Origin of the sequence: Pseudomonas sp. DCB_BI (assembly GCF_026240995.1) — a bacterium.
Lineage (GTDB): Bacteria > Pseudomonadota > Gammaproteobacteria > Pseudomonadales > Pseudomonadaceae > Aquipseudomonas.
In genome coordinates, this window is the sequence record NZ_JAPFCG010000015.1 from 113,346 (window position 1) to 169,025 (window position 55,680).

At 62.2% G+C, this 55,680-nt stretch carries 52 protein-coding genes and 1 other RNA gene (1 of these 53 cut by a window edge); 16 read left to right on the forward strand and 37 right to left on the reverse strand.

What is annotated here, in order from left to right:
- Together OO258_RS17460 and OO258_RS17465 are read right to left on the reverse strand one after the other, a co-directional pair.
- Window positions 1–207, reverse strand: the start of a protein-coding gene (locus tag OO258_RS17460) for a HugZ family protein (RefSeq protein WP_266031860.1). It extends 525 nt beyond the left edge of the window; only the first 207 of its 732 coding nucleotides appear in the window; the start codon lies at window positions 205–207; its stop codon lies beyond the left edge, outside the window.
- A gap of 166 nt (window positions 208–373) precedes the next feature.
- Entirely contained in the window at window positions 374–1,384 is a 1,011-nt protein-coding gene (locus OO258_RS17465) for a DUF481 domain-containing protein (protein WP_266031861.1), read from the reverse strand.
- Between the two features lie 153 nt (window positions 1,385–1,537).
- Between OO258_RS17465 and OO258_RS17470 the strand changes: the two genes are divergently transcribed.
- A complete protein-coding gene (locus OO258_RS17470; protein ID WP_266031862.1) occupies window positions 1,538–1,891 on the forward strand; it encodes an MGMT family protein in 354 nt (117 codons plus the stop codon).
- 43 nt (window positions 1,892–1,934) lie between these two features.
- A complete protein-coding gene (locus OO258_RS17475) occupies window positions 1,935–3,482 on the forward strand; it encodes an AmpG family muropeptide MFS transporter (protein WP_110742622.1) in 1,548 nt (515 codons plus the stop codon).
- Window positions 3,483–3,579: 97 nt separating this feature from the next.
- Here OO258_RS17475 and OO258_RS17480 read toward each other — a convergent pair whose 3' ends face one another.
- The 3 genes from OO258_RS17480 to OO258_RS17490 form a co-directional block, all read right to left on the reverse strand.
- Entirely contained in the window at window positions 3,580–4,824 is a 1,245-nt protein-coding gene (locus OO258_RS17480) for an MFS transporter (RefSeq protein WP_266031863.1), read from the reverse strand.
- 153 nt (window positions 4,825–4,977) lie between these two features.
- On the reverse strand, window positions 4,978–5,820 hold the full coding sequence (locus OO258_RS17485; protein WP_110742620.1) for a mechanosensitive ion channel family protein: 843 nt from the start codon (window positions 5,818–5,820) through the stop codon (window positions 4,978–4,980).
- A gap of 114 nt (window positions 5,821–5,934) precedes the next feature.
- On the reverse strand, window positions 5,935–6,420 hold the full coding sequence (locus OO258_RS17490) for a YajQ family cyclic di-GMP-binding protein (RefSeq protein WP_016713577.1): 486 nt from the start codon (window positions 6,418–6,420) through the stop codon (window positions 5,935–5,937).
- Window positions 6,421–6,520: 100 nt separating this feature from the next.
- Here OO258_RS17490 and OO258_RS17495 point away from each other — a divergent pair, with 100 nt between their 5' ends.
- From OO258_RS17495 to OO258_RS17505, 3 genes are read left to right on the forward strand one after another with little or no spacing between them, the layout of a single operon-like run.
- A complete protein-coding gene (locus OO258_RS17495; RefSeq protein ID WP_266031864.1) occupies window positions 6,521–7,438 on the forward strand; it encodes a putative 2-dehydropantoate 2-reductase in 918 nt (305 codons plus the stop codon).
- A gap of 37 nt (window positions 7,439–7,475) precedes the next feature.
- Complete coding sequence (locus OO258_RS17500; RefSeq protein WP_266031865.1) at window positions 7,476–9,506, forward strand: sensor histidine kinase; 2,031 nt, start codon at window positions 7,476–7,478, stop codon at window positions 9,504–9,506.
- Between the two features lies 1 nt (window position 9,507).
- Complete coding sequence (locus OO258_RS17505; RefSeq protein WP_110742617.1) at window positions 9,508–10,074, forward strand: cob(I)yrinic acid a,c-diamide adenosyltransferase; 567 nt, start codon at window positions 9,508–9,510, stop codon at window positions 10,072–10,074.
- A gap of 32 nt (window positions 10,075–10,106) precedes the next feature.
- Here the strand turns inward: OO258_RS17505 and OO258_RS17510 are convergent, their stop codons facing one another.
- The 3 genes from OO258_RS17510 to secA all read right to left on the reverse strand — a co-directional run bounded on the left by OO258_RS17510 (window position 10,107) and on the right by secA (window position 15,364).
- Entirely contained in the window at window positions 10,107–11,051 is a 945-nt protein-coding gene (locus OO258_RS17510; RefSeq protein WP_266031866.1) for a Nudix family hydrolase, read from the reverse strand.
- Window positions 11,052–11,213: 162 nt separating this feature from the next.
- On the reverse strand, window positions 11,214–12,431 hold the full coding sequence (argJ, locus tag OO258_RS17515; protein WP_110742615.1) for a bifunctional glutamate N-acetyltransferase/amino-acid acetyltransferase ArgJ: 1,218 nt from the start codon (window positions 12,429–12,431) through the stop codon (window positions 11,214–11,216).
- 197 nt (window positions 12,432–12,628) lie between these two features.
- Window positions 12,629–15,364 (reverse strand): preprotein translocase subunit SecA, encoded by a 2,736-nt coding sequence (secA, locus tag OO258_RS17520; RefSeq protein WP_266031867.1) that lies wholly within the window; start codon window positions 15,362–15,364, stop codon window positions 12,629–12,631.
- A 327-nt stretch (window positions 15,365–15,691) separates the two neighbouring features.
- On the opposite strand from secA, the gene OO258_RS17525 reads away from it, so the two are divergent.
- Window positions 15,692–16,147 carry a DUF721 domain-containing protein gene (locus tag OO258_RS17525; protein ID WP_110742612.1) on the forward strand — a complete coding sequence of 152 codons (456 nt, stop codon included), beginning with the start codon at window positions 15,692–15,694 and terminating at the stop codon, window positions 16,145–16,147.
- A gap of 47 nt (window positions 16,148–16,194) precedes the next feature.
- On the opposite strand, the gene lpxC is transcribed toward OO258_RS17525, so the two are convergent.
- The 18 genes from lpxC to rsmI all read right to left on the reverse strand — a co-directional run bounded on the left by lpxC (window position 16,195) and on the right by rsmI (window position 35,643).
- Complete coding sequence (gene lpxC / locus OO258_RS17530; RefSeq protein WP_003260771.1) at window positions 16,195–17,106, reverse strand: UDP-3-O-acyl-N-acetylglucosamine deacetylase; 912 nt, start codon at window positions 17,104–17,106, stop codon at window positions 16,195–16,197.
- A gap of 112 nt (window positions 17,107–17,218) precedes the next feature.
- Window positions 17,219–18,415, reverse strand: coding sequence for a cell division protein FtsZ (gene ftsZ / locus OO258_RS17535; protein ID WP_012274054.1), 1,197 nt, complete (start codon window positions 18,413–18,415; stop codon window positions 17,219–17,221).
- A 55-nt stretch (window positions 18,416–18,470) separates the two neighbouring features.
- On the reverse strand, window positions 18,471–19,727 hold the full coding sequence (ftsA, locus tag OO258_RS17540) for a cell division protein FtsA (RefSeq protein WP_110742611.1): 1,257 nt from the start codon (window positions 19,725–19,727) through the stop codon (window positions 18,471–18,473).
- Between the two features lie 14 nt (window positions 19,728–19,741).
- Entirely contained in the window at window positions 19,742–20,611 is an 870-nt protein-coding gene (locus tag OO258_RS17545) for a cell division protein FtsQ/DivIB (protein WP_025340544.1), read from the reverse strand.
- Window positions 20,612–20,616: 5 nt separating this feature from the next.
- Complete coding sequence (locus tag OO258_RS17550; protein ID WP_110742610.1) at window positions 20,617–21,573, reverse strand: D-alanine--D-alanine ligase; 957 nt, start codon at window positions 21,571–21,573, stop codon at window positions 20,617–20,619.
- Complete coding sequence (gene murC, locus OO258_RS17555) at window positions 21,570–23,018, reverse strand: UDP-N-acetylmuramate--L-alanine ligase (protein ID WP_266031868.1); 1,449 nt, start codon at window positions 23,016–23,018, stop codon at window positions 21,570–21,572. Before murC ends, OO258_RS17550 begins: the two co-directional genes overlap by 4 nt.
- The gene (gene murG / locus OO258_RS17560; protein ID WP_110742609.1) at window positions 23,011–24,090 is read right to left on the reverse strand and encodes an undecaprenyldiphospho-muramoylpentapeptide beta-N-acetylglucosaminyltransferase; all 1,080 of its coding nucleotides are present in this window, start codon (window positions 24,088–24,090) and stop codon (window positions 23,011–23,013) included. Before murG ends, murC begins: the two co-directional genes overlap by 8 nt.
- The gene (gene ftsW / locus OO258_RS17565; protein WP_416309214.1) at window positions 24,080–25,294 is read right to left on the reverse strand and encodes a putative lipid II flippase FtsW; all 1,215 of its coding nucleotides are present in this window, start codon (window positions 25,292–25,294) and stop codon (window positions 24,080–24,082) included. The genes murG and ftsW overlap by 11 nt, the downstream gene beginning before the upstream one ends.
- Window positions 25,291–26,637, reverse strand: a complete 1,347-nt coding sequence (murD, locus tag OO258_RS17570) for a UDP-N-acetylmuramoyl-L-alanine--D-glutamate ligase (protein ID WP_266031869.1) — start codon at window positions 26,635–26,637, stop codon at window positions 25,291–25,293. The genes ftsW and murD overlap by 4 nt, the downstream gene beginning before the upstream one ends.
- 6 nt (window positions 26,638–26,643) lie before the next feature.
- Entirely contained in the window at window positions 26,644–27,726 is a 1,083-nt protein-coding gene (gene mraY / locus OO258_RS17575) for a phospho-N-acetylmuramoyl-pentapeptide-transferase (protein ID WP_003251852.1), read from the reverse strand.
- Window positions 27,726–29,093, reverse strand: a complete 1,368-nt coding sequence (locus OO258_RS17580) for a UDP-N-acetylmuramoyl-tripeptide--D-alanyl-D-alanine ligase (protein WP_266031870.1) — start codon at window positions 29,091–29,093, stop codon at window positions 27,726–27,728. Before OO258_RS17580 ends, mraY begins: the two co-directional genes overlap by 1 nt.
- Window positions 29,086–30,573, reverse strand: a complete 1,488-nt coding sequence (locus OO258_RS17585) for a UDP-N-acetylmuramoyl-L-alanyl-D-glutamate--2,6-diaminopimelate ligase (protein ID WP_266031883.1) — start codon at window positions 30,571–30,573, stop codon at window positions 29,086–29,088. Before OO258_RS17585 ends, OO258_RS17580 begins: the two co-directional genes overlap by 8 nt.
- Window positions 30,573–32,330, reverse strand: coding sequence for a peptidoglycan D,D-transpeptidase FtsI family protein (locus OO258_RS17590; RefSeq protein ID WP_266031884.1), 1,758 nt, complete (start codon window positions 32,328–32,330; stop codon window positions 30,573–30,575). The genes OO258_RS17585 and OO258_RS17590 overlap by 1 nt, the downstream gene beginning before the upstream one ends.
- Window positions 32,330–32,623, reverse strand: a complete 294-nt coding sequence (gene ftsL, locus OO258_RS17595) for a cell division protein FtsL (protein WP_110742605.1) — start codon at window positions 32,621–32,623, stop codon at window positions 32,330–32,332. The genes OO258_RS17590 and ftsL overlap by 1 nt, the downstream gene beginning before the upstream one ends.
- Window positions 32,620–33,567, reverse strand: coding sequence for a 16S rRNA (cytosine(1402)-N(4))-methyltransferase RsmH (gene rsmH, locus OO258_RS17600; RefSeq protein ID WP_110742604.1), 948 nt, complete (start codon window positions 33,565–33,567; stop codon window positions 32,620–32,622). Before rsmH ends, ftsL begins: the two co-directional genes overlap by 4 nt.
- Complete coding sequence (gene mraZ, locus OO258_RS17605; RefSeq protein WP_004575120.1) at window positions 33,564–34,019, reverse strand: division/cell wall cluster transcriptional repressor MraZ; 456 nt, start codon at window positions 34,017–34,019, stop codon at window positions 33,564–33,566. Before mraZ ends, rsmH begins: the two co-directional genes overlap by 4 nt.
- 308 nt (window positions 34,020–34,327) lie before the next feature.
- Window positions 34,328–34,700: RNase P RNA component class A (gene rnpB / locus OO258_RS17610), an RNA gene on the reverse strand.
- Between the two features lie 67 nt (window positions 34,701–34,767).
- Window positions 34,768–35,643: a 16S rRNA (cytidine(1402)-2'-O)-methyltransferase gene (rsmI, locus tag OO258_RS17615; RefSeq protein ID WP_266031871.1), complete on the reverse strand. Its 876-nt coding sequence runs from the start codon at window positions 35,641–35,643 to the stop codon at window positions 34,768–34,770.
- 186 nt (window positions 35,644–35,829) lie between these two features.
- Between rsmI and OO258_RS17620 the strand changes: the two genes are divergently transcribed.
- From OO258_RS17620 to OO258_RS17635, 4 genes are all read left to right on the forward strand, one after another.
- Window positions 35,830–37,647 carry a penicillin-binding protein activator gene (locus tag OO258_RS17620; protein WP_110742602.1) on the forward strand — a complete coding sequence of 606 codons (1,818 nt, stop codon included), beginning with the start codon at window positions 35,830–35,832 and terminating at the stop codon, window positions 37,645–37,647.
- Window positions 37,647–38,018 carry a YraN family protein gene (locus tag OO258_RS17625; RefSeq protein ID WP_266031872.1) on the forward strand — a complete coding sequence of 124 codons (372 nt, stop codon included), beginning with the start codon at window positions 37,647–37,649 and terminating at the stop codon, window positions 38,016–38,018. The genes OO258_RS17620 and OO258_RS17625 overlap by 1 nt, the downstream gene beginning before the upstream one ends.
- An 86-nt stretch (window positions 38,019–38,104) precedes the next feature.
- The gene (locus OO258_RS17630) at window positions 38,105–38,698 is read left to right on the forward strand and encodes a phosphoheptose isomerase (protein ID WP_012274070.1); all 594 of its coding nucleotides are present in this window, start codon (window positions 38,105–38,107) and stop codon (window positions 38,696–38,698) included.
- Window positions 38,695–39,273, forward strand: a complete 579-nt coding sequence (locus OO258_RS17635) for a BON domain-containing protein (RefSeq protein ID WP_110742600.1) — start codon at window positions 38,695–38,697, stop codon at window positions 39,271–39,273. Before OO258_RS17630 ends, OO258_RS17635 begins: the two co-directional genes overlap by 4 nt.
- Window positions 39,274–39,470: 197 nt before the next feature.
- On the opposite strand, the gene OO258_RS17640 is transcribed toward OO258_RS17635, so the two are convergent.
- The 7 genes from OO258_RS17640 to rplM form a co-directional block, all read right to left on the reverse strand.
- A complete protein-coding gene (locus OO258_RS17640; protein WP_110742599.1) occupies window positions 39,471–39,902 on the reverse strand; it encodes a ClpXP protease specificity-enhancing factor in 432 nt (143 codons plus the stop codon).
- A 10-nt stretch (window positions 39,903–39,912) separates the two neighbouring features.
- Window positions 39,913–40,536 carry a glutathione S-transferase N-terminal domain-containing protein gene (locus OO258_RS17645; RefSeq protein ID WP_266031873.1) on the reverse strand — a complete coding sequence of 208 codons (624 nt, stop codon included), beginning with the start codon at window positions 40,534–40,536 and terminating at the stop codon, window positions 39,913–39,915.
- A 117-nt stretch (window positions 40,537–40,653) separates the two neighbouring features.
- Window positions 40,654–41,433 (reverse strand): cytochrome c1, encoded by a 780-nt coding sequence (locus tag OO258_RS17650; RefSeq protein ID WP_110740498.1) that lies wholly within the window; start codon window positions 41,431–41,433, stop codon window positions 40,654–40,656.
- Window positions 41,433–42,644 carry a cytochrome b gene (locus tag OO258_RS17655; RefSeq protein ID WP_266031885.1) on the reverse strand — a complete coding sequence of 404 codons (1,212 nt, stop codon included), beginning with the start codon at window positions 42,642–42,644 and terminating at the stop codon, window positions 41,433–41,435. The genes OO258_RS17650 and OO258_RS17655 overlap by 1 nt, the downstream gene beginning before the upstream one ends.
- Window positions 42,644–43,237, reverse strand: a complete 594-nt coding sequence (petA, locus tag OO258_RS17660) for a ubiquinol-cytochrome c reductase iron-sulfur subunit (RefSeq protein ID WP_110742596.1) — start codon at window positions 43,235–43,237, stop codon at window positions 42,644–42,646. The genes OO258_RS17655 and petA overlap by 1 nt, the downstream gene beginning before the upstream one ends.
- Window positions 43,238–43,500: 263 nt before the next feature.
- A complete protein-coding gene (rpsI, locus tag OO258_RS17665) occupies window positions 43,501–43,893 on the reverse strand; it encodes a 30S ribosomal protein S9 (protein WP_003260797.1) in 393 nt (130 codons plus the stop codon).
- Between the two features lie 14 nt (window positions 43,894–43,907).
- Complete coding sequence (gene rplM / locus OO258_RS17670; protein WP_003251819.1) at window positions 43,908–44,336, reverse strand: 50S ribosomal protein L13; 429 nt, start codon at window positions 44,334–44,336, stop codon at window positions 43,908–43,910.
- A gap of 258 nt (window positions 44,337–44,594) precedes the next feature.
- Between rplM and OO258_RS17675 the strand changes: the two genes are divergently transcribed.
- Complete coding sequence (locus OO258_RS17675; RefSeq protein ID WP_266031874.1) at window positions 44,595–45,635, forward strand: NADP(H)-dependent aldo-keto reductase; 1,041 nt, start codon at window positions 44,595–44,597, stop codon at window positions 45,633–45,635.
- Between the two features lie 209 nt (window positions 45,636–45,844).
- On the forward strand, window positions 45,845–46,765 hold the full coding sequence (locus OO258_RS17680) for a GlxA family transcriptional regulator (protein WP_177410697.1): 921 nt from the start codon (window positions 45,845–45,847) through the stop codon (window positions 46,763–46,765).
- A 94-nt stretch (window positions 46,766–46,859) separates the two neighbouring features.
- Here the strand turns inward: OO258_RS17680 and zapE are convergent, their stop codons facing one another.
- The 3 genes from zapE to OO258_RS17695 form a co-directional block, all read right to left on the reverse strand.
- Window positions 46,860–47,954 (reverse strand): cell division protein ZapE, encoded by a 1,095-nt coding sequence (zapE, locus tag OO258_RS17685; RefSeq protein ID WP_110742594.1) that lies wholly within the window; start codon window positions 47,952–47,954, stop codon window positions 46,860–46,862.
- Between the two features lie 84 nt (window positions 47,955–48,038).
- Window positions 48,039–49,388, reverse strand: coding sequence for a tryptophan--tRNA ligase (locus tag OO258_RS17690; RefSeq protein WP_266031875.1), 1,350 nt, complete (start codon window positions 49,386–49,388; stop codon window positions 48,039–48,041).
- Window positions 49,389–49,413: 25 nt separating this feature from the next.
- Entirely contained in the window at window positions 49,414–50,049 is a 636-nt protein-coding gene (locus OO258_RS17695) for an alpha/beta hydrolase (RefSeq protein WP_266031876.1), read from the reverse strand.
- A 135-nt stretch (window positions 50,050–50,184) separates the two neighbouring features.
- On the opposite strand from OO258_RS17695, the gene OO258_RS17700 reads away from it, so the two are divergent.
- Together OO258_RS17700 and OO258_RS17705 are read left to right on the forward strand one after the other, a co-directional pair.
- The gene (locus OO258_RS17700) at window positions 50,185–50,622 is read left to right on the forward strand and encodes a YhcB family protein (protein WP_266031877.1); all 438 of its coding nucleotides are present in this window, start codon (window positions 50,185–50,187) and stop codon (window positions 50,620–50,622) included.
- A 169-nt stretch (window positions 50,623–50,791) separates the two neighbouring features.
- Window positions 50,792–51,469 (forward strand): hypothetical protein, encoded by a 678-nt coding sequence (locus OO258_RS17705; RefSeq protein ID WP_266031878.1) that lies wholly within the window; start codon window positions 50,792–50,794, stop codon window positions 51,467–51,469.
- Window positions 51,470–51,542: 73 nt separating this feature from the next.
- Here the strand turns inward: OO258_RS17705 and OO258_RS17710 are convergent, their stop codons facing one another.
- Window positions 51,543–52,757, reverse strand: a complete 1,215-nt coding sequence (locus OO258_RS17710; RefSeq protein ID WP_266031879.1) for a methionine gamma-lyase — start codon at window positions 52,755–52,757, stop codon at window positions 51,543–51,545.
- A 127-nt stretch (window positions 52,758–52,884) separates the two neighbouring features.
- Here OO258_RS17710 and OO258_RS17715 point away from each other — a divergent pair, with 127 nt between their 5' ends.
- Both OO258_RS17715 and OO258_RS17720 read left to right on the forward strand, forming a co-directional pair.
- Window positions 52,885–53,364 carry an Lrp/AsnC family transcriptional regulator gene (locus tag OO258_RS17715; RefSeq protein ID WP_110742588.1) on the forward strand — a complete coding sequence of 160 codons (480 nt, stop codon included), beginning with the start codon at window positions 52,885–52,887 and terminating at the stop codon, window positions 53,362–53,364.
- A gap of 112 nt (window positions 53,365–53,476) precedes the next feature.
- Complete coding sequence (locus OO258_RS17720) at window positions 53,477–55,585, forward strand: S-type pyocin domain-containing protein (RefSeq protein ID WP_266031880.1); 2,109 nt, start codon at window positions 53,477–53,479, stop codon at window positions 55,583–55,585.
- Window positions 55,586–55,680: the final 95 nt, after the last annotated feature.

Below are 55,680 nucleotides of genomic sequence, written 5' to 3' on the forward strand. Positions count from 1 at the left end.
CAGCGAGCACTTGGGGTCTTTCTGCAGGTTGTGGGTGTGCTGGGCGATGCGGCTGATGAGGATCAGTGGGTTGCCCTGGGCGTCCAGGCAGTACGGCACGACCGAGCCGAACGGGAAACCGGGCATCGACTTGGAATGGGTCGAGAGCACGCCACGGTATTCCTTGAGCAGCAGTTCCCGGGCGGGGCGAATGGCGTTGGTACTCACTTGGGGGCGGCTCCTGGCGGACTGAATCAAGACAAGATAAGCATTATCAGTTCCAGTGCCAATGGGGCTGTTACACAGCCCATCGCGACACAAGGGCGCTCCCACATTGACCGGCGTGATCCCTGCCGTGGTGTCGCGACAGGGGAGCCAAAGCGCCCCCGGCGGCTTACCAGGTAACGCCGAACCCAGCGGTATAGCGCGTCTTGTCCAGGTCACTCTCACGCGTCCCGGTGATGATGTCCTTCTCCGCCTTGAGGTTGAGCGAGGCCCATTCGGTGACCTTGTAGCGCAGGCCGACCTCAGCATCCAGCGAGTAGTCAGCCGCACCACCCAAGGGCTTGGCGAACTCGCCGTTGGTGAACAGCTGCACGTTCTTGCCGATCAGGTAGCGGGTGTAGTCCCACTTCACCGCAGCGGAGTAGAAATTGTCCTTGCTGCCGTCCTGGTACTCGAAATCGGTGCGGTTGATCAGCGAACCCAGCGAGAATGCGCCTAGCTCATCGTCCCAGAACTGGTAACCCGGGCCGGTACCCACGGTACGCTGGCGGGCGAGGTCTTCGATACGGTCGCGCTTGTATTCAGCACGCCCCTGCCAGAACCACTTCTCGGTGAGGAAGCGGTCCAGGGCATACTCGGCACTCCAGTTGTCGGTGGTAGTGACGTCGTCCTTGGTCTCGCGGTTGTATTCGCCTTCGGCATTGTGCCGCCAGCGGCCGTGACGGGCAGTGGTCTTGAAGCCGATGTCATAGTCGTCGGTGTCATTCTCGGCACGCTTGTAGTCCAGCGCCACGTCGACATTGCCTTTCCACACGAGGTCCTCGACCAGCGGCTTGGGCTTCATGATCTGCTCGATGCTGGCCAGATCGACAGTCTTCGGCGCCTCGCCATTGGCCAGGGTCACCTTGCCAGGCTCGGCCGCCTTCAGCGACTTGGCTCTCTCACCGTTGTAGGCATCCTGCTTGACCAGCATCTCCTGGTCGCTCTCCAGGGTCTGGACTTCCTTCCAGTCCAGGGCGATGGCGCCGCCGTAAGGGGTTTCCAGCAGCAGCTTGCCGCCATCGAAGACCTTGATCTTGCCACTGAGCCGGTCGCCATTCTTCATCCACACGGTGTCGGCGAACACCGGGGACGCACACAGGGAAGCTGCAAGCAGGCACAACAAGGATCTAGTATTCATAAGCGGACTACAGGTTCGATTCAACGAAAAAAGCCGGGCATTATCCAGATACCGACGACCAGAGCAAGGACAGACCGGGTGCATGCCGTTGAGTTCAACTCTCATTTCCCCGGACCATCGGTCCGGTTTCATCTGCAGCCCTAGGGGGGCGTGATGCCTGGTGGATATGAGCACGCCCATGATTGCGCCGAAGGCCGACGAACGGCGCTATATTCGGTGCTTGGCCAGGTGCCGAGCGGCAAAGTGGTGAGTTATGGCCAGCTCGCCGAGCTGGCAGGGCTTGGGCGCGCGGCGCGGTGGGTCGGGCGCACCCTTGGGCAGTTGCCAGCCGATACCCGCCTGCCCTGGCACCGGGTGCTCGGCGCAGGTGGCCGGCTGAGCCTGGCACTGGGGACCCCGTCGGGGGATGAACAACGGGCGCGTCTACGCGCGGAAGGTGTGAATGTAACCAACAATCGTGTGGATATGACGCGCCATGGCTGGCGCCCAATGGAGCACAGCGGTTAGAGTGCGCGCTTTGTTTTCGAAAACTTGAGGCAGATGTTGGCCCATGCCCCGTAAAACCTGGCGCGCTGCGCTTGAAGCCTATGCCAGCCCGTCAACCCTGGTACTTTTGCTGCTCGGCTTTGCCGCCGGCCTGCCCTACATGCTGGTGTTCTCAACCCTGTCGGTGTGGCTGCGCGAAGCCGGCGTCGCCCGCGAGACCATTGGATATGCCAGCCTGATCGGCCTGGCATACGCTTTCAAGTGGGTGTGGTCGCCGCTGCTCGACCAATGGCGCCTGCCGCTGCTGGGCGGCCTGGGGCGCAGGCGTTCGTGGCTGCTGTTGTCACAGGCGCTGGTGGTCATCGGCCTGGTCGGCATGAGCCTTTGCGATCCGCAACAACACCTGTCATGGCTGATCGCCATGGCGGTGCTGGTGGCCTTCGCCTCGGCCACCCAGGACATCGCCGTCGATGCCTACCGCCTGGAAATCGCCGACGACCAACGCCAGGCCGCGCTGGCAGCCAGCTACATGGCCGGCTACCGGGTAGCTGCCCTGCTCGCCACGGCTGGCGCCCTGTTCTTCGCCGAATGGTTCGGCTCCACCGGTTTCAGCTACCTGCACAAGGCCTGGGCCGGCACCTATGTGATGTTCGGGGTAATGATGCTGCCCGCGCTGTTCACCACCCTGGTCATGCGCGAACCGCCAGTGCCCATGCGCACCCAGCTGTCGGCAGCGCGCTATGGGCTGGTGCACCAGATGGCCTCGGTTTTCGTGCTGATCATCTTGCTGGTGTCGGTACCCGCCAGCTTCACCCAGATGTTCAATACCGGCTGGTCCACAGTCATCTCCGGTGATGCCACGCCGCTCGACCTGCTGCTGGAAGACCGCGCCTTCCTGCGCCTGATTCTCTATGTGCTGCTGACCTGGGCGTGCCTGTCGAGCCTTGGTCGCCGTGGCCTGGCGCCGGTGCTGACACCGGTCAACGACTTCATCGCCAGGTACCGCTGGCAGGCCCTGCTGCTGCTGGGCCTGATCGCCACCTATCGCATGTCTGACACGGTGATGGGCGTGATGGCCAACGTGTTCTACATCGACATGGGCTTCACCAAAGACCAGATCGCCAGCGTCAGCAAGATTTTCGGCCTGATCATGACCCTGGTCGGTGCCGGGATCGGCGGCCTACTGATCGTACGCTTCGGCATCATGCCGATCCTGTTCATCGGTGGCGTTGCATCGGCGGGCACCAACATTCTGTTCCTGATGCTGGCCGACATGGGCCCGAACCTGGAAATGCTGGTGGTGACCATCTCGCTGGACAACTTCAGCTCGGGCATGGCCACGTCGGCCTTCGTCGCCTACCTGTCGAGCCTGACCAACCTGAAGTTCTCGGCAACCCAGTACGCGTTGCTCAGCTCGATCATGCTGCTGTTGCCACGGTTGATTGGGGGCTATTCGGGGGTGATGGTGGAGAAGTTCGGTTACCACGACTTCTTCCTGATTACCGCACTGCTGGGCGTGCCTACGCTGATCCTGATTGCCCTGCAGTGGCGTCAGGAGGCCGGGCGGGGCAAGCCGGTGGCTCAGGAAAGTTCGGCGACCGAGCGCCCCTGACAGCTCTGTACAACCTGTTCTGCTCCTATCACCGGCAAGCCAGCCGACACAGATGGCCGCTGGCTTGCCCGCGACAGGACCAGAGCAGGTAAACCCATTACTGGAAAACAGCCCCCTCCCCCGACCTGCCGCCCACCACGAACCACAACGGCCACAGCGCCAATGCCCCCGCCACCCCCGCGGCCAGCGCAAAGTGCAGCAGGCTGGCGCCGGCACCAATCATGGCCAGCAGCGCACCGCCCAACCCCAGCAAGGCAATGGTGATCATCCCCAGCATCGCGGAAACCAGGCCCTTGCTCTGCTCGCTGGAGAACAGCGTCATGCGGTACAACACTGCGTTGGCCACGCCCAGGCCCAGGGCATACAGCGACATGCCCACGACCACGCTAGTTACGCTCGACCAGTACCAGGTCGCCAGCACCATCAGGCCCAGGCCAGCCAGATATGGCCATAGCGCGCCGCGCACCAGGGCCGGCAGCGGATAGCGGTCCGCGATACGGTTGATGATCAGGTTGCCGAGGATCAGCCCGCCAAACACCGGCAACTGCCATAAGGCGTATTCCATGGTGCTCAGCCCTTCGTCGTGGATCAGCAGCACCGGCGACAGGCCGATCCAGCCAATCAGCGGCAAACCGACCAGGCCCAGGGCAGCGCTGCCGGCAACGAAGCGGCGGTTGGCCAGCAACTGGCCATAGCCCGCCAGCAGCGGCAGCAAGTGGATTGGCGTGAAGGCCAGGCGTGACCCATCACGGCGTTCCACCCCCAGGGTTTCCGGCATCAGCCGGTACAGCAGCAGCCAGGTCAGCACGGCGCCGAAGGTGAACGCCACGAACAGCCACCGCCAGTCCAGCCATTGCAACAGCAAGGTACCCACCAGCGGCCCCAACAGCGGCGATAGCAAGGCGATGTTCGCCAGCAGGGCCATCATGCGTACGGCGTCAGCCTCGCTGAAGGCTTCGTTGAGGGCCGGGTAGCTGACCGTGACCACGAAGCCCAGGCCAATGCCCTGCAACAGGCGCAGGAGGTTGAACAGCCCGATGTCATGAACCCAGAAAGTAGCCAGGCAGGCCAGGCCGAAGCCTGCGCAGCCGACCAGTAACAGCGGGCGCCGCCCGTAACGATCTGCCAGCGGGCCGATCAGCCATTGCAGCACCACGCCGCCCAGCAGATAAAGGTTGAGGGCGTGCGGGATGTATTCCGGGCTCGCCTTCAGGTCGCCGACCACCACCGGCATGGCCGGCATGACCGCGTCACTGGCCAGATAGGTCAGCAGCTCGAACAGGGCCAGGGTCAGGCCGAACAGCAAGGCGCGCAGAGGGGTGATGTACAGCAGTGGTTTCATGATGGCGTATCGGGTGTGACAGGCAGGGTCAGGCTATATGCCAGAAATGGCGTTTTTTTGCTGTGAACAAGTGTAAAAAAAACGGGGCCGCTTCACGCCCCATCGCCGGTAAGCCAGCGATGAGGCCTAAAGCGGCCCCGTTTTCCTGCAGGCTTATTGCACGGCAGTCTCCTGCACCACGCGAATCACCCGCTGCGGGAACGGAATATCGATGCCTTCGGCCTTCAACCGGTCACGCGCATGCTCATTGAGCATGAACATCACGTCCCAGTAATCGGAAGTCTTGGTCCACAAACGCAGCGACACGGTGATCGAGCTGTCACCCAGCGTCGCCACCACGGCCTGGGGTGCCGGGTCAGCCAGCACACGCGGGTCCTTGGCCAAGTCCAGCAGCACGTTACGGGCCTTCTGCAGATCGGCCTCGTAGTCCACGCCCACGTCGAACACTACTTTGCGCGTTGGCTGGCGATTGGTGTTGGTGATGATGCCGTTGGACAGGCTGCCGTTAGGCATGATCACAGTCTTGTTGTCACCGGTGCGCAGCACGGTGTGGAAGATCTGGATACTGTCGACGGTACCGGCAACACCCTGCGCTTCGATCCAGTCACCAATGCGGAACGGGCGGAACATCAGGATCAGCACCCCGCCGGCAAAATTCGCCAGGCTGCCCTGCAAGGCCAGACCGATGGCCAGGCCGGCGGCACCGATGGCGGCGACGAACGAAGTGGTCTCGATGCCGATCATCGAGGCAACACTGACGAGCAGCAGCACCTTGAGGACGATATTGGCCAAGGTGCTGATAAAGCCTTGCAACGCCAGGTCGGCATTGCGCAGGCCTACCAGCTTGCCCAGGCGGGCGCTGACCTTGTTGATGATCCACCAGCCGACCGCCAGGGTCAGCAGCGCCAGCAGCACACGGCTGCCGTATTCCATGATCAGGGGGATCCAGGTTTGCGATTGGCGAACCAGCTGATCGACTTCAGCGTTCAAATCCATATTCATCTCCTGATGCCGAGCGGCAAGTACACGGTAGAACAGGCTACGCGCGTTTGCGCAGCCCCGGCCCCCATGGACATCACATGGCCATCGGGGTTCCGGCCCGCCCGCGCATCAGTCGCGGAAGTTGTTGAACTGCAGCGGCATGTCGAATTCCTTGGTGCGCAGCAGGGCAATGGCTTCCTGCAGGTCGTCACGCTTCTTGCCGGTTACACGAACCTGCTCGCCCTGGATAGCGGCCTGCACTTTCAGCTTGCCATCCTTGATGGTGGCAACGATTTTCTTGGCCAGGTCCTTGTCGATGCCTTCGCGGAACTTGGCTTCCTGTTTCTTTTCCTTGCCGGATGCGTACGGATCCTTGGTTTCGAGGCATTTCACGTCGATCTTGCGCTTGACCAGCGCGAGGCGCAGGATTTCCAGCATCGCTTCGAGCTGGAACTCTTCTTCGGCAGTGAGCATCACGGTCTGCTCTTTGTCCTTGAACTCGAAGGTGCCCTTACCCTTGAGGTCGTAACGGCGGTCCAGATCCTTGATGGCGTTGTCCACCGCGTTCTGCACTTCGTGCTTGTCCAGTTCCGATACCACGTCGAACGAAGGCATGGTTGTTCTCCCAAAATAAAAGCGCGCTCAGGCTGAAGATGGAGCGCGCTGGGTTTGACGGTTAAAATGCGGGCTCATTATAACGGGTTGCGAAACGCATATGAGCAGCACCTGGCATATTCTCGGCGCCGGCAGCCTGGGCAGCCTGTGGGCTTGCCGCCTGGCACGTGCAGGCAAGGCCGTAAGGCTGATCCTGCGTGACGGGCAGCGGCTGCGGGCTTACCAGCAGGCTGGCGGCCTCACCCTGTTCGAGCAGGATCACACCCGGCACTACGCCATCCCCGCCGAAACCGCGCAGGCGCATGGGCCGATCCACCGCCTGCTGGTGGCCTGCAAGGCCTACGACGCCGCCCCGGCCATTGCCGGCGTGGCGCCACGGCTGGCCAATGGCGCCGAAGTGCTGCTGTTGCAGAATGGCCTGGGCAGCCAAGATGACGTCGCCGACTTGGTACCTCACGCGCGCTGTATCTTCGCCTCCAGCACCGAAGGTGCGTTCCGCGAGGGTGACTGGCAGGTACGCTTCGCCGGCCATGGCTTCAACTGGCTGGGCGACCCGCGCATGCCGGCGATCCCGGCCTGGTTCGATGACCTGCACCAGGCGGGTATCCCTGCCGAGTGGACGGTGGACATCCTTACCCGGCTGTGGCGCAAACTGGCGCTCAACTGCGCAATCAACCCGCTGACCGTATTGCATGACTGCCAGAACGGCGGGCTGCTGGGGCATCTGGGTGAAGTAGAAGCGCTGTGCGGCGAACTGGCCGAGCTGCTGCGCCGTTGCGGCCAGCCCCAAGCAGCGGACGGGCTGGACGAAGAGGTGCAGCGGGTGATCCTCGCCACCGCAGCCAACTACTCTTCCATGTACCAGGACGTGCGCGCTGGCCGGCGCACCGAGGTGCACTACCTGCTCGGCCATGCCTGCCGCGCCGCCAGCCGCCATGGCCTGCAGCTGCCGCAGCTGGAACACCTGCAGCTACGCCTGGTCGAAAACCTGCGCCTGCGTGGCTTGCCCTGCGACTGACGCAGCCCTTGAACCGGATATGGACATTGCCTAGCCCATGACCTTGCGCCAACGCCTGGAAAACCTCCCGGTCGGGCAGAAGCTGCTGGCGGCCCTGCTGGTATTGCTGGTGACCATCCTGCTGGTGGCCAACCTCACCTTCATCAGCGCAGCCTACTGGATCACCCAGGAAAGCATGGCACCACAGGCCCTGCAAACCATCGGCCGGCTAGTGGCCAACCCGCAGCTGGCGGCCCGCGCTGGCGACACGCCAGAGACCGCCAGTGCCCTGCTCAAGGAGCTGGACAGCTACACGCCGCTGCGCGCTGCCGCCGTCTATGGCGGCGATGGCCGCATGCTGGCGCAGTTGCAGCATGGCGAGCCGCTGGCCATGCCCAAGCGCTTTCGCAACATCGACGGCTGGCGCCTGATGGAGTTTCGCAGCACCCAGCTGATCCGCATCCCGCGCGACGCCAACCCACCTGCACACCTGCTGCTGGTGGCCAGCAGCGAACTGCCCACGGCGTTCTACACCGGCACCCTCAGTGCCAGCCTGGGGATCCTGGTGTTCAGTATCCTGCTGTGGATCGTCATCGCCCGGCAGATCAAGCGCCTGATCACCCAACCCATCAACCAGCTGGAAGAGCTCAGCCGCCAGGTGACCCGTGAGGAGAGCTACGCCCTGCGTGCCCGGCGCGGCAACGACGATGAAATCGGCAGCCTGGCCGAGGCTTTCAACACCATGCTCTCGCGCATCGAAGCCCGCGAGCAGCAGCTCAAGCGCGCTCGGGACGAGTTTCAGGATGCGTATGACCAGGCCCAGGGCCTGGCCGAGGAAACCCGCCACACCAACCGCAAACTGGAGCTGGAAGTACAGGTGCGCAGCAAGATCGAGAAGAAGCTCACCGGCTTTCAGAATTACCTCAACAGCATCATCGACTCAATGCCATCGGCGCTGATCGCCCTTGACGAACAGCTCTATGTCACGCAGTGGAACCATGAAGCCACGGTGCTTTCCGGCACGCCGCTGGATGAAGCGCTGAACCAGCCGGTGTTCATCGCCTTCGAACCGCTCAAGCCGTTCCTGCCACAGCTGAAGGAAACCGTGGAAAAGCACCGGGTGGCGAAAATCGAGCGGGTTACCTGGGCCAAGGGCGATGACCTGCGCCACTACGCCCTCACCTTCTACCCGCTGACCGGCGGCGGCGGGCGCGGCGTGGTCATTCGTATCGACGACATTACCCAGCGCCTGTCACTGGAAGAAATGATGGTGCAGTCGGAGAAAATGCTCTCGGTCGGTGGCCTGGCCGCCGGCATGGCCCACGAAATCAACAATCCGCTGGGCGCCATTCTGCACAATGTGCAGAACATCCGCCGGCGCCTGTCGAACGAGCTGCCGCGCAACCAGGAACAAGCCGAAGAGCTGGGCATCGACCTGGCCACGGTCAACCGCTACCTGGACAGCCGCGAGGTACCGCAACTGCTCGACGGTATCCAGCAAGCCGGAGCCCGGGCGGCGAAAATCGTCACCCACATGCTCAGCTTCAGCCGCCGCAGCAACCGTCAGCTGGTGCCCTGCGAGCTGCCGGCACTGATTGACCAGGCAGTGGAAATTGCCGGCAACGACTTCGACCTGGCCATCGGTTTCGACTTCAAGGGCCAGGCCATCGTGCGCCAGTTCGACCCCGAGCTCGGGCCGGTGCCGTGCACGGCCAACGAGCTGGAACAAGTGCTGCTCAATTTGCTGAAGAACGCCGCCCAGGCCATTCACCTGCGCCCACAACCGAGCGAGCCGGGGCGTATCACCCTGCGTACCCGGCTGAACCCGCCATGGGCGGAAATCCAGGTCGAGGACAACGGTGTGGGCATGCCCGAAGCGGTGCGCAAGCGCACCTTCGAGCCGTTCTTCACCACCAAGGAAATCGGCCAGGGCACCGGTCTGGGCCTGTCGGTCTCGTACTTCATCATCACCAACAACCACAAAGGGCAGATGGAAGTGCATTCCACTCCCGGCCAGGGCACCTGCTTTACCCTGCGCCTGCCCCTCGGCTCGCCTGCAGCAGCGGTGCCGACAAAAATGGAGAAGTGACATGGGCTACCGCCTGTCGAAGATCTACACCCGCACCGGTGACAAGGGCGAAACCGGCTTGGGCGACGGCCGCCGGGTGGCCAAGGACCACCCGCGGATCGAAGCGATTGGCGAAGTGGACAGCCTGAACAGCCAGCTGGGCGTGCTGCTGGCAGGCCTGGCCGAGCATGGGCTGGATGAGGTGAGCTGCGTGCTTGCACCCTGTCAGCACCGCTTGTTCGATTTGGGTGGGGAACTGGCCATGCCCAGCTACCAGGCGTTGAACCAGGCGGAGGTAGAGCGACTGGAGGCCGCTATCGATGTGTGGAACGAAGAGCTGGGGCCGTTGAAGAACTTCATCCTGCCCAGTGGTTCGATGCTGGTGGCCCAGGCGCATGTGTGCCGCAGCCTGGCACGCAGTGCCGAACGGCGGTGTCAGCAGTTGAATGCCGTAGAACCGCTGGAGGGGGTTGGGCTGGCCTATATCAACCGGCTGTCTGATCTGCTGTTTGTGGCAGCGCGGATCATTGGGCGCCGACAGGGGGTGGCTGAGGTTTTGTGGCAGCCTGCCGAGAAAGCGCAGGGCTGATGATTCTGGGGCCGCTTTGCGGCCCCAATCACTCATGACTCAGGCCAGAACGCCCGAATTCCGGCTACACCTTGCGCCCCAGCCTCCCAGGCCTGCTCGCGCTCACCCGGCCCTACCCCACCCAGCAGATAGACCGGCTTGCTGAACCCCGCAATCAAACGCTGCGCCGCATCCCACCCCAGAGGCACCGCCTCGGGATGCGTCTGGGTTGCCTGCACCGGCGACAAGGTGACAAAGTCCACACCCATCTGCTCTGCCAGCGCCAGCTCCTCGGCACTGTGGCAGGACGCAGCCAGCCAACGCTCCTCGGGGAACGGCCGGCCCTTGGCGGCATACTTGCGCAGTTGCGCCGCCGTCAGGTGCCAACCGGCCGCCGGGAAATCCCCCAGCCACTCCAGCGGCCCCTTGAGCATCAGCTGCGCCTTGCCCGCACACAGCCCGACCGCATCCACCGCCACGTCGCGGTACTTGGGGTCATACATGTCCGGGGCACGCAACTGGATCAGGCGAATACCGTTGGCCACCGCCTTCTGAATGCCCTTGAGCATCTGCGGTACTTCCAGGCCATCCGGGGTGATCAGGTACTGGTCCGGCAAGCGCGCGGCAGCCACGATCGGCTTGTTGGCCTCAGGGAATTCGTATTGCGGCAAGTCGCGCGGGGCAACCCACGCCAGCGGCTGGCCTTCGGCGCCATGCGGCTCGCCAGTGAACGCCTCGACTTCGCGCACATCCAGCAGCACCTGTTTGTCCGGGTAGTCATGGCTGACCTTGATCAGCGCACGCGAACGGCTTACCTCGATACCCAACTCTTCACGCAACTCGCGCGCCAGCGCCGCTTCGACGCTTTCGCCCTCCTCCAGCTTGCCGCCGGGGAACTCCCACAGGCCGCCCTGGTGCTGGGTATCGGCACGCCGCGCAATCAAGATGCGGCCATCCGCGCCACGAATGACGGCCGCTACTACATGAATCCGTTTCACACTTCACACTCCCCCAAGGCCAGCTTGCAACCAGGAGGCGTGCAGCTCGTCGCCGATGATCAGGTAATAGCTCATGGTTCGGCTCCATTGGTTTGAGTAAGTCAGGGCTGCTTCGCAGCCCTTCGCGACGCAAGGCCGCTCCCACAGGATGCCCAGTCTGAATCAGGTACGGTACTCGGCGTTGATCTTCACGTACTCGTGGGACAGGTCGGTAGTCCAGATGGTTTCGCTGCACTGGCCACGGCCCAGTTCGATACGGATGGTAATTTCTTCCTGAGCCATCACTGCCGAACCCTGCGCCTCGGTGTAGCTAGGGCTACGGCCGCCCTGGCTGGCGATGCACACGTTGTCGAGGTACACGTCGATCAGGCTTACATCCAGCTCTGGCACACCGGCACGGCCAACGGCAGCGAGGATACGGCCCCAGTTCGGGTCGGAGGCGAACAGCGCGGTCTTGATCAGCGGCGAGTGGGCGACGGCGTAACCGACGTCCAGGCATTCCTGGTGGTTGCCACCACCATTGACCTGCACGGTGACGAACTTGGTCGCGCCTTCGCCGTCACGGACGATGGCCTGGGCCACTTCCATGCACACTTCGAACACGGCCTTTTTCAGCGCTTCGAACAGTGCGCCGCTGGCTTCGGTCACTTCCGGCAGATTGGCCTTGCCGGTGGCGATCAGCATGCAGCAGTCGTTGGTCGAGGTATCACCATCGATAGTGATACGGTTGAACGACTTGTTGGCACCGTCCAGCATCAGGTCCTTGAGCACCGCGGGGGCAACCTTGGCGTCGGTGGCGATGTAGCCGAGCATGGTGGCCATGTTCGGGCGGATCATGCCAGCACCCTTGCTGATGCCGGTGACGGTAACGGTCACGCCATCATGCTGGAACTGGCGGCTGGCGCCCTTGGGCAAGGTGTCGGTGGTCATGATGCCGGTGGCGGCTTCAGCCCAGTGGTTTTCCGACAGGTTGTCGAGGGCGGCCTGCAGCGCGCCTTCGATCTTCTCGACCGGCAGCGGCTCGCCAATTACACCCGTGGAAAACGGCAAGATCGACTCGGCAGGCACGCCAGCCAGTTCGGCCAGCTTGGCGCAGGTGCGCTCGGCAGCAGCCAGGCCTGGCGCGCCGGTACCGGCGTTGGCATTGCCGGTGTTGGTCAGCAGGTAACGCACGGTGCCCTGTACGCGCTGCTTGGACAGGATCACCGGCGCGGCGCAGAAAGCGTTGAGGGTGAACACACCCGCCACGCTGGAGCCTTCGGCACAGCGCATGACCACCACATCCTTGCGCCCTGGGCGCTTGATGCCGGCAGAAGCGATGCCGAGTTCAAAACCCGGAACCGGGTGCAGGGTGGGCAAAGGACCAAGACCAACAGCCATTTAGAGCGCTCCTAGAAATTACGGTGAAATGATGAAGGAAGAGCGGGGCCGCTTCGCGTCCCATTCGCGGCACAAGGCCGCTCCCACAAGAGCATCGCAACCCCCAGAGCAGGCGCGATTCATGTGGGAGCGGCCTTGTGCCGCGAATGGGCCGCACAGCGGCCCCCGATTTGTCACGTTACAGCGAGTGAATCAGATCACTCGATCTGACCATGGCAATGCTTGAACTTCTTGCCCGAACCACACCAGCACGGCTCGTTGCGGCCCAGCTTCAGGTCGTTGCGCACCGGCGCCGAGGCAACTGCCACTTCGGCACCCTCCTCGCTCAGCTGCTCGCTTTCCAGGCCAGGGGCAGCGGCGTGCTGGAACTGCATGCGGCTGGCCAGTTCCTCGGCTTCGCGACGCAGGCGGGCTTCTTCTTCGGCCGGGTCTTCGCGACGAACCTGGACGTGCGACAGCACGCGGATGGTGTCGCGCTTGATCGACTCCAGCAGCTCCTGGAACAAGCTGAACGACTCGCGCTTGTACTCCTGCTTCGGGTTTTTCTGCGCATAGCCGCGCAGGTGAATACCGTGACGCAGGTGGTCCATGGTCGACAGGTGGTCTTTCCACAGGTCGTCCAGCACGCGCAGCAGGATCTGCTTCTCGAAGGTACGCAGGGCGTCGATGCCGGCCTGGTCTTCCTTCTCGGTGTAGGCGGTGGTGATCTCGCTCAGCAGCTTCTCGCGCAGGGTTTCTTCGTAGAGGTGATCGTCCTCGTCGAGCCACTGCTGGATCGGCAGTTTCATGGCGAAATCGCTGGCCAGCGAAGCTTCCAGGCCGGCCACGTCCCACTGCTCGGGCAGCGATTGCGGCGGAATGTGCTGGCTGATGGTAGCGTCCAGGACTTCCTGACGGAATTCGACGATGGTGTCGCCGATGTTCTCGGCGGCCAGCAGGCTGTTGCGCATGTGGTAGATCACCTTGCGCTGCTCGTTGGCCACGTCATCGTATTCAAGCAACTGCTTGCGGATGTCGAAGTTGCGGCCTTCGACCTTGCGCTGGGCTTTCTCGATGGCATTGGTGACCATGCGGTGCTCGATGGCCTCGCCCGACTGCATGCCCAGGGCCTTCATGAAGTTCTTCACCCGGTCAGAGGCAAAGATGCGCATCAGGCTGTCTTCGAGCGACAGGTAGAAGCGGCTGGAACCCGGGTCGCCCTGACGGCCGGAGCGGCCACGCAGCTGGTTGTCGATACGGCGCGATTCGTGGCGCTCGGAAGCGATCACGTGCAGACCACCGGCTTCGATCACCTGCTGGTGACGCTTCTGCCAGTCGGCCTTGATCTGGGCGATCTGCTCGGCAGTCGGGCTTTCCAGCGTGGCCACTTCGGCTTCCCAGTTACCGCCCAACAGGATGTCGGTACCACGGCCTGCCATGTTGGTAGCGATGGTCAGCGCACCCGGGGCGCCGGCTTGCGCGATGATCTCGGCTTCCTTCTCGTGGTACTTGGCGTTCAGTACCTTGTGGTCGATGCCTTCCTTCTTCAGCAGGTTCGACATGTGCTCGGAAGTTTCGATCGTGGCAGTACCCACCAGGATCGGCCGGCCCTGTTTCATGCTTTCCTTGATGTCGGCGATGATCGCGGCGTATTTCTCGTCGGCGGTCAGGTACACCAGGTCGTTGAAGTCTTTACGCGCCAAAGGCTTGTTCGGCGGAATGACCATCACGTTGAGGGCGTAGATCGACTGGAACTCGAACGCTTCGGTGTCGGCGGTACCGGTCATGCCGGACAGCTTGGTGTACAGGCGGAAGTAGTTCTGGAAGGTGGTCGAAGCCAGGGTCTGGCTCTCGGCCTGGATATTCAGGTTTTCCTTCGCCTCGATAGCCTGGTGCAGGCCTTCGGACAAGCGACGGCCCGGCATGGTGCGGCCGGTATGCTCGTCGATCAGCAGGACCTGGCCGTCCTGGACGATGTATTCGATGTTGCGGTGGAACAGCTTGTGCGCACGCAGGCCGGCGTAGACGTGGGTCAGCAGGCCCAGGTTGTGCGCCGAGTACAGGCTCTCGCCTTCCGCCAGCAAGCCGGCCTGGGTCAGCATCTCTTCGATGAACTGGTGACCGGCTTCGTTCAGCTCGACCTGGCGGCTCTTCTCGTCGATGGTGAAGTGGCCTTCCTGGGTGACCTGGCCTTCGACCTCTTCGATGTGCTGGGTCAGGCGCGGGATCAGGCGGTTGATCTCGATGTACAGCTTGGAGCTGTCCTCGGCCTGACCGGAAATGATCAGCGGGGTACGCGCTTCGTCGATGAGGATGGAGTCGACTTCGTCGATCACGGCGAAATTCAGCTCGCGCTGGAATTTCTCGTCCTGGCTGAACGCCATGTTGTCGCGCAGGTAGTCGAAACCGAATTCGTTGTTGGTGCCGTAGGTGATGTCGGACGCATAGGCGGCGCGCTTTTCTTCAGGCGGCTGGAAGGCCGAGACGATGCCGACCGACAGGCCGAGGAACTCGTAGAGCGGGCGCATCCAGTTGGCGTCACGACGGGCCAGGTAGTCGTTGACGGTGACCACGTGCACGCCCTTGCCGGACAGTGCGTTGAGGTACACCGCCAGGGTACCGACCAAGGTCTTGCCTTCACCGGTACGCATTTCTGCGATCATGCCCTCGTGCAGGGTCATGCCGCCGATCAGCTGCACGTCGAAGTGGCGCATGCCCATCACACGCTTGCCGGCTTCACGGGCCACGGCGAAGGCTTCGGGCAGCAATTGGTCCAGTGTCTCGCCTTTGGCCAGACGCTCCTTGAACTCTGCGGTCTTGCCCCGCAGTTGCTCGTCGGAGAGGGCCACCATCTTCTCTTCGAAGGCATTGACGATACTCACCGTCTTGAGCATGCGTTTGACTTCACGCTCGTTCTTGCTTCCAAAAAGTTTTTTTAACAAAGGCGCAAACATATCGGCAGGATCTTCCACACGTAGGGATGGAGGGCGGCCCCATGAGTCGCCCGTGCAGCCCTTAGGCCGCATGCGAACGAGCATTCTACCCGGAAACGATGGTGAGGAAAGTGGTGGATTTCCACGATGCTATTACAGCGTTTTGGCGGGGGCTTGTCTTAGATAGGGGCATTTTCCCTGAGTTCAAGCCTTGGCAACATGAAAGCTATCGAGAACTAGTCTTATCTCTCGCGCCCCTGCCACCCCCTCGCGGACATGCCCACGAAGAGGCCGGTGCAGACTACAGAGGTGGTAAACTGCTGATCTTGTCACCTCATGCACGGTCCCATGGCCTATAAACCCTCCCCCGCGCAGCCCCCTTCGGCCCTGCTGCGCCAGGTGCGCCCGCTGCGCCTGCTGCTGAACCAGGCCGAACGCCTGGAGTACTTGCAGCGCCTGCTGGAAAGCCAGTTGCAGCCGGCCGCCCGCGAGCACTGCCACGTGGCGTCCTGGCGCGATGGCACGCTGCTGCTGGTGGTCACCGACGGCCACTGGGCAACCCGCTTGCGCTATCAGCAGAAACGTCTGCTGGCGGCGTTGCAGGCCATGGAGGCCTTCGGCAACCTCAGGCGTATTCTGTACAAGGTGCAGCCGCCGCTGGTGCCGGCCAAACGCGGCGGGCATGCCGCCGAGCTGTCCAATAGCGCCGCCGAGAGCTTGCGTGATACCGCCGAGGGCATCACCGACCCCAAGCTGCGTGCAGCACTGGAACGGCTGGCCGCCCACGCCCAACACAAGCCATAAAAAAGGCCACCCGAAGGTGGCCTCAATGAACTAGAGAGTGTTCGAACTTACACGGCCGCGACAGGGCGCATGTACGAGATCGGTGCCGTACTGGCATCTTCGAAAGTGACCACTTCCCAGGCATCGGTTTCAGCAATGAGCTTGCGCAACAGCTGGTTGTTCAGCGCGTGGCCGGACTTGTAGCCCTTGAACTCGCCGATCAGGCTGTTGCCCAGCAGATACAGGTCGCCAATGGCGTCGAGGATCTTGTGCTTGACGAATTCGTCATCGGAACGAAGGCCGTCTTCGTTGAGCACACCAGTCTCGTCGACCACGATGGCGTTCTCGACACTGCCACCCAGCGCAAGGTTGTGCTTGCGCAGGTACTCGATGTCACGCATGAAGCCGAAGGTGCGGGCGCGGCTGACTTCCTTCACGAACGAGGTGCTGGAGAAGTCGACAACCGCACTCTGGGTCTGGCCCTTGAGGACCGGGTGATCGAAGTCGATCTCGAAGCTCACCTTGAAACCGTCGAAAGGCAGGAAAGTGGCGCGCTTGTCGCCCTCTTCCACAGTTACCTCACGCAGGATGCGGATGAACTTCTTGGCTGCGTCCTGTTCTTCCAGGCCGGCAGACTGAATCAGGAATACGAAGGGACCGGCGCTGCCATCCATGATCGGCACTTCCGAGGCGGAGAGCTCGACGTAGGCGTTATCGATGCCCAGGCCCGCCATGGCGGAGAGCAGGTGCTCGACCGTATCGACCTTGACGTCACCGTTGACCAGCGTCGTCGACATGGTTGTCTCGCCGACGTTGGCCGCACGCGCAGGAATCTCGACCACAGGGTCGAGGTCGGCGCGGCGGAAGACGATGCCGGTGTCAACAGGTGCAGGCTTGAGGGTCAGGTATACCTTCTCCCCGGAGTGCAGACCGACACCTGTGGCACGGATGGTATTCTTCAGGGTGCGTTGTTTAATCATGGCATTGGCCGCTTCAGCGCAAATTGCGAACAGGTATCAACAAAGGCTGGGGATGATAACAGACCCAACCTTTGATGAATACCAATCACCTTTATACCCCTGATAAATTCCATTAATCAGCCTGACGACGCAGGAATGCCGGGATATCGAGGTAGTCCAGGTCATCCTGAGGGTTCAGTTTAGCGGCTGCGGCAGCACCTGCATGGGCCTGGTTACGCATCACGGTCGGGCGCTCCAGGTCACGGTAGTTGACCGCTGGCTGCTCTTGACGAGCCGGCGCCGGGTTGGAGGCTTCATACGCCTGCTGAGCAGTCTGCAGGGTGTTGTCGACCACCTTCACAGGCTTCTCGATGCGCGCGCCCAGGCCGGTGGCCACCACGGTCACGTGCAGTTCGTCACGCATGTCCGGGTCGATCACGGTGCCGACCTTGACCATGGCGTGGTCGGAGGCGAAGGCTTCGATGATGCTACCCACGTCGGAGTACTCACCCAGCGACAGGTCCGGGCCTGCGGTGATGTTCACCAGGATGCCGCGGGCGCCCTGCAGGTTGACGTCTTCCAGCAGCGGGTTGCGGATCGCTGCCTCGGTGGCTTCACGGGCGCGGTTCGGGCCGCTGGCACAGCCAGTACCCATCATCGCCATGCCCATTTCGCCCATCACGGTGCGTACGTCGGCAAAGTCGACGTTGATCATGCCCGGACGCTTGATGATGTCGGAAATACCGCGCACCGCACCGGCCAGTACATCGTCGGCCTTGGCGAACGCGGACAGCAGGCTGGCGTCCTTGCCCAGGATGGTCAGCAGCTTCTCGTTGGGGATGGTGATCAACGAGTCGACGCTTTCAGCCAGCATGCGGATGCCTTCATCGGCGATCTGCATGCGCTTGCGGCCCTCGAACGGGAACGGACGGGTCACCACGGCAACGGTGAGAATGCCCATTTCCTTGGCCACTTCGGCAATGATCGGTGCGGCACCGGTACCAGTACCACCGCCCATGCCAGTGGTGATGAACACCATGTTGGTGCCCTGCAGCACTTCAGCGATGCGCTCACGGTCTTCCAGTGCAGCCTGACGGCCGACTTCCGGATTGGCACCGGCACCCAGGCCCTTGGTCACGCCAGTGCCCAATTGCAGGATGGTGCGCGCGCCAATGTTTTTCAGCGCCTGGGCATCGGTGTTGGCGCAGATGAATTCCACGCCTTCGATGCTGCTCTTGACCATGTGGTTGACGGCGTTGCCGCCACCACCACCAACGCCGATCACCTTGATGACCGGGCTTTGCGGGACGTTGTCTACGAGCTCGAACATTTTCCCTCTCCTTACAGTTCTCTAGTTGTTGCGCCTACCACTACTGCTTTGAAACTTAGAAGTTGCCCTGGACCCACCGCTTGAAGCGCTCAAGCACTGGGGCCTTCGGTTCATCGCCATAGCTGTTGCTGCTGCTGTTGCCGGTCAGGGGCAGGTCTTCGGACTGCTTCTGCAGGCCGTAGGTGAGCAAGCCCACGCCGGTGGAATAGATCGGGTTGCGCACCACGTCGCTCAGCCCCCGAACGCTGTGCGGCACGCCCAGGCGTACCGGCATGTGGAAGATTTCCTCGGCCAGTTCCACGGCGCCTTCCATCTTCGCGGTGCCGCCAGTGAGGACGATGCCGGCCGGCACCAGGTCCTCGTAGCCGCTGCGGCGCAGTTCGGCCTGGATCAGGGTGAAGAGCTCGTCGTAACGTGGCTCTACCACCTCGGCCAGGGCCTGGCGCGACAGCTCGCGCGGTGGGCGATCGCCCACGCTTGGCACCTTGATGGTCTCACCGGCGCCGGCCAGTTTGGCCAGGGCGCAGGCGTAGCGGATCTTGATTTCTTCGGCGTACTGGGTCGGCGTACGCAGGGCCATGGCGATGTCGTTGGTCACTTGGTCGCCGGCAATCGGGATTACCGCGGTGTGACGGATAGCGCCCTCGGTGAAGATGGCGATGTCGGTGGTGCCGCCACCGATGTCCACCAGGCACACGCCCAGCTCCTTCTCATCGTCGGTCAGCACCGAGTAGGCCGAGGCCAGCTGCTCGAGGATGATGTCGTCGATTTCCAGGCCGCAGCGGCGTACGCACTTCTCAATGTTCTGCGCCGCGTTTACCGCGCAGGTGACCACGTGCACCTTGGCCTCAAGGCGTACACCCGACATGCCCAGCGGCTCGCGCACGCCTTCCTGGTTGTCGATCACGTAGTCCTGCGGCAGGGTGTGCAGCACGCGCTGGTCGGCCGGGATCGCCACGGCCTGGGCCGCGTCGAGTACACGCTCCAGGTCAGCCAGGCTGACCTCGCGGTCACGGATGGCGACGATACCGTGGGAGTTCAGGCTGCGGATGTGGTTACCGGCCACACCGACGAATGCCGAGTGGATGCGGCAGCCGGCCATCAGTTGCGCTTCTTCGACGGCGCGCTGGATCGACTGCACGGTGGACTCGATGTTCACCACCACGCCTTTTTTCAGGCCGCGGGACGGATGAGTACCGATCCCGACGATTTCCAGGGTGCCGTCCTCGCCCACTTCGCCGACCAGCGCCACCACCTTGGAGGTGCCAATGTCCAGCCCGACGATCATTTTGCCGCTATGCGCGTTTGCCATGGTCCTGCCTCTCTCTAATTCTTCGCAACGGCGGGTTGGGCCGTCGTCGGTGCAATCGGTTCCCGCCAGCCAACGGCAAGTCCGTTGGAGTAACGCAGATCAATGCGGGCGATAGTGCTGATCTGGTCTTTGAGCGTTTTGTCGTAAATGGCAATGAAACGGCGCATCTTCTCCACCAGATGGTCGCGCCCCAGCAGCAGCTCGATGCCTGGCCCGGCGCTGCTCGCACCGGTAGTCAGGAACCAGCTGCCTCGCTCGCGCAGCTCCAGGCGAGCGATGGAAAAGCCCAGGGGGCGCAGCATCTGGCTCAATACCTGATACTGCTGCATGACTTGTTGCTGGGCACGCTGTGGCCCGGCCAGTTGTGGCAGGTGTTCGTAGTTGGCCAGCTCGCGCGGGGTGAAGGCCTGGCCCTGGTTGTTGAGCAAGGCCTCGTCCCCCCAGCGTGCTACCGGCAGTTGCTCTTCAAGGCGGATCACCACCTCGTCGGGCCATACGCGGCGCACTTCGGCGTGAGCGATCCACGGCATCTGCTCAAGCTCCGCGCGCATCGCTGGCAGGTCGACACTGAAGAAGCTCGCCGCCACGTAGGGCGCGATCCGCTGCTGCACCGACTGCTGGCTGATGTAGCTGAGGTCGCCCTGCACGTCGATTTTGGTAATCGGCCGGTCGGCGTACGGCATCAGGCGAATGGCACCCTCGTAGGCGCCAAAGCCTGCCGCTACCAGCAGCACCGGCCACAGCAGGCGCTTGAGGCCGCCCAGGCTTGGCCGCGGCAGGCGCGCCGATACGGGCTCGTCGGCCACCAGCCGGCTGGCACCACGCGGCACCGGCTTGCTACGGCCGGTAACGGGTTGCTGCTGACGTATCATCGCGCCTTGCATGATGGTTAACCTCGCGTCGCCATGCTTTCGGCCAGGATCGCCAGCACCAGTTGCTGGAAGTCCAGGCCGGCCGCGCGGGCCGCCATGGGCACCAGGCTATGATCAGTCATGCCGGGTGCGGTGTTGACTTCGAGCAGCCAGAACCGGCCCTGCTCGTCCTGCATCACGTCCAGACGCCCCCAGCCTTCGATGCCAATGGCGTCGCAGGCACGTGCGGTCAGGTCGATCAGTTCCTGTTCCTTGGCGCTATCCAGGCCGCACGGGATGCGGTACTGGGTATCGTTGGCGATGTACTTGGCGTCGTAGTCGTAGAACACGTGCGGTGTACCCAGGGCGATCGGCGGCAGCACCTGGCCGCGCAGTACCGCGATGGTGAACTCCGGGCCGTGGATCCACTGCTCCACCAGTACCTGGGAATCGTATTTGGCGGCTTCCTGCCAGGCGGCGACCAGCTCCTGGGCGCTGTTCACCTTGGCCATGCCGATGCTAGAGCCTTCATGGGCGGGTTTGACGATAAGCGGGAAGCCCAGTTCCGTACTGGCTTGCAAACAATCGTTTTCGCTCGCCAACACCGCGTGGCGCGGGGTTGGAATACCCAGGCTCTGCCACACCTGCTTGGTGCGCAGCTTGTCCATGGCCAGCGCCGAGGCAAGGATGCCGCTACCGGTGTAGGGGATACCCAGGCACTCCAGCAGGCCTTGCATGCTGCCGTCTTCGCCGCCGCGACCGTGGAGGATGATGAAGGCGCGGTCGATCTTCTCGCTTTGCAGGCGTTCGAGCAGGTCGTCACCGACGTCGATGGCGACCACGTCGACACCGGCCTTGGTCAACGCGTCGATCACCGCGGCGCCGGACTTCAGCGACACCTCGCGCTCGGCGCTCTTGCCACCATACAGCACAGCAACGCGGCCGAACGCTGTCACGTCCAGGGTCGAGTGCAGCTTGTCGTAGGCGCTGGTCATTTCGACTTCTCCTGCTTGGCGCCAGCGAACAGCGGGCTTTTCATCAACTGCGGGGCCAGGCCACCGACATCACCGGCACCCTGGCAGATCAAGATGTCGCCAGCGCGCAGCAGTGGCTTGACCAGCGGCGCCAGTTCGGCACCGCGCTCGATGTAGATAGGGTCCAGCTTGCCGCGCTGGCGGATGCTGTGGCACAGCTGGCGGCTGTCGGCACCTGGGATCGGCTCTTCACCGGCCGGGTAGACCTCCATCAGCAGCAGCACGTTGGCATCGCCCAGCACCTGGACAAAATCGTCGTACAGGTCGCGGGTGCGGCTGTAGCGATGTGGCTGGTAGACGATCACCAGGCGGCGGCTTGGCCACCCACCACGCACGGCCTTGATCACCGCCGCCACTTCGGTCGGGTGGTGGCCATAGTCGTCGACCAGCATCACGCTGCCGCCGTCGACCGGCAGTTCGCCGTACACCTGGAAGCGTCGGCCGACACCCTGGAAGCCGGACAGGCCCTGGATGATGGCCTCGTCAGTGATGCCTTCGTCGGTGGCGATGGCGATGGTCGCCAAGGCGTTCAGCACGTTGTGGTTGCCGGGCATGTTCACCGACACCTCCAGCGGCTCGCGGTCACGGCGCAGCACGGTGAAGTGGGTCTGCATGCCCTGCTGGCGAACGTTGATGGCGCGGATATCGGCCTCTTCGCTAAAGCCGTAGGTCACGGTCGGACGCTTCACCTGCGGCAGGATTTCGCGCACGACCGGGTCGTCCAGGCACATCACTGCCAGACCGTAGAACGGCAGGTTGTGCAGGAACTCGACGAAGGTTTTCTTCAGTTTGTTGAAGTCGCCTTCGTAGGTTGCCATGTGGTCGGCATCGATGTTGGTGACCACGGCCACCATCGGCTGCAGGTGCAGGAAGCTGGCGTCGCTTTCGTCGGCTTCGGCGATCAGGTAGCGGCTGGTGCCCAGCTGGGCATTGGTACCGGCTGCGGTCAGACGGCCGCCAATGACGAAGGTAGGGTCCAGGCCGCCGGCGGCGAATACCGAGGCCAGCAGGCTGGTGGTGGTGGTCTTGCCGTGAGTACCGGCGACAGCCACGCCGTGGCGGTAGCGCATCAGCTCGGCCAGCATTTCGGCACGTGGCACCACCGGGATGCGACGCTCGAGGGCAGTGGCAACCTCTGGGTTGGCCGGGTTGATGGCACTGGACACCACCAGAACATCGGCGGTCGCAGCATTCTCGGCGCGGTGGCCGACAAAGATCTCGGCGCCGAACGATTCCAGGCGCTCGGTGACCGGCGAGGCTTTCAGGTCGGAACCGGACACTTCATAGCCCAGGTTCAGCAACACTTCGGCAATGCCACACATGCCCACACCGCCGATACCGACGAAATGGATACGGCGGATACGGCCCATCTTTGGCTGGGGCATGGCTTTCTGGCTCTCAACCATGGGCCACCTCCAGGCAGATGTCGACCACGGTGCTGGTTGCGGCAGGTTTGGCCAGGCGCCGTGCGGTGCCTGCCATGACGTTGAGTTTCTCGGGTTGCATCAGCACCTCGTTCAGGCGTTCAGCGAGCTGCGCTGCGCCAGTTGTCGCTTGCGGCATCAGGAAGGCAGCGCCTTCGCGGGCCAGATATTGGGCGTTGTGGGTCTGGTGGTCGTCGATCGCGTGCGGCAAAGGCACCAGCATCGAAGGCAAGCCTGCTGCCGCCAGCTCGCTGACGGTCAGGGCTCCGGCCCGGCACACCACCATGTCGGCCCAGCCATAGGCCTGGGCCATGTCTTTGATGAAAGGCTCTACCTGAGCCGTGACACCTGCCTCGTGATAACGCTCGGCGGTGATCGGCGCGTGTTGCTTGCCGGCCTGGTGGAACACCTCTGGCCGCAACGCGGCGGGCACTTCGGACAGGGCCTTAGGCAACAATTTGTTCAATGGTTCCGCACCCAGGCTGCCCCCCAGCACCAACAAGCGTGCGCGGCGCTCGACCAAGGGCGCACGTTGGGCGTCCATGAACAGCTCCGGGCGCACCGGGTTGCCAGTGGTGCGACGCTTGTCGCTGGCCTCGAAGGTGTTCGGGAAAGCTTCGCAGACCCGCGCAGACAGTGGCACCAGCAAGCGATTGGCGGTACCGGCCCGGGCGTTCTGTTCGTGGATCACCAGCGGCACACCGCAGAGCCGCGCGGCCACGCCGCCGGGGCCAGTCACGTAGCCGCCAAAGCCCAGTACGCAGACCGGCTTGAGCTGGCGAATGATGCGCCGGGCCTGCAGCACGGCCTTGACCAAGGTGAACGGTGCCTTGAGCAACGACAGCTTGCTTTTGCCGCGCAGGCCGCTGACCTGGATCAGGTGCAAGGGCAGACCGGCCTGTGGCACCAGTTCGTTTTCGATGCCACGCGGGGTGCCCAGCCAGTGCACGCTGTAGCCGCGCGCCTGGAACTCCCGGGCGCAGGCCAGGGCCGGGAAGACGTGCCCCCCGGTACCACCGGCCATGATCAGTACGTTCTTGCCATCAGCGGCCATGACTGGTCTCCTCGGCAAAATCGCTTTCACTGAATTCATGTTCCTCGCTACCCAGGTGCGTGCGGCTTTCCCACTCGATGCGCAGCAACAGCCCCACGCAGGCGCAACAGATCACCAGCGAGCTGCCCCCATAGCTGAGGAATGGCAAGGTCAGGCCCTTGGTCGGCAGCAGGCCGACGTTCACGCCGATATTGATCAGGAACTGGCCAATCCACAGGAACGCCAGGCCGAACGCCATGTAGGCGGCAAAGAACTGCTTGGCCTTCTCGGCCCACAGGCCGATGTACAGGGCTCGCACGGTCACGAACACGAACAGTGCGATGGTCACCAGCGAGCCGACCACACCCAGCTCTTCAGCCAGTACCGAGAACACGAAGTCGGTGTGCGCTTCAGGCAGGTAGAACTGCTTCTGTACGCTGTTACCCAAGCCCACGCCCAGCCATTCGCCACGGCCGAAGGCAATCAGCGCCTGGGTCAACTGGTAGCCAGAACCGAACTGGTCGGACCACGGGTCGGTAAAGGTGATCAGGCGCGCCATCCGGTAGGGTTGCGCCTGCACCAGCACGAACACTGCGACCACCGCCAGCACCACCATCAGACTGAAGCGGAACAACCCCACCCCGCCGAGGAACAGCATGGCCGCCGCCGCGCCCATCATCACCACGGTGGCGCCGAAGTCAGGCTCCATCAACAGCAGGCCGGCCATCGGCAGCAGCACAATGAACGGCTTGAAGAAGCCCATCCAGCTTTCGCGCACTTCGGTCTGCCGACGCACCAGGTACCCGGCCAGGTAGATGACCACGAACACCTTGGCAATTTCCGAAGGCTGCACGTTGAAGAAGCTGAAGCCGATCCAGCGCATCGAACCGTTCACTTCACGGCCGATACCCGGCACCAGCACCAGCACCAGCAAGCCAAAGGCGCCAATCAGCATCATGAAGCCCATGCGCTGCCAAGTGGCGATCGGCACCAGCAAGGTGGCGCCACAGGCGACCAGGCCGAGGAACACGTACACCAGGTGGCGGAACATGTGGTACAGCGGGTTGCCCGACTGCACCGCAGCCACTTCCGACGAGGCCGAAGTGATCATCACCAGGCCCAGGCCGAGCAAGGCCAGGCAACCGGCAAGCATCGGGAAGTCGAGGTCAATGCCACGGCCACTGATCAGCGGCGACGGATAAGGCTTGAGGATGCCGAAGATCATGCAAGGCCTCCCGCTGCCTGGGCGAACAGGCGGCCGCGTTCTTCGAAGTTTTTGAACATGTCGAGGCTTGCGCACGCCGGCGACAGCAGCACGGCATCGCCAGCCTGAGCCAGTTCGGCACATTGCTGCACGGCGTCGTCGAGGGTCTTGACCCGGACCAGTGGCACCTCATCGCCCAGGGCCTCGGCGAGGCGCTCGGCATCACGGCCAAGCAACACCACGGCACGGCAGAAGCGCTTGACCGGCTCGCGCAATGCGGTGAACTCGGCACCCTTGCCGTCGCCACCGGCGATCAGCACCAGTTTGCCTTCGATATCGGCCCCCAGGCCTTCGATGGCGGCCAGGGCCGCCCCGACGTTGGTAGCCTTGGAATCGTCGTACCAGCTCACGCCATTGCGCTCGCGAACCCACTGGCAACGGTGGGCCAAGCCCCCGAACGCCCGCAGGGCTTCAAGCATAGGCTCGAATGGCAACCCGGCAGCATGGCCCAGCGCCAGCGCCGCCAGGGCATTGCTCTGGTTGTGCGCGCCACGAATCTTCAGCTCGCGCACCGGCATCAGCGCCTGGAATTCGAATGCCAGGTATTTCTCACCCTCCACTTCGCGCAGGCCGAAGGCCTTGAAGTCAGGTTGGTTGAGGCCGAAGGTCCAGCATGGGCGACCTTCCACCGGCAACGGCCGGCTGAGGGCGTCCTGGCGATTGACGACAACCTGCTTGGCACCCCGGAAGATGCGGTGCTTGGCCAGGTGGTAGGCGGGCAGGCCGCTGTAGCGGTCCATGTGGTCTTCGCTGATATTCAGCACGGTGGCCACTTCGGCGTTCAGCTGGTCGGTGGTTTCCAGCTGGAAGCTGGACAGTTCCAGCACGTACAGCTCGACGTCATCGGCCAGCAGGTCCAGCGCCGGAGTACCCAGGTTACCGCCCACGGCCACGCGCTTGCCGGCCTTGGCGGCCATTTCGCCGACCAAGGTGGTGACAGTGCTCTTGGCATTGGAGCCGCTGATGGCAATGATCGGCGCCTTGGCGTTGCGGGCGAACAGCTCGATGTCGCCGGACAATTGCACGCCGCGTGCGGCGGCCTGCTGCAAGGCCGGGGTGGCCAGGGCCAGGCCCGGGCTCACGTACAGCTCGTTGGCGCGGCACAGGAAGTCCACGTCCAGCTCCCCACAGCGCACTTCCACCTGCGGGTAATCACGGCGCAGGGTGTCCAGTTCCGGCGGTTGCTCGCGGGTGTCGGCGACCGCAAAGGCAATGCCCCGGCTCGCCAGGAAGCGAACCAGGGACATGCCGCTCTTGCCGAGGCCGACAACGATGCGGAATTGGTCGGAAGCGATCAAGGACACGCTCATCTACCTCAATTTCAGGGTTGCAAGGCCAATCAGTACCAGGATCACGGTGATGATCCAGAAGCGGACGATCACACGGGGCTCTGGCCAGCCCTTGAGTTCAAAGTGGTGGTGGATCGGCGCCATGCGGAACACGCGCTTGCCGGTCAACTTGAAGGAGGCGACCTGAATCACCACCGACAGGGTTTCCACGACGAAGATGCCGCCCATGATGAACAGGACAATTTCCTGGCGCACGATCACGGCGATGGTGCCCAGTGCGGCGCCCAGCGCCAGCGCGCCGACGTCACCCATGAACACTTGTGCCGGGTAGGTGTTGAACCACAGGAAGCCCAGGCCGGCACCGATCAGCGCGCCACAGAACACGATCAGCTCGCCCGAACCCGGCACATAGGGGATCAGCAGGTATTCGGCGAACTTCACGTTACCCGACAGGTAGCAGAAGATGCCCAGCGCGCCCCCGACCATCACCGTCGGCATGATTGCCAGGCCATCGAGGCCATCGGTGAGGTTGACCGCGTTGCTGGAGCCAACGATGACGAAGTAGGTCAGCACAACGAAGCCGACGCCCAGCGGAATGGTGACGTCCTTGATGAACGGCAGGATCAGCGTGGTCTCGACGCTGGTCGGCGCGGTTTTGTACAGGAACACTGCTGCCGCCAGGCCGAACACCGACTGCCAGAAGTACTTCCAGCGACTCGGCAGGCCACGCGAGTTCTTCTCGATCACCTTGCGATAGTCGTCGACCCAGCCGATGGCACCGAACGCCAGGGTGACGATCAGCACCACCCAGACGTAACGGTTGCTCAGGTCGGCCCACAAGAGGGTGCTGACGGCGATGGCCGACAGGATCAGCGCGCCACCCATGGTCGGCGTGCCGGACTTGGACAGGTGCGATTGCGGGCCGTCGTTGCGCACGGCCTGGCCGATCTGGCGAATTTGCAGGGTACGGATCATCCACGGGCCCAGCCACAGCGCCAGGGACAACGCGGTCAGTACACCCAGGATCCCGCGCAAGGACAGGTACTGGAAGACCGCGAAGCCTTTGTGGAACTGTTGCAGATACTCGGCCAACAGCAGCAGCATTAATGTTTCTCCCCGCTGGAACCGCACAATGCCGCAACGACGTTTTCCATCGCAGCGCTGCGCGAACCCTTGATCAAGATAGTTGTGTTGCCGGCATTTTCGGCGCTAACCGCGTCGATCAGCTCAGCTTGAGTAGCGAAATGGCGGCCATTGGCGCCGAACGCCTTGACCGCATGTGTCATGTTGGAACCCACTGCGTACAGGGCGTCGACCTTGCCACGCGCGTAGTCGCCCACCTGACGGTGGCCTTCTTCCGCCCATTGCCCCAATTCGCCGATATCCCCAAGCACCAGAACGGTGCGCCCGGAAAAGCCGGCGAGTATATCAATGGCCGCGCACATGGAGGTGGGATTTGCGTTGTAACTGTCGTCGATCACACGCGCGCCGTTCGGCGCGATCTGCGCCACGGTGCGGCCCTTGACCGGTTGCACGGCAGCCAGGCCGGCGGCGATGCCGCTCAGGCTCAGACCAACGGCATGCGCCGCAGCGGCAGCGGCCAGGGCGTTGCTGACGTTGTGCTCCCCCAGCAGATTGAGCTGCACGTCAACCACGTCGCCGGCGCCATGCAGCTTGAATGACGGACAACCACGGGCATCGCGACCGATGTCGCTGGCATGGAAATCGGCATTGGCGTTGCTGCGGGCAAAACTGACGACCTTGTGGTTACCGGCACGGGTCTTCCAGATAGCAAAGGCTTTGTCATCCAGGTTGAGAATGGCGATGCCGCCCTCGCCCAGGCCCTCAAGGATTTCGCCCTTGGCCTCGACAATCTTCTCCGGGCCGCCGAACTCGCCCACATGGGCCGTACCGGCGTTGTTGATGATGACCACCTGCGGCTGGGTCAGCCCGACGGTGTAGCGGATTTCGCCAATGCGCGAAGCACCCAGTTCGATCACCGCGGCGCTGTGCTCCGGGGCGATCTCCAGCAAGGTCAGCGGCGCGCCGAGGTCGTTGTTGAGGTTGCCACGGGTAGCGTGCACCAGGCCACGGGTGCGCAGGATGCTGGCCAGCATCTCCTTGACCGTGGTCTTGCCGCTGGAACCGGTAATGGCTACCACTGGCTTGTCGTAGGCCGCACGGTTCAGTGCGCCGAGCTTGCCCAGCGCCAGGCGGCAGTCGGCCACCAGCAACTGCGGCAGGTCGACACCAGGAACTTCACGCTCGACCAACGCCGCGACGGCGCCTTTGGCTTTCACGTCAGCCAGGTAGTCATGGCCATCGAAACGCGGGCCGACCAGGGCGACGAACAGTTGCCCGGCGTTGACGCTACGGCTGTCGATGCTGACGCCGGTGAACGTGGCGTCGGCACCGACCTGTTGACCAATCCCTGCAGCAGCCAGCTGGCTGAGCGACATCGGCTTAATCATGTGGAGCCTCCCAGGCTGCAAGTGCCTTTTCGGCTTCGAGCAAATCGGAGAAAGCATGGCGCTCGCCATTGATCTCCTGGTAATCCTCATGCCCCTTGCCGGCCAGCACGATCACGTCGTTGGCAGCAGCTGAGGCGATCAGGTGCGCAATGGCGTCTCCACGGCCGGCGACGAACTCGACGTCATCAGGCTGGGTGAAACCGGGGCGAATGTCGTTGAAGATGCCCAGCGGGTCTTCGGTACGCGGGTTGTCGTCGGTGACCAGCACGCGGTCGGCCAGGCGCTCGGCCACTTCGGCCATCAGCGGGCGTTTGCCGCGATCACGGTCGCCGCCGCAGCCGAACAGGCACAACAGCTTGCCGTGGGCATGCGGGCGCAGGGCTTCGAGCACTTTTTCCAGGGCGTCCGGGGTATGCGCGTAGTCGACCACCACCAGCGGTTTGTCGCCGCCGCCCAGGCGCTGCATGCGGCCGACCGGGCCTTGCAGTTGCGGGATGACCTTGAGGATCTCGTCCAGCGCGTAGTCCAGCGCCAGCAGGGTTGCGACGGCGGCGAGCATGTTGCTCAGGTTGAAGCGGCCGAGCAGCTGGCTGCGCAGTGTGCGCTCACCTTGGGCAGTGACGAGCGTGGCGCGTACGCCATCGTCGTTGAATACGGCTTCCCGACAAAACAGCGACGCGTCCGGGTTTTCCAGGCTGTAGCTGATCAGCCGGGTCTCGATACGATCGGTCATCGGCTTGCGGGCGAAATCGTCAGCCAGACGGCGACCGAAGTCATCGTCCAGGTTGACCACCTGGCAACGCAGGCTCGGCCAGGCGAACAGCTTGGCCTTGGCGGCCTCATAGGCCTGCATGCTGCCGTGATAGTCGAGATGGTCGCGGGACAGGTTGGTCATCACCGCGATGTCGAATTCCAGCGCGGCGACGCGGCCTTGCTCCAAGGCATGGGAGGAAACCTCCATGGCCACGGCCTTGGCGCCGGCTTTCTTGAGGTCGTTCAGCGTCGCCTGCACGGCGATCGGGTCCGGTGTGGTCAGGCGCCCGCTCTGCAGCTCGCCGTAGAAGCCGGTACCCAAGGTGCCGATCAGGCCGCAACGCTGGCCGAGCAGGTCGAGCGCCTGGGCGACTAGTTGGGTGACACTGGTCTTGCCGTTGGTACCGGTCACACCGACCAGGTTCAGCTGGCGGCTAGGCTCGCCATAGAAGCGACCGGCGATGTCCGACAGCTGGGCAATCAGGCCCTTGACCGGGATCAGCGGCACATCGGTCAGCGGCAGCACATTGGCGCCCTGCTCCTCGTAGGCAACGGCGGCAGCACCACGGGCCAGGGCATCGGCGATATGCTCGCGGCCATCGACCTTGGCGCCCGGCACCGCCAGGAACAGGTCACCTGCGCGCACATTGCGGCTGTCCAGGGTCAGCTCACGGATCAGCGGGTCACGGCTGGCGTGGGCGAAAAGTTTGCTCAATGGCATTGTCATCATCCACGCCCTCCGTTGGCGGCTGCTGCATTGACTTGCGATTGCACGGCGGGCGCTTGCGCCGGCACGGGTGCTGGCGGCGGCAGGTTGTCTGGCGGCACGTTCATCAAGCGCAGGGTGCCGGACATGACCTTGCTGAATACCGGCGCCGACACCAGGCCGCCGAAGTAACCACCCTTGCCGGGTTCGTCGATGACCACGACGATCGCGTAGCGCGGGTCGCTCATCGGCCCGAAGCCTGCGAACAGCGAGCGGTAGGCGTTTTCGGTGTAGCCCTTGGAACCCACGGTGGCCTTACGCGCGGTACCGGACTTGCCGGCTACGTGATAGAACGGCACCTGGGCGCGGAACACCCCGCGTGGCGCTTCGATCACCTGCTGCAGCATGCCCTGCACGGTTTCGGCGGTTTCCTTCGGAATGGCCTGCACGGCCTCCGGGGCCTTGTCGACCTTCAGGATCGACAGCGGCACCATCTTGCCGTCGTTGGCGAGCGCCGCGTAGGCGTGCACCAGCTGCAGGGCAGTGACCGAAACGCCGTAGCCATAGGACAGGGTCGCAGTCTCGGCCTTGCGCCACTCGCGATGGTTGGGCAGGTTGCCGACGCGCTCGCCCGGGAAGCCAAGGCCGGTGTACTGGCCCAGGCCGACCTGGGACATGACCCGGTAAATCGCTTCGCCGCCAATATCGAAGGCAATCTTGCTCATGCCGACGTTACTGGAGTTGATCAGGATGCCGGTCAGGTCGAGGATCGGCCCCTCGCTGCGCGACACGTCCTTGATGGTGTAGCGGCCGATCTGCAGGCTGCCCGGGTACACCTCGACCTTGTCGCTGGGCTTCCAGCGGCCGCTCTCCAGTGCCGCGCTCATGGAGATCGGCTTGACCGTGGAACCTGGCTCGAACACGTCGATGATCGCCCGGTTACGCATGGCCGCCGGGAACATGCTGCGGCGGTTGTTGGGGTTATAGGTTGGCTGGTTGACCATGGCCAGGACTTCGCCGGTCTTGACGTCCATGATCACCAGGCTGCCGGCCTTTGCATCCTGCTCGGCGATGGCATTGCGCAGTTCGCGGGTGGCCAGGTACTGCAGGCGCAGGTCAATCGACAACGCCAAGGTCTTTCCGGCCTTGGCGTTCTTGGTTACCTGAATGTCCTTGATCAGCCGGCCGCGCCGGTCCTTGATCACCTGGCGCTTGCCAGGCACGCCGGCCAACCACTCGTCATACGCCAGCTCTACCCCTTCGCGACCGTGGTCGTCGAGGTCGGTGAAGCCAACCATGTGCGCGGTGACATCGCCGGCCGGATAGAAGCGACGGAACTCTTCCAGGCCGTAAACGCCCGGTACTTTCAGGTCGAGCACGTGCTGGCCCTGCTCCGGGGTCAGCCCGCGGACCAGGTAGATGAATTCCTTGCTGGCCTGCTGGGTCAAGCGCTCGGTCAGCTGCTGGGGGTTTTGCCCCAGCGCCGCGGCCAGCTGCGGCCAGCGCTCTTTGGAGGCCTGCATTTCCTTGGGGTTGGCCCACAGCGTGGTGACCGGAGTACTCACGGCCAAAGGTTCACCATTGCGGTCGGTAATCAACCCTCGGTGCGCCGGGATCGGGATGTGACGCAGGCTGCGCGCATCGCCCTGGCCCTTGAGGAAATCGCGGTCGACAACCTGCAGGTCGATGATGCGCCAGCAAATCGCACCGACCATGATCGCCAGCAAGCCGATCACGACACGGAACCGCCACGGGTAAAGTGCACCTTCGAGCTTCATCATGGCGCCACCATCCGTACTTCATCAGCGGAAGGCACACGCATCTTGAGTTGCTCGGAGGCCAGGTTCTCGATGCGGCTGGCAGCAGTCCAGGTGCTCTGTTCAAGGATCAGCCGGCCCCATTCGGCCTGGGCCTTGTCGCGCTCGTTCAGTTCACCGTACAGGGTGTTGAGCAGCTGGCGGTTCCAATGCGCGCTGTAGGACACGGCAATGGCTGAAACCAGGACGCCAACGAACAGCAGAAGCATCAGGAAGCTTCCGCCTGGCAAGGGTTTGGCAAACAGCCTGCTCACCGCAGCTTCTCCGCCACACGCATCACGGCGCTACGCGACCGCGGGTTGGCCTTGAGCTCGGCTTCGGAGGCGAACTGAGCCTTGCCGATGAGCTTGATCTTCGGCTCGAAGACCTTGTGCTGGACCGGCAAGTTGCGCGGCAGGTTATCGGCTTCGCCCTTCACCAGCTTGCGCATGAACAGTTTGACGATACGGTCTTCCAGCGAGTGGAAACTGATGACTGCCAGGCGACCGCCGACCTCAAGCGCATCGAGCGCGGCCTCAAGGCCCGCCTCAAGGTCACCCAGCTCGTTGTTGACGTGGATCCGCAAGCCCTGGAAGGCACGCGTAGCCGGGTTCTTGCCCTTTTCCCAGGCCGGGTTGGCCACTTTGAGCACTTCTGCCAAATCGGCGGTACGGGTGAACGGCTGCTTTTCGCGGCGCTCGACCACGGCACGTGCCATGCGCCCGGCAAAGCGCTCCTCGCCGTACTCCTTGAACACGCGAGCGATTTCTTCCACTGGCGCAGTAGCAATGAACTCGGCAGCGCTCACCCCCTGGTCCGGGTTCATGCGCATGTCCAGCGGGCCGTCATTGAGGAAGCTGAAACCACGCTCTGGGTCGTCCAGCTGGGGCGAGGACACCCCCAGGTCCAGCAGCACGCCGCTGACCTTGCCGTGCAGGCCACGCTCGGCCACTTCCGCGCCCAGCTCGGCAAAGCTGCGCTGCACAATGACAAAGCGGCCGTCTTCGGCCGCCAGCGCTTGCCCGGTGGCAATCGCTTGGGGATCTTTATCGAAACCCAGCAGCCGCCCTTGCGGCCCGAGCTTGCTGAGAATCAGCCGACTGTGTCCGCCACGGCCGAAAGTGCCGTCCAGATAGCAACCGTCGGCGCGCAGGGCCAATGCCTCGACAGCTTCGTCGAGCAGGACGGTGATGTGGTTGAAGCCGCTATCTATGGTCACAGGATCAGGTCACGCAATTCGTCGGGCATGGCGCCCGGTTGTTGAATAGCTGCAAGGTCGGCTGCCGAAACCGCGTTCCAGGCATCTTCATCCCACAGCTGGAATTTGTTCAGTTGCCCCACCAGCATCGCCTTCTTGTCGAGCTTGGCGTATTCACGCAGGCGGGGCGGCACCAGGAAACGCCCACTGCCATCGAGCTCCAGGTCAACCGCATTACCGATCAGCAAACGCTGCAGGCGGCGGTTTTCCTCACGCAACGATGGCAAGGCACGCAACTTGGCTTCTATCTGTTCCCACTCATCGAGCGGGTATACACACAAGCAGGGGTCTACGGCGTCGATGGTCACGATCAGCTGACCATTGCAACGCGAATCGAGCTCGTCACGGTACCGGCTCGGCATGGCGAGACGGCCCTTGGCATCGAGGCTGACGGCGTTGGCTCCGCGGAACACGGCTGCGATTCCCCACAATGTTAGCTTTTTTGTGCCAGAAAACCCACTTCATCCCACTTTCTGCCACTTGCGCACACTATAGGAATCCGCCCGCTGCACCGTCAAGGCACGTTCGGAAGGAAAAGCCTTACAGGACCGAGATTTAGCGCGATAAAGGAAAGTGGAAGGACTACCAACGCGAAAAAAACACGATAAAAATCAAACCCAGGCAAGCCCATAGAGTTCGAAGTTAAAGTGATTTATCAAGAGTAAGATTTTTTCGGTATTACCAGAGGGGATCTGCAACCGAATGAAGCAGGAAAGGAAAGGTGGAGAGTCGATCTGTAAGCCGGGTTTTGTCGAGGACAGTCATTCCTCTACGACGGCCATCACTGGACGCCTCTAGCAACCTACCCGGTTCCGACGCGGGCCACGCCTGATGGAACCCTATTTGGTCTTGCTCCGAGTGGGGTTTACCTAGCCACGAACTGTTGCCAGTCGTGCGGTGCGCTCTTACCGCACCTTTTCACCCTTACCGGCACCGAAGTGCTTAGGCGGTTATTTTCTGTGGCACTTTCCGTAGGCTCGCGCCTCCCAGGCGTTACCTGGCACTCTGCCCTATGGAGCCCGGACTTTCCTCCCCCCGCTTTTGCTCTACAAAGTAGCGGAACAAAAACAGGCAGCGACTGTCCGATCGACTCTCCGCCGACAAGGTTACCGGCACGCGCGCTCAAGAACAAGTGATAGCTCAATGTATGTCAATGAGCCATTACTGAGCTTTCTGTTTATCCAGTGCCGCTTGATACAAAAGATTCTTGCGCACGCCAGTGATTTCCGCTGCCAGCGCAGCCGCGCGCTTGAGCGGCAACTCCGCCAGCAGCAAGTCGAGCACACGCATTGCCTCGGTGCTGACCGCCTGCTCGCCCTCAGGCGCACTCCAGCCACCGACCAGCACCACGCACTCACCGCGCTGCTGGTTGCTGTCACCGGCAACGAATGCACGCAATTCCGCCAGCGGCAGGCCCTTGAGCGTCTCGAAGGTCTTGGTCAGCTCGCGCGCCAGCAGCGCCGGGCGCTCGCCCCCGAATACCGTTTCCATGTCTTCAAGGCATTCGAGGATGCGGTGCGGTGCCTCATAGAAAATCAGCGTGCGCGGCTCTTCCTTTACCTGCTCCAGGCGCGCCCGACGCCCGGCCTGCTTGGCCGGCAGAAAGCCTTCGAAGATGAAACGGTCTGACGGCAGGCCGGCTGCCGACAGTGCAGCGATCAAGGCACAAGCGCCCGGCACTGGCACCACGTTCACCCCGGCAGCCCGGGCCTGGCGAACCAAGTGGTAGCCCGGGTCGGAAATCAGCGGCGTACCGGCATCGGAGACCAGCGCCACATTTTCGCCAGCCAGCAGCTTGGTGAGAAAACGCCCACCTTCGTCGCGCTCATTGTGCTCATGGCAGGCCGCCAGCGGCGTATCGATACCAAAGTGCTGCAGCAGGCGGATCGAATGGCGGGTGTCTTCGGCGGCGATCAGCGCCACGTCCGCCAGCACTTTCAGCGCCCGTGCACTCATGTCGTCAAGGTTGCCGATGGGGGTTGCCACTACATACAGCGTTCCCACCGAGGATTTCGAAGCCCCTGCCACATCAGTCACTGCGCACACCTGTCATTCGGATCAAAGGCGCCATTGTAGCCCGAGCGCCTGCAACAGGGCGCAAAGAACTTCACCGGCGGTCAGCGGCAAGCCACCTATAGTGAAGGATCGACACGGCAACATCGCGCCCCGGCCAGTGCTTGGGTACAATTGCCGGCCAACTTGATCGAGTAACAGGACCTTTACATGATCGCTTGCCTGCGGCTGCTCACAGCCCTCTGCCTCGCTGCCCTGCTCGCAGCCTGCGCCAGCTCGCCCTCATCCAGCCTGGGCGAACTGCCACGCACCCCGGATGCCAGCATCGAGCAACTGCTCGAAAAGGCCGCTTCCAGCAAATCTGCGGAAGACGCCGCCCTGCTGCGCCTGAGCGCGGCCGACCTGGCCTACAAGCAGAAGGACTTCCCCCGCGCCGCACGCATTCTCGAGCAAGTTCCGCTGGACACGCTCAAGCCGGCCCAGCAAGTGTTCGCCAGCACCCTCGCTGCCGAACTGGCCATGAGCCGCAACCAGCCCAAGGCGGCCCTGACCGCCTTGGCCCACCCCAGCCTGCAGCGCGTTGCCGAATTGCCGGCAGAGCAGCAAGTGCGCACCTATAGCGTGCACGCCGCCGCACTCGAGGCCGACGGCCAGGCCCTGGCTGCCGCGCAGCAGCGCGTCCTGCTGGCCCCGCTGCTCAGCGGCCAGGCCGCCAGCGCCAACAATGACGCCATCTGGGCCCTGGTGGCCTCGCTGCCGGCCGAACAGTTGCAGCAGCCTGGCAATGACCAGACCCTGAACGGCTGGACCAGCCTGGCCTTTGCCGTGAAGAGCGCCGGCACCCTGGAACAGCAGCAAGGCGCCATCGACACCTGGGTCAAGCAGCACCCGGACCACCCTGCTGCCCAGCAACTGCCACTGGCACTGACCAAACTCAAGGAACTGGCCAGCCAGCCGCTGACCAAGATCGCCCTGCTGCTGCCCCAGGAAGGCCCGCTGGCCGGCGTTGCCCGCGCCCTGCGTGACGGCTTCATGGCTGCGCACTTCCAGGCCCAGCAAGCCGGCCAGCCGGCACCTGCCGTGCAGGTGTTCGACAGTTCGCGCATCGGCTCGCTCGACGACTTCTATCGCCAGGCCCAGGCCGCAGGCGTGCAACTGGTCATCGGCCCGTTGGAAAAACCGCTGGTCAAGCAACTGGCCGCCAAGCCGCAGTTGCCAATCACCACCCTGGCCCTGAACTATGCCGACGCCGGCCAGAAGGCCCCACCGCAACTGTTCCAGTTTGGCCTGGCTGCCGAAGACGAAGCCCGTGAAGTGGCCCGCCGCGCCCGTGCCGATGGCATGGTCCGCGCCGTGGCCCTGGTGCCGAGCGGCGAATGGGGCGATCGCGTGCTGGCCGCCTTCCGCCAGGACTGGGAAGGCAATGGCGGCACCCTGCTCGCCGCCGAGCGCATCGCCCAGCCGGTAGCGCTGGCCCAGCAAATTGCCGACCTGTTCCAGTTGCGCCAGAGCGAAGGCCGCGCCAAGAGCCTGCAAAGCACCGTGGGCGGCAGCATCGCTGCGCAACCGTCGCGCCGCCAGGACATCGACTTCATCTTCCTCGCCTCGACCCCGCAGCAGGCGCAGCAGATCAAGCCGACCCTGAATTTCCAGTACGCCGGTGACGTGCCGGTATACGCCACCTCGAACCTGTACAGCGCCAGCGGTGACGTCAACCAGTACAACGACATGAACGGCATCCGCTTCTGCGAAACGCCATGGCTGCTCGATACCAGCAACAGCCTGCGCCAGCAGGTAGTGCAGCAGTGGCCGCAAGCGGCCGGCAGCCTGGGCCGCCTGTACGCCATGGGCGTCGATGCCTATAGCCTGGCACCGCGCCTGGGCCAGCTGAAAGCGCTGCCGGACAACCGCGTCCTCGGCCTTTCGGGCAGCCTTAGCGTCAACGCCAACCAGCGCATCGAGCGCCAGCTGCCATGGGCCGAATTTGCCGGCGGCCAGGTTAAACGCCTGCCCGACACCCCACGCTGATGGCTGCAGCGTCGCCTACCAGCGCCGGGCAAGCGGCAGAAACCCAGGCCCTTGAATACCTTCAAGGGCAGGGGCTGCAACTGCTGGCACGTAACTGGCGATGCAAAGGCGGTGAGCTTGATCTGGTCATGCTCGACACCGATACAGTAGTATTCGTCGAAGTCCGCTACCGGTTTCACGCGGGCTTCGGAGGTGCCCTCGACAGTATCGACGGGCGCAAGCAGAAACGGTTGGTGCTTGCCGCCAGCCTGTTCCTGCAGAAGGAGCCCCACTGGGGCAACCACCCCTGCCGCTTCGACGTAGTCGCCCTGCAGGGCAGCCACCATGCAGGCAGACCGCTTCAATGGCTGAAAAACGCCTTCGAATGCTGAACCCATTACGTTTTTTTTGCTCTATGTATCGCGGGCTGGTCGTTGTTGCGCGTAGCAAAGGCCACCGCCCCATTTAAGGTCACCAGATGGACATGCAATCCCGAATTCGCCGGCTGTTTCAGGCCAGCATCGATACCAAGCAACAGGCAATGGACATCCTGGCACCGCACATCGAGCAGGCCAGCCTGGTCATGGTCAATGCACTGCTCAACGAGGGCAAGATGCTCGCCTGCGGCAATGGCGGCTCGGCCGGCGATGCCCAGCACTTTTCATCCGAGCTGCTGAACCGCTTCGAGCGCGAACGCCCGAGCTTGCCGGCCATCGCGCTGACCACCGACAGCTCTACCCTGACCTCGATCGCCAACGACTACAGCTACAACGAAGTTTTTTCCAAGCAGATCCGCGCCCTGGGCCAACCTGGCGACGTTCTGCTGGCGATCTCCACCAGCGGCAATTCGGCCAACGTGATCCAGGCGATCCAGGCCGCACATGACCGCGAAATGATTGTCGTAGCATTGACGGGCCGTGACGGCGGCGGCATGGCTTCACTGCTGCTGCCAGAGGACGTGGAAATCCGCGTACCCTCGACGGTTACCGCGCGCATCCAGGAAGTCCACCTGCTGGCGATCCACTGCCTGTGCGATCTGATCGACAGCCAACTGTTCGGGAGTGAAGAATGACCCCTATGCGCCTCGGCCTGATGGCCCTGACCCTGTGCCTGAGCGTCACCGGTTGCAGCTCGGTACTGACCTCTACCCGCAATTCGCCGATCGAAGACGATCGCGGTACGCGCACCATTGGCAGCAAGATCGACGACTCACTGATCGAAACCAAGGCTGCGGTGAACATTTCCAAGGCCAACCCGGACCTGGACAAGGGCTCGCACATTGTCGTCAGCAGCTACAACGGCATCGTCCTGCTGGCCGGCCAGACCCCTCGTGCCGAGCTCAAGAGCCTGGCCGAGCAGACTGCCAGCCAGGTACAGCGGGTGAAGAAGGTGCACAACGAGCTGCAGGTGATGCAGCCCTCCTCGATCCTGGCACGCAACAACGACGCCTGGCTGACCACCAAGATCAAGACCCAGATGCTGACCGACAATGCCGTGCCCAGCTCGCGCATCAAGGTGATCACCGAGAACGGCATCGTCTACCTGCTCGGCCTGGTTACCCAGCAGGAGGCCAACTCGGCCACTGCCGTGGTGCAGGGCGTGTCGGGCGTGCAGAAAATCGTCAAGCTGTTCGAGTACATCGACTGATTGCGCTTGCTTGAGATTGTTAGCGCCTGCGAGACCGGGCGCCGCCCGCGCGGCGCATCGCGAGCTAACGCTCGCTCCTACGCTTGTTTCGGGCCAGTAACGCCTGTGACAGGCGCCCGCGGCCCCCTTCTTTGTAGGACGCGACATTGCAATCTCACTGCCAGAAAAAAGGCGATCCGGTTGGATCGCCTTTTTTGTTACTTGACCACTTTCAGGCTTGGCCGCCCTGTAGGGCGCGGTGGCTGACCACCACCTTCGGGCGGGCCATCGTCATCCGGCCGCACATCATCATCGTCTTCGAAGTCGTCTTCCATCAACGACGGCTCCAGCTCGAAGACCATACCCTGACCATTTTCGCGGGCGTAGACCCCCAGGATGGCGCCAACCGGCACGAACAGCGAATGGGTCACGCCGCTGAATCGGCCCTCAAAGCTGACCGCATCGTTTTCCATCTTGAGGCCACGCACAGCACTTGGCGAAATATTCAGGACGATCTGGCCATCACTGGCGAAACCATCAGGCACCTGCACCTTGGGGAACTCGGCATTGACCAGCATATGGGGCGTGCAATCGTTGTCGACGATCCACTCGTACAGTGCTCGAACCAGATAGGGGCGACTGGAGTTCATCAACGGCTCCTTAAAGCTTGCGCATTTCACGTTCAACGGAGGACAAGCTCGCCTGGAAAGGCTCGCGGGCGAACTGACGCTCCATGTAATCCAGCAGCGGCTTGGCTTGCCGCGGCAATTCGATACCCAACACTGGCAAGCGCCAGAGTATGGGCAATAGACAACAATCGACCAGGCTTTGCTCATCGCTCATGAAACAAGCGAACTCATTGAACAGCGGCGAAACGCCGGTCAGGCTTTCGCGCAGGGCCTTGCGCGCTTCGGTACGGGCAGCTTCCCTGCTGCGCGGATCGAGTACGGTGTCGGCCAACGCACACCAGTCGCGCTGAATACGGTGCATCAGCAAACGGCTGTTACCGCGTGCCACCGGATAAACCGGCATCAGCGGCGGGTGCGGGTAACGCTCGTCGAGGTATTCCATCACCACGGTCGGCTCATACAATGCCAGGTCCCGGTCAACCAGGGTCGGCACGCTGCCGTACGGATTGACCTCGGCCAATTTGGGCGGCAAACGAGCAGGATCGACATCGATGACCTGCACGCTGACGCCCTTCTCGGCCAGCACCAGGCGTACCCGATGAGAATAGTGGTCAGCGGGGTCGGAATAGCAGGCTAACCTGTTGGTTGCGCCCATGTAGCGGCTCCTCGCACGAAATGCGTGTACAACTGTAAATGAAAACGCGCCCGGGGTGCCCTAGCTGTTTTGCTAGGGCACCCCGGGCGCGCTCAACAACCAGAAATTACTGCGTGATCAGTGCACGTCCTTCCAGTACTCACGCTTGAGCAAATAGGCGAATACGAAGAAGAAAGCCAGGTACAGCAACACGTACGTACCGATGCGCTGGCTTTCCAGTTTGACCGGGTTGGCCGAATAAGCCAGGAAGGTCACCAGGTTCTTGACCTTCTCGTCGAACTGCTCGGTCGTCAGGGTACCGGATTTCGGCGTGATGGTCAGCTGGTCACAGGCTTCATGGGTAATCGGGCTGCCGGTCAATGGGTCGAATTGCTTCTTGCCGTCGGTAACGGTCTGCACCTGCTTGCAGCCAATTACCTGGTTACCCTGCAGGCCCACCAGCACGTTGGGCATGCCAACGTTCGGGAACACCTTGTTGTTCACCCCGTAAGGCCGTGACGGGTCCTCGTAGAAGCTGCGCAGGTAGGTGTACAGCCAGTCAGTGCCACGCACCCGGGCGACCAGGGTCAGGTCGGGCGGTGCCGCGCCGAACCAGGTCTTGGCGTCACTGGGTTTCATGCCGATCTGCATGTGGTCGCCGATCTTCGCACCGGTGAACACCAGCTTCTCGAGCATCAGCTCGTGCGGGATACCCAGGTCGTCGGCCACCCGTTCGTAGCGCTGAAACTTGGCACTGTGACAACCCATGCAATAGTTGGCGAAGGTTCGTGCACCGTCCTGCATGGCAGCCTTGTCGGTTAGGTCGATATCGACCTTGTCCAACTCCAGGCCGTGTTCGGCAGCGAAAGAAAAGGCAGGCATCACTGCCAGCAAAAATACTGCAATCAACTTTTTCATCAGCCAGTCACCCTTTCCGGAACCGGTTTGGTCTTCTCGAGCCTTGTGTAGAACGGCATCAGCAGGAAGTAGGCGAAGTACAACACCGTGCACACTTGCGACAGCAAGGTACGCCCAGGTGTCGGCGCCAGTACGCCCAGCACGCCGAGGATGACGAAGGCCACACAGAACACCAGCAGGAAGACCTTGCTGATCCAGCCCTTGTAACGCATGGAGCGCACCGGGCTGCGATCGAGCCACGGCAGTACGAACAGCACGGCGATGGCCGCGCCCATGGCGATCACCCCCATGAGCTTGTCAGGCACCGCGCGCAGAATCGCGTAGAACGGTGTGAAGTACCACACGGGGGCGATGTGCTCCGGTGTCTTGAAGGCGTTGGCCTGCTCGAAGTTTGGTTTCTCCAGGAAGTAACCCCCCATTTCCGGGAAGAAGAACACCACGGCGCAGAACACGAACAGGAACACCACCACGCCGACAATGTCTTTCACCGTGTAGTAGGGATGGAACGGAATGCCGTCCAGCGGGATGCCGTTTTCGTCCTTCTTCTTCTTGATGTCCACGCCATCGGGGTTGTTCGAGCCCACTTCGTGCAGGGCCAGGATGTGCAGCACCACCAGGCCCAGGATGACGATGGGCAAGGCGACGACGTGCAGGGCAAAGAAGCGGTTGAGGGTGATACCCGAGATCAGGTAGTCACCGCGGATCCACTGGGTAAGGTCGCCACCGATCACCGGGATAGCACCGAACAGCGAGATGATCACCTGGGCCCCCCAGTACGACATTTGGCCCCACGGCAGCAGGTAGCCCATGAAAGCCTCGGCCATCAGCGCCAGGTAGATCAGCATGCCGAACAGCCAGACCAGCTCGCGCGGCTTCTGGTACGAGCCGTAGAGCAAGCCGCGGAACATGTGCAGGTAGACCACGATGAAGAACGCCGAAGCACCGGTAGAGTGCAGGTAGCGGAGGATCCAGCCGTACTCCACGTCACGCATGATGTACTCGACCGAGGCGAACGCCTCTTCCGCCGAGGGCGTGAAGCTCATGGTCAACCACACACCGGTGACGATCTGGTTGACCAGCACCAGCAACGCCAGGGAGCCGAAGAAGTACAGGAAGTTGAAGTTCTTGGGCGCGTAATACTTGCTCAGGTGGTCTTCCCACATCTTGGTCGCGGGGAAGCGAGCATCAATCCAGTCCATGAACTTGCTCATCATGCTTTCTCCTGGTCGACGCCGATGACGATGATGTCGTCCGTCTCGTAAGAGTGCGGCGGCACGGGCAGGTTGAGAGGCGCCGGCTGCGATTTGTAGACACGGCCAGCCAGGTCGTAGTGGGAACCGTGGCACGGGCAGAAGTAGCCACCCACCCATTTCGGGCCAAGGTCGGCAGGCGCAACCTCTGGACGGAAGGTGGGCGAGCAGCCCAGATGCGTGCACAGGCCGACGAGGATGAGGATTTCCGGCTTGATCGAGCGAACCTCGGGGTCGACATAGGTCGGCTGCACCGAAGCCTTGGATTCTGGATCAGACAAATCGCCGGTAATTTTCTTCAGGTTGCCGAGGATTTCCTCCGTACGCCGAACGATGAACACCGGCTGGCCACGCCACTCGGCCACCATCTGCTGCCCGGCCTCGACCTTGGCGATATTGACCTTCACCGGTGCGCCCGCGGCTTTCGCCTTGGCACTGGGAAACCATGACCCCACGAACGGTACCGCAGCCCCCACTGCCCCCGCTGCCCCGACCACGGATGTCGCGGCTACGAGGAAGCGGCGCCGGCCTGCGTTGACGCCGTCATTGCTCATTCAGTCCTCTCCCATCAGCTTGCTTGGCCAGTTGGACCTGACCTGTACTTAGGTAATGTCTGTGGCACTAAAAATTGGCCGCCATGGTAAGAAACAAATCCACACACTGACAAGGTGATTACCCCTGGTCCGGGCTACAACCCTCGCTTTGCTTGATCTGCGTCTATGCGGCCAGCGATCACGGACATGCTGACAGGTTAGTTCAAGCCAAAAAAAAAGCCCGGTTCCAAGGAACCGGGCTTTTTTCGACTGCCGAAGCGGTATTAACGCTTGGAGTACTGAGGACGCTTACGCGCTTTACGCAGACCCACTTTCTTACGCTCGACTTCACGAGCGTCGCGGGTGACGTAGCCAGCACGACGCAGAGCGCCACGCAGGGTTTCGTCGTATTCCATCAGAGCGCGGGTGATACCGTGACGGATCGCACCGGCCTGACCGCTGACACCACCACCGGAAACGGTGACGTAGATGTCGAACTTCTCAACGGTTTCGGTCAGCTCGAGTGGCTGGCGAACAACCATGCGAGCGGTTTCGCGACCGAAGAACACGTCCAGAGAACGGTTGTTGATGGAGATGTTACCAGTACCCGGACGCAGGAATACGCGAGCGGTTGCGGTCTTGCGACGGCCAGTGCCGTAATTTTGAGTCGCCGACATAATGAACTATCCCGTTAGATCTTCAGTTCTTGAGGCTGCTGAGCAGTGTGTGGGTGAGCAGCACCCGCGTACACTTTCAGCTTGCGGTACATGTCGCGACCCAGCGGGTTCTTAGGCAGCATGCCTTTGACCGCGGTTTCGATAACACGCTCAGGGGCCTTGGCGATCAACTTCTCGAAGTTGATTTCCTTGATACCGCCCGGGAAGCCGGAGTGGGAGTAGTACATTTTGTCGGAAGACTTGGCACCAGTCACACGAACCTGCTCGGCGTTGATAACGACGATGTAGTCGCCGGTGTCAACGTGAGGGGTGTATTCTGGTTTGTGTTTGCCACGCAGACGGGTAGCGATTTCGGTAGCCAGACGACCCAGGGTCTGGCCAGCGGCGTCAACTACGAACCACTCGCGCTTTACTGTTTCCGGTTTAGCAGTAAAAGTTTTCATTCTCTAAAGCCTCAGAGGCCGCCCAGCGAAAAATAGACGGCGAATCTTACTGGATAGTGCACAGCTTGCCAAGGGCAAGCGCGCAGCCGAACACAGACGCTTTTGGGGGCTCGGGTCGGGCACGCCAATGTTCGACGGGGTTCTTCCTGCGTGATGGTGCATCACTTCCGCCACGCGGAGAGGGGCTGAATTATCCAGATTGCGCGAAAAATTTCAACCTGCTTTGATGGGCTTCTATTGCCAAGGAGTGTCTAACCGATGGAATACCGCCAGCTCGGCCGTACCGACCTCAACGTCAGCGCCCTGTGCCTGGGCACCATGACCTGGGGCGAACAGAACGTCCAGGCCGAGGCCTTTGAACAGATTGCCCGGGCCAAAGCCGCCGGGGTCAACTTCATCGACACCGCCGAGATGTACCCGGTGCCGCCTCGCCCGGAAACCTACGCCGCTACCGAACGCATCATCGGCAACTGGTTCAAGACCAACGGCGATCGCGATGACTGGGTCCTGGCCAGCAAGGTCGCTGGCCCCGGCAACGGCATCAGCCACATCCGCGATGGCCAGCTCAAGCACAACCGCCAGCACATCGTCGCGGCGCTGGAAGAAAGCCTCAAGCGCCTGCAGACCGATCGCATCGACCTGTACCAGCTGCACTGGCCAGAGCGCAGCACCAACTTCTTCGGCAAGCTGGGCTACCAGCACCTGCCGCAGGATCACTTCACCCCGCTGGAAGAAACCCTCGAAGTGCTCGACGAACAGGTACGCGCGGGCAAGATCCGCCACATCGGCCTGTCCAACGAAACCCCGTGGGGCACCATGAAGTTCCTGCAACTGGCCGACAGCCGTGGCTGGCCACGGGCGGTGTCGATCCAGAACCCGTACAACCTGCTCAACCGCAGCTTCGAAGTGGGCCTGGCCGAAGTGGCCATTCGCGAGCAATGTGGCCTGCTGGCCTATTCCCCGCTGGCGTTCGGCATGCTGTCGGGCAAGTACGAGAACGGCGCACGCCCGGACCACGCCCGCCTGACCTTGTTCAGCCGCTTTGCCCGTTACTCCAACCCGCAGACCGTGGCCGCCTGCAGCCGCTACGTGCAACTGGCCCGTGAGCACGGCCTGGACCCGGCACAAATGGCCCTGGCGTTCGTTACCCGGCAGCCGTTCGTCACCAGCAACATCATTGGCGCAACCAACCTGCAACAACTGGACAGCAACCTGGCGAGCCTTGATCTAAGCCTGAGCGATGAGCTACTGGCAGCGATCGAAGCCATACACCAGGCGCAGCCGAACCCGGCGCCTTGAGCTGAAAAGGGCTGCTTCGCCGCTCAATCCCTGGCAGAGCAGCCCCGCTGCTACGCGGGGTAGACACAATCGCCAAAAAATAAGACGATCCAGCCGGTGATTGACCACTCTACCCTATAAGAACAATGACAATGATGTTTACCCAACCCCCCGCGTCGCTGCGGCGCGTCAGCATCCTGGCCATTGACAAGGTGTTCGCTTCTACCTTGATGCAGGCCAAGGACTTCTTCCACCTCGCCAGCCTGCGCTACAGCAAGCAGCTGGGCCTTGGCTTGCAGCCGATGTTCGAGATCCGCCTGGTGAGCCCCGACGGCCAACCCGTGGACAGCTTCAGCAATGTACAGCTACCGGTCGACGGTGGCCTGGACGATGCCGATGTGATCATCCTGCCGGCCTACTGGGACGACTTCGACAACCTGTTGCAACATTATCCACAGGTGCTGCCGTGGCTGCGCGAACAGCATGCGCGCGGCGCGGTGCTGTGCGCCGAGGCCAGCGGTGTATTCTGGCTGGCCGAGTCCGGCCTGCTCGACGGCAAGGAGGCGACCACCTACTGGCGCTTCTTCAGCAGCTTTGCCGAACGCTTCCCGAAGATCCGCCTGAACCAGGACAAGCACCTGACCGACGCCGACAATATCTATTGTGCCGGCGGAGCCACTTCGGCCTGCGACCTGTATATCTACCTGATCGAGCGGTTCTGCGGCGCCAACGTGGCGCGGGCCGTGTCGCGCGACATCCTCTATGAAGTGCAGCGCAACTACACCCCGGGGCGCATGGGCTTTGGCGGGCAGAAACTGCACCAGGACCTGATCATCCTGCAGATCCAGCACTGGCTCGAAGAGCACTTCGCCGACAAGTTCCGCTTCGAGGATGTGGCCCGCAACCACGGCATGAGCATCCGCAACTTCATGCGCCGGTTCCAGGGCGCAACGGGTGACAAGCCGCTGCACTACCTGCAACGGCTACGCATCGAGACAGCCAAGGGGTTGTTGTCAAGCACGCGCAAGAGCATAAAGACCATCAGCTATGAGGTCGGTTATGACGATGCCAGTTTCTTTGCGCGCTTGTTCCGCCAGCACACCGAGCTGTCGCCGAACCAGTATCGCCAGCAGTTCATGCAAGAGGCTTGAGGGCCACGGGGCTGCGCTGCAGCCCTGTCGCGACACAAGGCCGCCCCTCAATGGCCTGCGTACGCCGACCCATGCAGGAGCGACCCCAAAGCTCTCAAGGCTTGTGTGCGCGAGACAGGAACTCGTGCGACTGCATCTCCAGCAACCGGCTCAGGGTACGCTGAAACTCGAAGGCCAGACGACCACCGGTATACAGGTCCTTCAGCTCCACCTCAGCCGAAATGATCAGCTTGACGTTACGGTCGTAGAACTCGTCGACCATGTTGATGAAGCGGCGGGCAATGTCGTCGGTGGTGACACTCATCTGTTCGACGTTGCTCAGCAGCACGGCATGGAAAATCTTGCCCAGTTCGATGTAGTCGTTCTGGCTGCGCGGCCCGTCGCACAGGGCGCGGAAATCGAACCAGGCGACGTCGTCGCAAGTACGCAGCGCATGGATCGGGCGGTTTTCGATCATCAGTACGTCGTTCTCGACCGCCTGGGTGCACTCAGGGGTCAGTGCCTTGAAGCTGGCACGCATGCTCTGGTGCGCTGCATCGTTGAGCGGGTAGTGGAACAGCTCGGCCTGCTCCAGATGGCGCAGACGGTAGTCGACCCCACTGTCGACGTTCACCACGTCGGTGTACTGCTTGATCATGGCAATCGCCGGCAGGAAGCGCGCACGCTGCAGGCCGTCCTTGTATAGGCCGTCCGGCACGATGTTGGACGTGGCCACCAGCGATACACCGTTCTTGAACAGCTCTTCCATCAGGGTGCCGAGGATCATCGCGTCGGTAATGTCCGAAACGAAGAATTCGTCGAAGCAGATCACCTTGGCTTCTTCGCTGAAGCGCTTGGCGATGAGGGTCAGCGGGTTCTTCTCGCCCTTGAGGGTTTTCATTTCCTCGTGCACACGCTTCATGAAGCGGTGGAAGTGCGTACGCATCTTCTGCTTGAACGGCAGCGCTTCGTAGAAGGTATCGACCAGGTAGGTCTTGCCTCGCCCTACCCCACCCCAGAAATACAGGCCCTTGACCGGGGTCTGCTCTTTCTTGCCGAACAGCTTGCCGAATACGCCCGGCTTGTTGTTCTGCGCCTGTACCAGGTCGTCGTACAGGCGCTGCAGGTGACGCACCGCAGTTTCCTGCGCCGCGTCATGGAAGAAGTCGGGACGTTTCAGATCTGCTTGATAGCGTTCTAAGGGAGTCATGATTCGTTAGCGAGGCAACAAAAAACGGGCCGTCACTGTAGCGACAGGCCCGCTTTATGGCAATCAGACTTGCGTCAATATGCCTCAGCCTTGCTGTGGTGCCAGGGCCTCACGCAGGCTTTGAATGGCGGCATCACGGGCTTCAGCACTGTCGTACTGCGGCCCTTCGGCAACCTGCTCACCGTTCAGCCACAGGGCGAAGCCCAGGCCTTCAAGACGCACATCGGCCTCACCACCCTGCTGCAGCTGCTTGCTCAACGCACCGGCACTCTTGCCGTCGGCAAAGCTGCGCGACAGCAACAGCTGCTCGCCGTCGGCGGCCAGCAGGCGGAAGCGGAAGCTGCCATCTTCGTCACGGAAGCTGACGAACCGTGCGCTCTTCGCGGCCTTTTTCTTCACTTCGGCGCTGGCCTGCACGCTGCTGCGGAACGAACGCAGGCCAACCGCCTCGCGCAGTTGCTCGAGGAACGGTGTGGCAATCTTGCGGGCCTTGCCAGCGCCAGCCAGCAGGATGTCTTCGAGGTCCGCCGGGCGGGCGATCAGCTGATGGTAATACTCGCGCTTCTCGGCCAACTGGCCATCGAGCAGCTGGAACAGGCGCTGCTTGGCATCGCCCCAGCCCAGCCCCTCTAACAGCTCATCGCGGAAGCCGGCGCATTGCTCCGGCGTCGAGAAGGCCTGATACAGGGTGAACAGGTGCGAATTGTCTGGGTCTTTCGCCTCGCCCGGGGCACGCGAATCGGTGACGATGCGGGAGATGGCGTCTTTCATGTCCTTGGCGCTGGTGAACAACGGGATGGTGTTGTCGTAGCTCTTGGACATCTTGCGCCCGTCCAGGCCCGGCAGGGTTGCGACGCTTTCTTCGATCACCGCCTCTGGGAGGGCGAAAAAGTCCTGGCCTTGGCCAAACAGGTGATTGAAGCGCTGGCCGATGTCGCGGGCCATTTCCACGTGCTGGATCTGGTCACGGCCGACCGGCACCTTGTTGGCATTGAACATCAGGATGTCTGCGGCCATCAGTACCGGGTAGCTGAACAAGCCCATGGTCACGCCGGCATCCGGGTCTTCGCCCGCTTCAACGTTCTTGTCCACCGAGGCCTTGTAGGCGTGTGCGCGGTTGAGCAGGCCCTTGGCCGCAACGCAGGTCAGCAGCCAGGTCAGCTCGGGGATTTCAGGGATATCGGACTGCCGGTAGAAGGTTACCTTGTCCGGGTCCAGGCCACCGGCCAGCCAGGTGGCGGCGATTTCCAGACGCGAGCGCTGGATGCGCAGCGGGTCATCGCACTTGATCAGGGCGTGGTAGTCGGCCAGGAAGTAGAACGAGTCGACACCGGGCTGCTGGCTGGCACGGATCGCCGGGCGGATGGCGCCGGCGTAGTTGCCCAGGTGCGGTGTGCCGGTGGTGGTGATACCGGTAAGAATGCGCGTGGTCATGGGTGTTCGCTTATTCAGGCTTGGCTCAGTTCGAAAGGCGCGGCAGCAGCAGATCCTTCAGATCGGTCAGCTTGCCATGGAAGAAGTGTCCGCATTCTGCCACTTTCAGCAGCTCATGGGGGCGCCCCAGTGCGTCGGACCATGCATAAACCAGCTGCGGATCGACGACTTCGTCGGCATCAGGCTGCACCACCGCGATCGGGCAGCGCTGCGGTAGCGGGAAGTCGGCGGTCAGGCGCATCACCGCCGGGGCGATCATGAACAACTGCTGCACGGCCACGCCACGGGCTTCCAGGCGACCAGCCAGGCTGGTGGCGACGAAGCCACCGAACGAGAAGCCCATCAGCACCAACGGCAACCCAGGATGCTTGGCACGCAACCAGGCCGCCGCCGCCTCGGCATCGGCCACCTCGCCAGCCCCCATATCATGGCTGCCGGCACTCTGGCCGACGCCGCGGTAGTTGAAGCGCAGGGTCACATAGCCGGCATCACGGGCGGTGCGCTGCAGTGTCGAGACCACCTTATTGAGCATGGTGCCGCCCTGGACCGGGTTGGGATGGCAGATCAGCACCGCGCCACGGGCATCGGCCACGTCCAGGTACAAGGCTTCCAACTGGCCGCTGGGGCCATCGATGAACAAGGGGGTTTCGCGGACAAGCAAGGCACTACTCCGTGACCTCGGGGAGGGTCTATTCGTCTAGGTGAGGAATTCTGTTCTGATTTGCGATCGCTCGCGGTATACAGCGCAGGTCTGAGCCGTTAACGTAAAGCAAAGCCGTTTATAGAGGAAGGACTCGTGGAACTCTCGCTCCTTGTTTGGTTGTTGCCGACCCTGGCCCTGGTCATCGGTGTGGTGGTTGGTTTCGTCGTGGCCCGCCTGCTGCCCAACGCCGCGCCTAGCAGCACCCAGCGTCAGCTGGACGAAATGCAGAAACGTTTCGACAGCTACCAGAACGAAGTGGTGACCCACTTCAACAGCACTGCAGTACTGGTCAAGAAGCTGACCCAGAGCTACCAGGATGTCCAGGATCACCTGGCCGACGGCGCCAACACCCTGGCGCTCGACGAACTGACCCGCCAGCGCTTGCTGGCCGCGCTGCACTCCGAAGGCACTCAGGGCCCGCGTGACCGCCTGACCCCGCCGAAGGACACTGCCGAAGTGCCACGCGACTACGCGCCGAAAGTACCTAACTCGCCGGGCATGCTCGACGAGAGCTACGGGCTCAAGCGTTGATCGATTGCCAAGGAGGAGTGGGCTAGCCCCTCCTCCTGTTTCACCCCTCCAGACACACCTGCCACCCACAAGGCGTAGCCTTCGTACCTCATCTCAGGCCGCATTTCCTGCTGCCGGACGCTCTAGCACTTCCACATCCTGCATAAGTCCCTCAACCCGGAGCAGACCTATGCTGACTTATCGACAACGCTCTTTCATTGCCACCGTCGAAGCCGTAGATGGCACGATGCACTTCCTCGACCAACTGCACGGCGGGCCCGCCGAACTGGAAAAGACGCCACCCAACAAATCTGGCCCCCTGACCTCAGGCGGCCTGGCGATGGCCGGATTTGCCGGCCGAATGTTCCGCATCAACGCCCTCAGGCGGTCGAGGAACCAGGCCAACACTCAGAAAGCCCCTGCGCCGGCCAAACAACCTGCCAAGCGGGACCAGTCGTTTTACCTGGGCCATGTCCCGGACACGCTGGAACTTCCCCCTTTGAGCCTCTACTTCCGCCGCGTGGATAATGGCTACCGGCTGTTCGTCCGCTCCCAGGTGCGCTTCGGGCTCGCGCTTTACATACATGATGAGGACTGCGTGGGTGCCTTCCGTTCACCGCTCAATGGTGCCTACCCGACGCTTTTCGACTTGCTTGACACCAATAACTCGCGAATTTCCTTCGAGGACCTCGACGACCAGGCGATCGTGCGCCTGGCGCCAGCAGGCAGACAGGAACCCCTCATGCTGCGCACCTTCAATGGGATCCCGTTCACCTATATCTGCAAGAAGGGCCAGCAACCCCTTGAGTTGCGCCTGAACATCGTTGAGAGAAACGCCGCTTACCTCAATCACCCAGACGAGGTTTGAGGGGAGCACCAACACGCCGTGGCAGGGCCACGATGCGGCCCCCATGGTGCCACCAAGGCTTGACTGACAGGCATCAGGGGGTGGCTGCGACCTGGCAGCAAGCCTGCAATGCCTGCTCGACATCCGCCAGCAGGTCCTCGGCATCCTCCAGCCCTACTGACAACCGCACCAGGCCCTCGGAAATTCCGTGATGCGCCCGTTCTTCGGGCGTATAGCTGGAATGGGTCATGCTCGCCGGATGCTGCGCCAGGGATTCGGCATCACCCAGGCTCACCGCCCGGGCAAACAGTTGCAGCGCATTCATGAAGCGCCGCCCAGCCTCGACCCCGCCTTTGAGCTCGAAAGCGATCATCCCGCCCGGCATGCGCATCTGCCGTTTCGCCAGTTCGTACTGGGCGAACGACGCCAGCCCCGGATACTGGATCAGCTCCACCTGGGGCTGGCGCTCCAGGAACTCGGCAACCTGCTGGGCATTGGTGCAATGACGATCCATGCGCAGTGCGAGCGTCTTGATACCCCGCATCAACAGCGAGGCATCGTGCGGTGACAGCACCGCCCCCGTCATGTCCTTGAGGCCCTCAAGGCGAATCCGGTCTATCAGCGCCTTGCGTCCGATCACCAGCCCGGCCGTGACATCACCGTGGCCGCTGAGGTATTTGGTCGCCGAATGCACCACCAGGTCGGCACCCAGTTCCAGCGGCCGCTGCAGATAGGGCGTGCAGTAAGTGTTGTCGACCACGATGTGCAGGTCATGCCCTTGCGCCGCCTCCGCCACCGCCGCGATATCGACCAACTGCATGTTCGGGTTCGCCGGGGTTTCGAAGTAGATCATTCGCGTCTTGTGGTTGATCGCCGCTTTTAGCGCCTTGCTGTCATTGAGGTCCACATGGCACACCTTCACCCCAAACTCACCGATGCCATGGTGCATGAACGCGAAGGTGCAGCCATACACCGTGCGCCCGACGATGAGCTCGTCACCTGGCCGCAACAAGGTCCACAGGGTCGAGGTGACAGCCCCCATGCCCGACGCCAGGGCCAGGCCTGCCTCTCCTCCCTCCAGTGAGGCCATGCGCTGCTCCAGCAAGGCCAGGGTCGGGTTGGAAATGCGACTGTAGACGTGCCCGCCCTCCTCGCCGGCAAAGCATGCCGCGCCGTATTCGACGCTAGGGAAGGCATAAGTTGAAGTCTGGTAAACCGGTGGCACCAAGGCGCCGCCGTGGGAAAGCGGGTCGTAGCCATGGTGTATGGCCCGTGTCGAAAAACCGGTGTTGTTATGGGAGTCGCGCATGGCAACAGCCTCTGGTGGTTTGTTATAAGCTTATGCCACCGAGCTGGCTTATTTTTTCCAAAATCACCCACGCACTTACGCTGGCCTTGGAAAGAAAACAACAAATACAACATAAGGAGGGCAAATCATGCCTTCAAGCCTAGACCGCACCGACCGCGCCCTGCTTGCTGCGCTGCAACACAACGCCCGCCTGACCGTTGCCGAACTCGCCGACCAGGTTGCCCTGACCACCTCGCCCTGCTGGCGACGGGTCAAGCTGCTGGAAGACAACGGCTACATCACCGGCTACCAAGCCATCCTTTCGCCAAAATCGCTGGGGTTCGGCGTGACTGCATTTGTCAGCATCATGATGGACTCGCACACCAAGGACATGGCGCTGGCGTTCGAACAGCGGCTCATGGAAATTCCCGAAATCGTTGCCTGCCACAACATCTCCGGGCGCTATGACTTTCTGCTGGAGATTCTGGCGCGGGACCTGGAGTCGTTCGGGGAATTCACCCGCGAGGTGCTGCAGCGCTTGCCAGGGGTGAAGGAGATCTACTCGAGTTTTTCCTACAAGGCGGTGAAGGAGAAACGGGTGATACCGGTGTCGGAACAACACATCTGAGACAGATCCTTCCGAGCACCACGAAGCTTCCTACTGATTGACAGGCTGCCGCTGACATACCGCAAATTCGATGTACGTAAACCTAGTCCATGTGGTGATTCGGAGAACCTACATGGCACGGGACAACACGTATTATCTGGATGAAGCACTGTACATCAGCGCGCAAGCACCCACCGGTACTGAACTGCGTTTTATTGGTGGTGGGGGTGGGCCGGGCGCAGGTGGCTGGGGGCTAAGCGATGGTTATCCACGCGGCACCAGTCCAACCAAAAATGATATTGCTCGGGTTATTTCCACGCGCCGGGTGCTGACAGAAGAGTTTCGAATCATCGAGAAGGACTATTCAGACAAGTATGCGCATGACATAAAACAGCTTCCTGAAACTATAAACGCGCTCAAAGCCCAGATCAAAGCCGAAGCGAGCAGTACAAACCGCGCGGCATCAACACTCTTTACAGAGCAACAAATCCTATCGTCGCGCATCAGCCAGATTCGTGATGGTTATCTGCAGATTTTACCCGACGCCAACAACTACTTTGGCGTACCCGCCTTCTACAAGCGGGGCGACTCAATGATGAGCCGGTTTCTAGACCCGGGTTTCTTCGCAGCAACCACAGGCCAGGAATTAGGTGTGGAATGGGCCACAAGGCTGCAGAAGTCCTGGGAGGGTACGTACCGTTTACACCTGGAAGCTCAGAAGCACCAAGCATTGGCAGACGAACTTCAAGCACTGGCAAGCCAGGTAGATCAGGAAGAACTCAGCCAGCAACCGCTGGATTTGTTGCAGGTGATTGCGCGTAGAACAGCGCAGATCCACACAGAGCGACAAATACATTTCGATTGTTTACCTAATGTCCTTCAGCATGAGCTGGGGCAAACGGTCATCGATGACGCATTCACGCTTGCCCAAACCTTCAGTGCCTACCTGGCGACCGCTGATGCCCTAGTGCAGGCCAAGCAGTCGCAAATCCCGCCGTATCGAGATCAAAACCCGCGCATCAACGGCCCTCTGTCGAAGCCTCAACTTGAAGGGCTTTTGCATCTGGTCGATGAGCAACGGCTACGCCGGGCAGGCCCCCGCTGGCAGGAATACCACCTGGCACTGGCATTAACCGAATCGGTTAGATTTCTGGGGGTATATGCGGGTGCCACGCAGAACCTGATGCAGCGCGCGGCTGAAGTGGAAAACCTCAAGGCTCGACTCGCTGCACAGGAAGAAGCCGCACGCCAGCAGGCCGAAGCCGAGCGCTTGGCTGCAGAAGCCGAGCGGCAAAGGCAAGAGTCGCTGCGGCGTAATATCTCTTATATCAATGAAGCGCGTTTAGCGGGATCGACGCCAGCCGTAATCCCGATTGGTATAGCAACATTCGCGGTGGCCGAAACGCCTTATAAGGCTTTGAGCGAAGCGATCACAACGGCGATTTCCCGCCTCGTTGCGACTACCATCTCCTCGCTTGCGGTAGGCACCCTCGCGATGGCCTGGCCATCAACGCTGGGTAACAGTGAGCGTAGGTACCTGATCAGCACCCCCCTAGCCAGCCTTACGCCGCCCGGCGGGCCAGACCTTGCAACCTTGGCTCTGTCATCAACCAGCATCGACTTACCGTATTTGCTGGCAGGGGCGGAGCATGACAACGGCCTGGATCTGTATGTGGTGCCTGGGGGCAGGCCAGTACCGGTGCGCACGGCGACATTCGACACTGAACGCCTGGTCTACAGCCTTGCACTGGAAAATCCGCAGCGGATTCTGACCTGGACACCGGCCAACGCGCCGGGTGGTGAAGCCGGAAGCTCCACCAGCTTGCCGCAAGTCCCACCCGGCACCGTTGTTTACACCGGCAGCAGCCTGGACCCTGTCATTACCGAGCAGGAGGGTTACCCCGCACTCGATCTGCTGGATCAGGAACGGCTGATCATCACCTTCCCCATGGACTCCGGATTCCCGCCTATTCTGGTGGTGTTCAAGAGCCCGAGATATGAGCCGGGTATTGCCATGGGCTCAGGCGCGCAGATCGATGGTATCTGGCTTGGGGACATAACCAGGGAAACCGGAGCAAAAATCCCGACACAAATTGCAAATGCGCTGAGGGGAAGAGAGTTTGGAGATTTCGATGCATTCAGAACCGCATTCTGGAAGGCGATATCCGATACACAAGAGTTTTCTAGCCAGTTCAATGATGCAAACAGAAGGGCGGCGGCAAAAACTGAGTGCAACACCTGACCTTTCCGGTAGGGTGTTGCCATGTCTTATCACGAACTCAGCGTTGAAGAACGCTCCGATATCCAGGTCAGTCTGCTGCGTGGCATGAGCCAGCG

Excerpts from the sequence above, each read along its gene's own strand:
- OO258_RS17705 (WP_266031878.1), top strand. The coding sequence starts at position 50,792 with ATGCTGACTTATCGACAACGCTCTTTCATTGCCACCGTCGAAGCCGTA.
- OO258_RS17650 (WP_110740498.1), bottom strand. The coding sequence starts at position 41,433 with ATGAAAAAGTTGATTGCAGTATTTTTGCTGGCAGTGATGCCTGCCTTT.
- OO258_RS17720 (WP_266031880.1), top strand. The coding sequence starts at position 53,477 with ATGGCACGGGACAACACGTATTATCTGGATGAAGCACTGTACATCAGC.
- ftsZ (WP_012274054.1), bottom strand. The coding sequence starts at position 18,415 with ATGTTCGAGCTCGTAGACAACGTCCCGCAAAGCCCGGTCATCAAGGTG.
- OO258_RS17645 (WP_266031873.1), bottom strand. The coding sequence starts at position 40,536 with ATGGGCGCAACCAACAGGTTAGCCTGCTATTCCGACCCCGCTGACCAC.
- OO258_RS17525 (WP_110742612.1), top strand. The coding sequence starts at position 15,692 with ATGGCCTATAAACCCTCCCCCGCGCAGCCCCCTTCGGCCCTGCTGCGC.
- OO258_RS17495 (WP_266031864.1), top strand. The coding sequence starts at position 6,521 with ATGAGCAGCACCTGGCATATTCTCGGCGCCGGCAGCCTGGGCAGCCTG.
- OO258_RS17715 (WP_110742588.1), top strand. The coding sequence starts at position 52,885 with ATGCCTTCAAGCCTAGACCGCACCGACCGCGCCCTGCTTGCTGCGCTG.
- OO258_RS17655 (WP_266031885.1), bottom strand. The coding sequence starts at position 42,644 with ATGAGCAAGTTCATGGACTGGATTGATGCTCGCTTCCCCGCGACCAAG.
- OO258_RS17640 (WP_110742599.1), bottom strand. The coding sequence starts at position 39,902 with ATGAACTCCAGTCGCCCCTATCTGGTTCGAGCACTGTACGAGTGGATC.
- OO258_RS17585 (WP_266031883.1), bottom strand. The coding sequence starts at position 30,573 with ATGACAATGCCATTGAGCAAACTTTTCGCCCACGCCAGCCGTGACCCG.
- zapE (WP_110742594.1), bottom strand. The coding sequence starts at position 47,954 with ATGACTCCCTTAGAACGCTATCAAGCAGATCTGAAACGTCCCGACTTC.
- murG (WP_110742609.1), bottom strand. The coding sequence starts at position 24,090 with ATGGCCGCTGATGGCAAGAACGTACTGATCATGGCCGGTGGTACCGGG.
- murC (WP_266031868.1), bottom strand. The coding sequence starts at position 23,018 with ATGGTTGAGAGCCAGAAAGCCATGCCCCAGCCAAAGATGGGCCGTATC.
- OO258_RS17475 (WP_110742622.1), top strand. The coding sequence starts at position 1,935 with ATGCCCCGTAAAACCTGGCGCGCTGCGCTTGAAGCCTATGCCAGCCCG.
- rpsI (WP_003260797.1), bottom strand. The coding sequence starts at position 43,893 with ATGTCGGCGACTCAAAATTACGGCACTGGCCGTCGCAAGACCGCAACC.
- OO258_RS17590 (WP_266031884.1), bottom strand. The coding sequence starts at position 32,330 with ATGAAGCTCGAAGGTGCACTTTACCCGTGGCGGTTCCGTGTCGTGATC.
- OO258_RS17580 (WP_266031870.1), bottom strand. The coding sequence starts at position 29,093 with ATGATTAAGCCGATGTCGCTCAGCCAGCTGGCTGCTGCAGGGATTGGT.
- OO258_RS17625 (WP_266031872.1), top strand. The coding sequence starts at position 37,647 with ATGGCTGCAGCGTCGCCTACCAGCGCCGGGCAAGCGGCAGAAACCCAG.
- OO258_RS17465 (WP_266031861.1), bottom strand. The coding sequence starts at position 1,384 with ATGAATACTAGATCCTTGTTGTGCCTGCTTGCAGCTTCCCTGTGTGCG.
- OO258_RS17630 (WP_012274070.1), top strand. The coding sequence starts at position 38,105 with ATGGACATGCAATCCCGAATTCGCCGGCTGTTTCAGGCCAGCATCGAT.
- OO258_RS17505 (WP_110742617.1), top strand. The coding sequence starts at position 9,508 with ATGGGCTACCGCCTGTCGAAGATCTACACCCGCACCGGTGACAAGGGC.
- rplM (WP_003251819.1), bottom strand. The coding sequence starts at position 44,336 with ATGAAAACTTTTACTGCTAAACCGGAAACAGTAAAGCGCGAGTGGTTC.
- OO258_RS17635 (WP_110742600.1), top strand. The coding sequence starts at position 38,695 with ATGACCCCTATGCGCCTCGGCCTGATGGCCCTGACCCTGTGCCTGAGC.
- OO258_RS17710 (WP_266031879.1), bottom strand. The coding sequence starts at position 52,757 with ATGCGCGACTCCCATAACAACACCGGTTTTTCGACACGGGCCATACAC.
- petA (WP_110742596.1), bottom strand. The coding sequence starts at position 43,237 with ATGAGCAATGACGGCGTCAACGCAGGCCGGCGCCGCTTCCTCGTAGCC.
- secA (WP_266031867.1), bottom strand. The coding sequence starts at position 15,364 with ATGTTTGCGCCTTTGTTAAAAAAACTTTTTGGAAGCAAGAACGAGCGT.
- OO258_RS17490 (WP_016713577.1), bottom strand. The coding sequence starts at position 6,420 with ATGCCTTCGTTCGACGTGGTATCGGAACTGGACAAGCACGAAGTGCAG.
- OO258_RS17470 (WP_266031862.1), top strand. The coding sequence starts at position 1,538 with ATGCCTGGTGGATATGAGCACGCCCATGATTGCGCCGAAGGCCGACGA.
- ftsW (WP_416309214.1), bottom strand. The coding sequence starts at position 25,294 with ATGATCTTCGGCATCCTCAAGCCTTATCCGTCGCCGCTGATCAGTGGC.
- OO258_RS17500 (WP_266031865.1), top strand. The coding sequence starts at position 7,476 with ATGACCTTGCGCCAACGCCTGGAAAACCTCCCGGTCGGGCAGAAGCTG.
- OO258_RS17485 (WP_110742620.1), bottom strand. The coding sequence starts at position 5,820 with ATGGATTTGAACGCTGAAGTCGATCAGCTGGTTCGCCAATCGCAAACC.
- OO258_RS17680 (WP_177410697.1), top strand. The coding sequence starts at position 45,845 with ATGCAGGCCAAGGACTTCTTCCACCTCGCCAGCCTGCGCTACAGCAAG.
- ftsA (WP_110742611.1), bottom strand. The coding sequence starts at position 19,727 with ATGGCAAACGCGCATAGCGGCAAAATGATCGTCGGGCTGGACATTGGC.
- OO258_RS17550 (WP_110742610.1), bottom strand. The coding sequence starts at position 21,573 with ATGACCAGCGCCTACGACAAGCTGCACTCGACCCTGGACGTGACAGCG.
- OO258_RS17545 (WP_025340544.1), bottom strand. The coding sequence starts at position 20,611 with ATGCAAGGCGCGATGATACGTCAGCAGCAACCCGTTACCGGCCGTAGC.
- OO258_RS17690 (WP_266031875.1), bottom strand. The coding sequence starts at position 49,388 with ATGACCACGCGCATTCTTACCGGTATCACCACCACCGGCACACCGCAC.
- OO258_RS17620 (WP_110742602.1), top strand. The coding sequence starts at position 35,830 with ATGATCGCTTGCCTGCGGCTGCTCACAGCCCTCTGCCTCGCTGCCCTG.
- OO258_RS17675 (WP_266031874.1), top strand. The coding sequence starts at position 44,595 with ATGGAATACCGCCAGCTCGGCCGTACCGACCTCAACGTCAGCGCCCTG.
- mraY (WP_003251852.1), bottom strand. The coding sequence starts at position 27,726 with ATGCTGCTGCTGTTGGCCGAGTATCTGCAACAGTTCCACAAAGGCTTC.
- OO258_RS17480 (WP_266031863.1), bottom strand. The coding sequence starts at position 4,824 with ATGAAACCACTGCTGTACATCACCCCTCTGCGCGCCTTGCTGTTCGGC.
- argJ (WP_110742615.1), bottom strand. The coding sequence starts at position 12,431 with ATGGCTGTTGGTCTTGGTCCTTTGCCCACCCTGCACCCGGTTCCGGGT.
- lpxC (WP_003260771.1), bottom strand. The coding sequence starts at position 17,106 with ATGATTAAACAACGCACCCTGAAGAATACCATCCGTGCCACAGGTGTC.